Annotated in this window: 42 protein-coding genes and 5 pseudogenes; 28 read left to right on the forward strand and 19 right to left on the reverse strand. The window is 55.1% G+C overall.

Features of this window, described 5'->3' with window-relative positions; all coding sequences use genetic code 11:
* Positions 1-201: 201 nt before the first annotated feature.
* Together MCRY_RS19085 and MCRY_RS19090 are read right to left on the reverse strand one after the other, a co-directional pair.
* Complete coding sequence (locus MCRY_RS19085; RefSeq protein ID WP_085632849.1) at positions 202-1230, reverse strand: replication initiator protein A; 1029 nt, start codon at positions 1228-1230, stop codon at positions 202-204.
* A 512-nt stretch (positions 1231-1742) separates the two neighbouring features.
* Positions 1743-2909 (reverse strand): IS4 family transposase, encoded by a 1167-nt coding sequence (locus MCRY_RS19090; RefSeq protein ID WP_244897938.1) that lies wholly within the window; start codon positions 2907-2909, stop codon positions 1743-1745.
* On the opposite strand from MCRY_RS19090, the pseudogene MCRY_RS19095 reads away from it, so the two are divergent.
* From MCRY_RS19095 to kdsA, 5 genes and pseudogenes are all read left to right on the forward strand, one after another.
* A pseudogene (locus tag MCRY_RS19095) lies at positions 2908-3336 on the forward strand (transposase); the annotation flags it as partial. The gene MCRY_RS19090 and the pseudogene MCRY_RS19095 overlap by 2 nt on opposite strands.
* Positions 3330-3566, forward strand: a complete 237-nt coding sequence (locus MCRY_RS19100) for a hypothetical protein (RefSeq protein WP_085632853.1) — start codon at positions 3330-3332, stop codon at positions 3564-3566. The pseudogene MCRY_RS19095 and the gene MCRY_RS19100, both read left to right, overlap by 7 nt.
* 313 nt (positions 3567-3879) lie before the next feature.
* On the forward strand, positions 3880-4830 hold the full coding sequence (locus MCRY_RS19105) for a KpsF/GutQ family sugar-phosphate isomerase (protein ID WP_085632855.1): 951 nt from the start codon (positions 3880-3882) through the stop codon (positions 4828-4830).
* On the forward strand, positions 4827-5612 hold the full coding sequence (locus MCRY_RS19110) for a 3-deoxy-manno-octulosonate cytidylyltransferase (RefSeq protein WP_085632857.1): 786 nt from the start codon (positions 4827-4829) through the stop codon (positions 5610-5612). The genes MCRY_RS19105 and MCRY_RS19110 overlap by 4 nt, the downstream gene beginning before the upstream one ends.
* Positions 5609-6430 (forward strand): 3-deoxy-8-phosphooctulonate synthase, encoded by an 822-nt coding sequence (kdsA, locus tag MCRY_RS19115; RefSeq protein WP_085632859.1) that lies wholly within the window; start codon positions 5609-5611, stop codon positions 6428-6430. Before MCRY_RS19110 ends, kdsA begins: the two co-directional genes overlap by 4 nt.
* Before the next feature lie 86 nt (positions 6431-6516).
* Here kdsA and MCRY_RS19120 read toward each other — a convergent pair whose 3' ends face one another.
* Positions 6517-7248, reverse strand: coding sequence for a glycosyltransferase family 25 protein (locus MCRY_RS19120; RefSeq protein WP_085632860.1), 732 nt, complete (start codon positions 7246-7248; stop codon positions 6517-6519).
* Positions 7249-7541: 293 nt separating this feature from the next.
* On the opposite strand from MCRY_RS19120, the pseudogene MCRY_RS23645 reads away from it, so the two are divergent.
* Positions 7542-7727 (forward strand): annotated as a pseudogene (locus MCRY_RS23645) (transposase); the annotation flags it as partial.
* Between the two features lie 163 nt (positions 7728-7890).
* Here the strand turns inward: MCRY_RS23645 and MCRY_RS22650 are convergent.
* The 5 genes from MCRY_RS22650 to MCRY_RS23255 form a co-directional block, all read right to left on the reverse strand.
* Complete coding sequence (locus MCRY_RS22650; protein WP_139834123.1) at positions 7891-8298, reverse strand: hypothetical protein; 408 nt, start codon at positions 8296-8298, stop codon at positions 7891-7893.
* A gap of 79 nt (positions 8299-8377) precedes the next feature.
* Positions 8378-8620: a hypothetical protein gene (locus MCRY_RS19125; RefSeq protein ID WP_139834124.1), complete on the reverse strand. Its 243-nt coding sequence runs from the start codon at positions 8618-8620 to the stop codon at positions 8378-8380.
* 260 nt (positions 8621-8880) lie between these two features.
* Complete coding sequence (gene tnpC, locus MCRY_RS19130; RefSeq protein ID WP_085632864.1) at positions 8881-10533, reverse strand: IS66 family transposase; 1653 nt, start codon at positions 10531-10533, stop codon at positions 8881-8883.
* A 63-nt stretch (positions 10534-10596) separates the two neighbouring features.
* Positions 10597-10992 (reverse strand): IS66 family insertion sequence element accessory protein TnpB, encoded by a 396-nt coding sequence (gene tnpB, locus MCRY_RS19135; RefSeq protein ID WP_085632866.1) that lies wholly within the window; start codon positions 10990-10992, stop codon positions 10597-10599.
* Positions 10993-11196: 204 nt separating this feature from the next.
* Complete coding sequence (locus MCRY_RS23255; RefSeq protein ID WP_217808244.1) at positions 11197-11412, reverse strand: transposase; 216 nt, start codon at positions 11410-11412, stop codon at positions 11197-11199.
* 405 nt (positions 11413-11817) lie between these two features.
* On the opposite strand from MCRY_RS23255, the gene MCRY_RS19145 reads away from it, so the two are divergent.
* Positions 11818-12852, forward strand: a complete 1035-nt coding sequence (locus MCRY_RS19145; RefSeq protein ID WP_085632868.1) for a replication initiator protein A — start codon at positions 11818-11820, stop codon at positions 12850-12852.
* A 184-nt stretch (positions 12853-13036) separates the two neighbouring features.
* Here the strand turns inward: MCRY_RS19145 and scpB are convergent, their stop codons facing one another.
* Entirely contained in the window at positions 13037-13633 is a 597-nt protein-coding gene (scpB, locus tag MCRY_RS19150; RefSeq protein ID WP_085632870.1) for an SMC-Scp complex subunit ScpB, read from the reverse strand.
* A 2-nt stretch (positions 13634-13635) separates the two neighbouring features.
* Entirely contained in the window at positions 13636-14520 is an 885-nt protein-coding gene (locus MCRY_RS19155) for a DUF1403 family protein (RefSeq protein ID WP_085632872.1), read from the reverse strand.
* Between the two features lie 462 nt (positions 14521-14982).
* Between MCRY_RS19155 and MCRY_RS19160 the strand changes: the two genes are divergently transcribed.
* The 5 genes from MCRY_RS19160 to MCRY_RS19180 all read left to right on the forward strand — a co-directional run bounded on the left by MCRY_RS19160 (position 14983) and on the right by MCRY_RS19180 (position 19379).
* Positions 14983-16116, forward strand: coding sequence for a tyrosine-type recombinase/integrase (locus MCRY_RS19160; protein ID WP_085632874.1), 1134 nt, complete (start codon positions 14983-14985; stop codon positions 16114-16116).
* A 100-nt stretch (positions 16117-16216) separates the two neighbouring features.
* A complete protein-coding gene (locus tag MCRY_RS19165) occupies positions 16217-16444 on the forward strand; it encodes a CopG family transcriptional regulator (RefSeq protein ID WP_139834125.1) in 228 nt (75 codons plus the stop codon).
* Entirely contained in the window at positions 16441-16887 is a 447-nt protein-coding gene (locus MCRY_RS19170) for a TA system VapC family ribonuclease toxin (RefSeq protein ID WP_085632878.1), read from the forward strand. Before MCRY_RS19165 ends, MCRY_RS19170 begins: the two co-directional genes overlap by 4 nt.
* Positions 16888-17155: 268 nt before the next feature.
* The gene (locus MCRY_RS19175; RefSeq protein ID WP_238939817.1) at positions 17156-18100 is read left to right on the forward strand and encodes a recombinase family protein; all 945 of its coding nucleotides are present in this window, start codon (positions 17156-17158) and stop codon (positions 18098-18100) included.
* Positions 18101-18215: 115 nt separating this feature from the next.
* On the forward strand, positions 18216-19379 hold the full coding sequence (locus tag MCRY_RS19180) for an ATP-binding protein (protein WP_085632880.1): 1164 nt from the start codon (positions 18216-18218) through the stop codon (positions 19377-19379).
* A 330-nt stretch (positions 19380-19709) separates the two neighbouring features.
* Here the strand turns inward: MCRY_RS19180 and MCRY_RS19185 are convergent, their stop codons facing one another.
* A complete protein-coding gene (locus MCRY_RS19185; RefSeq protein WP_085632881.1) occupies positions 19710-20003 on the reverse strand; it encodes a CcdB family protein in 294 nt (97 codons plus the stop codon).
* A gap of 12 nt (positions 20004-20015) precedes the next feature.
* On the reverse strand, positions 20016-20237 hold the full coding sequence (locus MCRY_RS19190) for a type II toxin-antitoxin system CcdA family antitoxin (RefSeq protein ID WP_085632883.1): 222 nt from the start codon (positions 20235-20237) through the stop codon (positions 20016-20018).
* 22 nt (positions 20238-20259) lie between these two features.
* Between MCRY_RS19190 and MCRY_RS23000 the strand changes: the two are divergent.
* Positions 20260-20394 (forward strand): annotated as a pseudogene (locus MCRY_RS23000) (integrase); the annotation flags it as partial.
* Positions 20395-20949: 555 nt separating this feature from the next.
* On the opposite strand, the gene MCRY_RS19195 reads toward MCRY_RS23000, so the two are convergent.
* Positions 20950-22374: a glycosyltransferase family 4 protein gene (locus MCRY_RS19195; protein ID WP_138487841.1), complete on the reverse strand. Its 1425-nt coding sequence runs from the start codon at positions 22372-22374 to the stop codon at positions 20950-20952.
* Positions 22375-22492: 118 nt separating this feature from the next.
* Here MCRY_RS19195 and MCRY_RS19200 point away from each other — a divergent pair, with 118 nt between their 5' ends.
* Entirely contained in the window at positions 22493-25762 is a 3270-nt protein-coding gene (locus MCRY_RS19200) for a glycosyltransferase (RefSeq protein WP_176234529.1), read from the forward strand.
* Between the two features lie 81 nt (positions 25763-25843).
* Here the strand turns inward: MCRY_RS19200 and MCRY_RS19205 are convergent, their stop codons facing one another.
* From MCRY_RS19205 to MCRY_RS23435, 3 genes and pseudogenes are all read right to left on the reverse strand, one after another.
* A complete protein-coding gene (locus tag MCRY_RS19205; RefSeq protein WP_085632889.1) occupies positions 25844-26146 on the reverse strand; it encodes a chromosome partitioning protein ParB in 303 nt (100 codons plus the stop codon).
* A gap of 2 nt (positions 26147-26148) precedes the next feature.
* The gene (locus MCRY_RS19210) at positions 26149-26808 is read right to left on the reverse strand and encodes a ParA family protein (RefSeq protein ID WP_085632891.1); all 660 of its coding nucleotides are present in this window, start codon (positions 26806-26808) and stop codon (positions 26149-26151) included.
* A 451-nt stretch (positions 26809-27259) separates the two neighbouring features.
* A pseudogene (locus MCRY_RS23435) lies at positions 27260-27433 on the reverse strand (transposase); the annotation flags it as partial.
* Positions 27434-27608: 175 nt separating this feature from the next.
* On the opposite strand from MCRY_RS23435, the gene MCRY_RS23650 reads away from it, so the two are divergent.
* The 7 genes from MCRY_RS23650 to MCRY_RS19250 all read left to right on the forward strand — a co-directional run bounded on the left by MCRY_RS23650 (position 27609) and on the right by MCRY_RS19250 (position 39423).
* On the forward strand, positions 27609-27740 hold the full coding sequence (locus tag MCRY_RS23650) for a zinc ribbon domain-containing protein (RefSeq protein WP_425320139.1): 132 nt from the start codon (positions 27609-27611) through the stop codon (positions 27738-27740).
* Positions 27741-27762: 22 nt separating this feature from the next.
* On the forward strand, positions 27763-28674 hold the full coding sequence (locus MCRY_RS19225; RefSeq protein WP_085632896.1) for a hypothetical protein: 912 nt from the start codon (positions 27763-27765) through the stop codon (positions 28672-28674).
* Positions 28675-28697: 23 nt separating this feature from the next.
* On the forward strand, positions 28698-29441 hold the full coding sequence (locus MCRY_RS19230; RefSeq protein WP_176234530.1) for a sulfotransferase family 2 domain-containing protein: 744 nt from the start codon (positions 28698-28700) through the stop codon (positions 29439-29441).
* Positions 29442-29797: 356 nt separating this feature from the next.
* Positions 29798-35656, forward strand: coding sequence for a DUF4214 domain-containing protein (locus MCRY_RS19235; RefSeq protein WP_085632900.1), 5859 nt, complete (start codon positions 29798-29800; stop codon positions 35654-35656).
* 139 nt (positions 35657-35795) lie between these two features.
* On the forward strand, positions 35796-35996 hold the full coding sequence (locus tag MCRY_RS19240; protein ID WP_085632902.1) for a DUF6447 family protein: 201 nt from the start codon (positions 35796-35798) through the stop codon (positions 35994-35996).
* A 332-nt stretch (positions 35997-36328) separates the two neighbouring features.
* Positions 36329-38074, forward strand: a complete 1746-nt coding sequence (locus tag MCRY_RS19245; RefSeq protein ID WP_085632904.1) for a type I secretion system permease/ATPase — start codon at positions 36329-36331, stop codon at positions 38072-38074.
* Between the two features lie 56 nt (positions 38075-38130).
* The gene (locus tag MCRY_RS19250; RefSeq protein WP_085632906.1) at positions 38131-39423 is read left to right on the forward strand and encodes an HlyD family type I secretion periplasmic adaptor subunit; all 1293 of its coding nucleotides are present in this window, start codon (positions 38131-38133) and stop codon (positions 39421-39423) included.
* A 113-nt stretch (positions 39424-39536) separates the two neighbouring features.
* On the opposite strand, the gene MCRY_RS19255 is transcribed toward MCRY_RS19250, so the two are convergent.
* The 3 genes and pseudogenes from MCRY_RS19255 to MCRY_RS19265 form a co-directional block, all read right to left on the reverse strand.
* Positions 39537-41306, reverse strand: coding sequence for a hypothetical protein (locus tag MCRY_RS19255; RefSeq protein ID WP_085632908.1), 1770 nt, complete (start codon positions 41304-41306; stop codon positions 39537-39539).
* A 100-nt stretch (positions 41307-41406) separates the two neighbouring features.
* Entirely contained in the window at positions 41407-41712 is a 306-nt protein-coding gene (locus MCRY_RS19260) for a helix-turn-helix domain-containing protein (protein ID WP_085632910.1), read from the reverse strand.
* 177 nt (positions 41713-41889) lie between these two features.
* Positions 41890-42126, reverse strand: a pseudogene (locus tag MCRY_RS19265) (transposase); the annotation flags it as partial.
* Positions 42127-42301: 175 nt separating this feature from the next.
* On the opposite strand from MCRY_RS19265, the gene MCRY_RS23655 reads away from it, so the two are divergent.
* The 7 genes from MCRY_RS23655 to MCRY_RS19300 all read left to right on the forward strand — a co-directional run bounded on the left by MCRY_RS23655 (position 42302) and on the right by MCRY_RS19300 (position 53297).
* Positions 42302-42433, forward strand: coding sequence for a zinc ribbon domain-containing protein (locus tag MCRY_RS23655; protein ID WP_425320140.1), 132 nt, complete (start codon positions 42302-42304; stop codon positions 42431-42433).
* 146 nt (positions 42434-42579) lie between these two features.
* Positions 42580-44373: an ABC transporter ATP-binding protein gene (locus tag MCRY_RS19275; RefSeq protein WP_085632916.1), complete on the forward strand. Its 1794-nt coding sequence runs from the start codon at positions 42580-42582 to the stop codon at positions 44371-44373.
* 501 nt (positions 44374-44874) lie between these two features.
* A complete protein-coding gene (locus MCRY_RS19280; protein ID WP_203276078.1) occupies positions 44875-45369 on the forward strand; it encodes a hypothetical protein in 495 nt (164 codons plus the stop codon).
* Positions 45370-45403: 34 nt separating this feature from the next.
* Complete coding sequence (locus tag MCRY_RS19285; protein ID WP_176234532.1) at positions 45404-46363, forward strand: CsgG/HfaB family protein; 960 nt, start codon at positions 45404-45406, stop codon at positions 46361-46363.
* Positions 46364-46434: 71 nt separating this feature from the next.
* Positions 46435-51786 carry a beta strand repeat-containing protein gene (locus MCRY_RS19290; RefSeq protein ID WP_085632921.1) on the forward strand — a complete coding sequence of 1784 codons (5352 nt, stop codon included), beginning with the start codon at positions 46435-46437 and terminating at the stop codon, positions 51784-51786.
* Positions 51787-51878: 92 nt separating this feature from the next.
* Positions 51879-52487: a peptidoglycan-binding domain-containing protein gene (locus MCRY_RS19295; protein WP_085632923.1), complete on the forward strand. Its 609-nt coding sequence runs from the start codon at positions 51879-51881 to the stop codon at positions 52485-52487.
* Between the two features lie 117 nt (positions 52488-52604).
* Positions 52605-53297 (forward strand): SapC family protein, encoded by a 693-nt coding sequence (locus MCRY_RS19300; protein WP_085632925.1) that lies wholly within the window; start codon positions 52605-52607, stop codon positions 53295-53297.
* The last annotated feature ends 79 nt before the right edge of the window (positions 53298-53376 follow it).

Here is a 53376-nt window from a genome sequence, read left to right on the forward strand (position 1 = left end):
TCGGAAACCTTGCGTTCCTCCCTGCCTCAAGGGAGGAACGCGAGAGCGGCCCTTGGCCGCTTCACGCTGTGATCTGACATTCCGGAGACACCTGAGATGGGTATGTCGGCTTGTCGCGAAGCAGGACGGGGCCAAAGCATTCTGCGATCCAGCCACCGGGCTTAGGTTAAAACAAGAATTACACAGGTGCGAGATATCAACCTATGGTCGCCCACGCTGCTCAACCCATTTGCGGCAAAATCCGAGAAACGCCATCTCAGGATTACGCGGTGCCTGTGTCGCCCAACGCCGCCATTCCTGCTCGATCATATGTACGTCCCAACCTGGGGCTGCAGCACGTGCCATGTCATAGACTTCAGGATCAAGTGAGGGAATTTTAGCTTCTTCGGATATTTCGGCTCCAACCGTACCCCGGCTCCGCACAAGGAGATGATCACGATCATCGTCAATGCGGATACGGTAATCTGGCATGTGGCTGTATTCCTCGTCTTCCTTGGCGATCGTCATCACAAGGCGGCGAAATTCGCGCAGAGTGGAACCTGAACCACATTTCTTCTGCAGCACCTCCATGGATACGCGCCATTCTTTCTGACGACCACAATGCTTGCGGGCCAACTCATATATACGCCGCTCAAGGGGCTTGCGCAGCCTGAAATATTCCCGGCTAAGCGTGAGAACTTCTTGGGCGCGGATTGCATTGAAGACCCAGTCACTGAGCTTCACCTCAACCTCCTGCATGCGTCCATCCCGTGTTTCACGCACGATCCTCGCACGCTCAATCAAACCAAAAGTTTCAAAGATTTCTTGACCACCAGTGGTGATGTTCGTCGATATACGTGTGCCCGCAAGTCTTTCCATAGCAGCCTTGAGCAAATTGTAACCACGTCCAGTGGTCATGCGGTTGGTAGCTTTGAGGAGATCAGCGGCTTGGAACCGAATTATCTGTTGGGGCTCCTTGCCATCATTCATGCCCTTTATGAGGCTCGAAATGCAGTAGATCAGGATATCACGGTCATGGACAGTGGCAAGCCCATCTACAGAAGGCTTGATCTCAATGGTCACCCCATTGTGCTCATAGCGACGCGGCCGGATGTCAGGCTTCGTCGATAAAGAAAAGATCGGATGTTCCATGGACCCCATGTCACCCTTGGGCGCAGCATCAAGAATGTCGCAGACGAAAAAGTCGCCTTGTGGATGGCGATCGGGAAGCAAGGGGTAGTCTGTTGTCATGGGGCACCTGAAACGACACTTCACACACAGGACACATTACAACGACACTTCACACACGCAAAGCAAAAACGACACTTCACACACGGTCACTTCGACACTTCACACACATCCCACCAAAAAAAACAGCACTTACTACAAGTTACGAATCAAATTCCAAAAGGAACCGAGGAAGTTTTACGAATCACCACTTTACACACGGTGAATCACCACTTTACACACGGTGAATCACCACTTTACACACAGCAAGAGTCTGTAAACACCTGAAATATATAAAAAAATCGTCCTTTTTTCACTCCGTAACACAGATCTAACACTCATTTAACACCACAAAGCATCGAGGCATTGAGAGGTGGTCCTTGTTCTTCGTCCACGCTAGTTATCCGACGAAGTCATTCGCCAGACACAAGACCTATCCCCACATTCCCCAAGTAAGGCGCTAATTTCGCTGTCGTGACCGTGTTGTTTCCGATATAAATCATGGTGTTAGTGGCTGCGAGGGGCGCGTTTCCACACTACACGACTCTCTTCCGCTTTGAGATGGATTGCCATGGATCGAGAGCGGCGATTGGATTGCTTCGTAGGAGCCTTCGCACCTCGTCGAAACCAGTGCGGAACCAGGACTTCGCATAGTGACCGTGAGTCTTGCGTGTCAGCTTTCCCGTACCGATGAGTGCTGAGGCGGTCTTGTTGGCCCAGGCGATGGCCATGGCGACGATTGCCAGCAGCAGGCTCAGCTTTTCGGCGGTCTGCATCCGGGTGTCTTCCAGGTTCAGGCCGCGGGTCTTGGCGTCCCCGAAGAGACATTCGATCGACCATCTGCGCCGGTAGGCGTTCAGGGCGTTCTGATCCGGCACATTGCTTGCAACGATGAGCAACTCGCCACCCTTGATGCGTTTGGCGGCGAAAGTCAGTGTCAGCGCCTCCGCGTCCCCCTGGGCCGGGAATGTTGCCTGGAATTTCCGCCCGGGCCGACGTTTTGCAAGCAGTGAACGCAGTCTCAAACGCTTCCCGTCCTCAGTGATCACGATCATCCCCGCCTTTACACGGATCGCGAACGGGATGCCGCGCGCCTCGAGAAAGTTGAGCCATTCCAGACCGATGAACTCCCGATCTGCCAGAAGGAGCTTAACCGATCCGGCGCCAAACAGGGCAAGGTAACGCCGCAAAAGTGCGATGCGTTCCTCGGCATTGCTGCTCCCGGCCTTGTCCAGCACCGTCCACATCAACGGCACCCGAAACCGCTGCGTCGTGATCGCCAGCATCAGGATGTTGACGTCGCGCGCGCCGATCTTCCAGTTCGTCCGGTCGAGACATAGATGCCAGGTCCCGGACAGGCCGAGGAGACGAACCACGAGGCCTGCCGACCAGTCCTCGGGTAGACTGACGTGCTGGAAGAAGCGTTGCAGCCGCCGATAGGTCGATGCAATCAGAACCGATCCCGCGCGCTCGCAGGCAAGGTGGCTGAGGTTCACCGTGCGGGCGCTGACCATAGCCACGATCAGAAGGCTCAGCGTCTCGAGCCGAGATTTGCTCAGCCGTATATGCGGTGACAACCTCGACGAGAGGGCGGTGATAGCCTGAGGAGTCATAATGGCGTCCTTTGCCGGGAGGGAGTCCTCCAGAAAACCACCTTTCGCAGCCCTCAACCACCCAGTGTCGTGCAGTGTGGCGCGTTTCATGGATCACCCAGAGGGTGCGGGCTCGCAGCGGGCAGATCGGGTCGATTTCGACCCTCGTGTCCGGGTGGAGTTTCACGGCACGCAGCTCAGTTCCGACGGCGGCCTGCTGTTGATGCGCGAGTTGGATGATGCGCTTGGGCTGTCCGATCTGGCGGCAGCAGCACTACGCGACACCCGGCACAGCAAGAACACCGTCCATCGTCTTGACGGGCTGTTCCGGCAATCGGTGTTCGGGCGACTGGCCGGATATGAAGACGTCAACGACGCTGACCGGCTGGCCCTCGATCCAGTCATGCGTCAGGTCGTGGGCGGCCATGCCGTTGACGCGCAAGCTGCCTCGGCCTCGCAGATGGGACGGTTCGAGACCGAGACGCTAGCCCTGCCCGAGAACCGGGCGGCGCTGGCCGACCTGAACGGCCAATGGATCGCGTGACGGTGACATCGCTCACCGGGGCGGGCAACGATGCCAGTGCCGCGGTCTTCAACGGCCAGACCAATGCCGGCGCCATTACCTCGACAGTTACTGGAGCCAATGTTGGAATCTTCTCGTTCAGCGGTGAAATTCAAAGCGCGTCGGTTGGTGTATCGGGCAACAGCATCGGCGCCACCTCGGTGGGTAACTTCACAACAAGCTCGGTAATCCGCGCAAGCCGCTGAAGACCATGAAATAGGAAGACCCCCGGCGCAGGCGGGGATCTTCGGCATTTTTACCTTTGAATCAGACTATATCGTAGCTATTGCAAGATCTGGGCGTCATCGCGAGGGATGGTTCGAAAGTTGTGTGTCCCTTGCCATAGAATTTACTGCAGCCCTGGGGAGAAATGTCCCGGAAGGATCTCAACTTTAAGGTCTGAGGCAGCATAAGTTCAGTCGGTTACACACGCTTCATGGCGTTTCCCTGACATGAAGCGTACATTGGACATCGTTTGTATCGACCGCTATCAACCAAAAAATAACTGGGCAGGCAGCCATGACAGATACTCCTTCCTCGATAGCCCGCACTGTACTGACTATTGAGGCACGAGCGCTGATGCAGCTGTCTGAGGAACTTCCCCAAAATTTCGATGAGGTGGTTTCTCGTCTTCTCAGGTTACAAGGTCGGGTAATTGTCTCCGGCATGGGAAAATCTGGACACGTGGCAAATAAAATAGCTGCCACACTGGCTTCAACAGGGACTCCTGCACAAGCCATACATCCCGCAGAGGCAAGCCACGGTGATCTTGGCATGATCACAAAGTCAGATGCAGTCATTCTCATCTCGAACTCCGGTGAGACGAAAGAACTGGTTGACATAATTGCCTACTGCACCCGATTTGATATTCCACTCGTCGCGATGACCAAACGTAGCAATAGTACACTTGCACGTGCAGCAGACCACGTCCTTCAATTGCCTGATGTTCCTGAAGCCTGTGCGTTACAATTAGCGCCTACGACCTCAACCACGTTGAGCATGGCACTCGGGGACGCACTGGCGGTCGCCTTGATGCAGCATCGAGGCTTCGACCGTGAAACGTATCATTCATTCCACCCAGGAGGTACGCTTGGAGCGCAACTTTTACGCGTTTCCGCTATCATGCATCGAAATGGAGCTTTGCCAATAGTCAGCCCTGACACACCAATGGGTGAAACACTGGTGATAATGAGCACCAAGGGTTTTGGAGTAGCTGCAGTGATCGAAGCCGGCATTTTGAAAGGTATTATTACTGATGGTGACTTGCGCAGAAATCTTGATGGGCTCACGGAACGAACAGCTGGCGACGTCGCAACATATAGTCCACACAGCATTAATCCTGATGCATTATTGACAGAAGCTCTCGCCCTGATGAACGCTCATAAAATTAGTACATTAATGGTAACGGATGAGGGCTTTCTCCTTGGTCTGGTTCATATTCATGATCTCTTGCGGGCAGGTGTCGCATGAGTGTAGCCATCTTTATCCCGGCGCGTTACGCATCAACACGTTATCCAGGTAAACCACTCATCGAATTAACAGGAGCGACTGGAATCAAGAAAACTCTGATCCAGCGCACTTGGGAAGTAGCGCTGAAAGTATCTGGGGTCGATAGTATCCATGTGCTGACTGATGATGACCAAATTGCAGAAGCCACACGGGCTTTTGGTGGAAATGTCTTGATGACGTCCTCAAAGCCGTGCAACGGTTCAGAACGATGTGCCGAAGGGCTAGCACAGCTCGGGTTCAGGCCAGACATAGTAATTAATCTTCAAGGTGATGCACCATTAACACCACATTGGTTTGTTGAAGCTCTTATTGATTCAATGCAGCATGAAACTCAAGTGGTAACGCCCGTTGTCAGATGTGATGTGGACACTTTGACTAATTTTGTTGCTGACCGGAAACATGGGCGCGTCGGTGGTACAACCGCTGTCATGCGCAGTGATCACACCGCGCTTTATTTTTCAAAAGAGGTTTTACCCTATATCAATGAATTAGCAGAGCCGCCAGAGGTCTGGCATCATGTTGGTGTATACGGTTATACACCCCAAGCGCTGCAAGCATATGCATCTTGGAAAGAAGGCCGTCTTGAGCGTGCGGAAGGACTTGAGCAACTACGCTTTCTCGAAAACGATATTCCAATAAAATGTATTCCAGTTGACGCACGAGGACGGATGTTTTGGGAACTTAACAATCCAGTAGATGTAAGCCGGATTGAAATGGTTCTTCAGAAGGAAGGGATTGTATGAACATCGTAGAAATTGGGAACATGTCTGTTTGTAATACAGCTCCTTTTTCACTTATTGCTGGCCCCTGTCAGCTAGAATCTCTCGATCATGCGCGAATGCTTGCTGAAAAAATCGCAATGGCGGCTGATGCTAGTGGCACTCCTTGGATTTTTAAAGCGAGCTATGACAAGGCAAACCGCTCTTCGCTCAAAGGTGTACGGGGTCTTGGAATTGATGAAGGGCTCACAATTCTAGGCAAAATCAGAAAAGAGTTCCAAGTTCCCGTTCTGACTGACGTTCATGAAGCTGAACAGTGCGCAGTTGTAGCGCAAGCTGTGGATATTCTTCAAATCCCAGCTTTTCTCTCACGACAAACAGACTTGTTGCTAGCTGCTGGGCAAACTCAAGCTGTAATCAATGTAAAAAAAGGTCAGTTCTTAGCGCCGTGGGACATGGCGAACGTTGCCGCCAAAATCGAATCTACAGGCAACAATCGCATCATGTTATGCGAGAGAGGAGCAAGTTTTGGGTATAACATGCTAGTCTCTGACATGCGATCTCTCCCAATTATGGCTCAGACAGGATACCCAGTGGTGTTTGATGCTACACACTCGGTGCAACTCCCAGGTGGGCAAGGGGAAAGATCGGGTGGACAGAGGGAATTTGTTGCACCACTTGCACGTGCCGCTGTTGCCGTCGGGATTGCTGCTATATTTATTGAAACGCACGAAGCACCAGAAAATGCACCCTCCGATGGACCAAACATGATTCCAATTGACCAACTTACTGAATTGTTATTGATCTTGAATCAAATAGATCGCATTGCAAAACTTGCTTGAAATATAGTGGTTTTGGATCAGAGCCATTATCTTTTCTCCTGCGGAATGGAAATCCTTGTCCGAAATTAAAGGTGTGTATTTAAAATCTACGCTAGTTTTTTGGATAATCTTTTTATAAGCCACCTTCGCCAGTAAGATCTGAATAGTAGTCTTCGGTAACTTTTACGTTTTTTGTATTTTTGCTTGCGGCGGCCCTTCTCCAGAGTTGATGTGCCTTCTGTCCTATTTTTTTGAATAACTATTCGAGGATTGCAAGCATAACTTTCAAATTTTAAGATTGCATCTGGCCAATCTGATGGCTGCACGACTGGCCCATTATAAAAAGCCAAGTAAGTGGCGACTTCTTTAGAAATCATGTACCCTGTTGCCAAAAAAGGTGGAAGCATTATACGATATGCACATAAGCTTCGCTTGAAAAGCAAACGATCGCGTGTCTTTACATAAGTGTTTTTGTGATCGAACAGCAGCAGGCCACACGGGGGCTCAATCAAGTTTGGACCAATCTCGAAGAAAGGATGCATAGGAGCTGCGTCATCCTCCAACACGATTGCCGAAGGGGCTTCGCTAGAGGCAATGCGTTCATAAATAAGTCTATGCGACAGTGCACACGCAAACTCCCCATCAGACATTGGCCGCCCCATGCGCAATTCCGCACCGTCTCTGTCGATGAGTTCTTCATACATTTTGGGCAATCCATGCCGGCCATCCACACCCCAGATTATTTCAAAGGGCAAACCATGTGCAGTGAGCAGTTCTACCAATGGGCCAGAACGCTGCGCATCTTTGAGACTTAGAATGTATATTGGAGGAAATGTCATGCAGCTCAAGTATTTGCGCTTTTTATGTTTTTTTGAGGGTATTCTTAGCTGTAGAAACCTGCGGTGCTTGATGCTCTAGGCCGTCGCGCTGACGCTCGATTTAGTGCCAATGAACGAGGACCACCGCTGTACTGGGGCATGCTTTTGAGACGGCGTGCTGCTCTGATCATGCTACCATCTTAACCCCCTTAGTGGCTCCAGATTCAAGAGCCTTTCGGTTGGCATCTTTGTAAGCTTCGCTTGAACCCTGATCCACCTTAACTTGGCTGTCCAAAGAGGCTGAAAGGATCGTTCTGGTGCAGGACAATCTCAACACCCACTGGCCAGCCTCGCTCTACGAGGCGTTCGACCCGGCCGAGGCCGCCGGATCGCAGAACGGTTCGAGTGGCACTACACACCGAAACATGGCTCCTGGTTCAACATCGCTGAATGCGAACCGAGCATCCTCGCACGCCAGTGCCTCGACCGCCGCATCCCCGATCGCGGGAAACTCGAAGAGCAGACTAGGGCATGGGTAATACCTCGCAAACAGGGCGGCACAGCCGTCAAATGGTGCTTCTCAACCGAGGACGCGCGCATGAAACTCGCCCACCTCTATCCGCAGATAAGCTGAATCGCAGGACTAGATGCGGAACTTTTAAATTATTCATTTCTTGGTGGGACCGGATCATTGATTTTGCTGCGGGTGAATATGGCAGGCGTTGATTTTGGTTGGGCAATATCAGCAGGGTTGCCCCACACAGAAACGAATATGGCAGCGCGACCAGATCGACTTAAATGGGCAGGTTCCACCTCGATAATGCGCACACGTAGGTCCGCTTTGCGTTCAAGGGCAGGTCGTACGATATCAGTGGCTCGTGCACCCAACTTTCCAGCCAAAACAAGTCTTGATTTGCCGAACCCAAATGGCAAACGAGAAGGTCGCTCAACAAAGACCGAAACTGACATGTCAAGGTTGAGTACCAGAAACGTAGGGTCACCTGGAGAAATACCTGCAGACACAGGATTAAGATTCAAAGCGATCGCCGCTTTGTGAATGATAGGTTGCATGCTGCCTCACAGTCCTCAGTTTCTCTGAGGTTGGAATCAGTATACCTGAGTGCAGCTGCTCAGTGGACCCTTGATTTGTTCAAGACGCAAAATCTACATCGATATTTCGGGCTTTGAGCGCCGCTAAAACACCACCCAAAACATTGCGGGCGTTGATCCCCTCTTGCAACGCGGAGTTTATGTCCTCATCTGTTGCCGTTGCATCACGAATATCCAACACGACGCGCTTGCCGGTCCGGACGTCATAGACCACTTGCCGACGCCCACTCACGCTTGACCTTAAGCCGACGAATTCAGAGCCATTCTGTGCATGATAAAACATGAAGACACCTTCAAACTTCTTGTGGATAAAATAGTTAAAATTGTCCAAAAGTCATGTACTTGCCAGACACTCTTCATTTCGATTGTGTTCAAACAGACACATCTCTCTAACCAGATGTATAACCATATACCAGATTTTGAGGTATGCGCCGTCCCCGCCCCATTGGGATTTCGCTTGCGAGCTGGTTCTCGGTGCGCGCGGCTGGCGTTTTTGCCTTCGTGAGCGCTCAGAATGAGCTCACTGGGGACTCCCGGATGAGTTCATTGTGAGGGGATGGGGACCGCAGCGTAGGCCCATGGCATCAACGTATCGATGTCCTTGTCGAGATGACCATTGGCGAGCCTGGTGAAGAGATCTCGCAGGTAGGCATAGGGTTCGACGCCGTTCATCTTGCAGGATCCGATCAGGCTGGCGAAGCGCGCCCAGGAACGGCCGCCCTCGTCGTGGCCGGCAAAAAGCGCGTTGCGGCGGTTCATGGCCGGGCTGCGGATGGCGTTCTCGACCAGATTTGAGTCCATGTCGACATGGTCATCCTCGAGGAAGAGCCGGAAGCCGTCCTGGCGCCGCAGCATGTAGGCGAGCGCCGCGCCGAGGTCTGATTTCCGCGAGACGCGTGCGGCCTGGGCGGGCAGCCAGGCGAAGAACTGATCTACCAACGGCCGGGACAGGTCCTGACGGACGGCACAGCGATGATCGGGGGCTGACCCGCGGATCGCGTCTTCGATCTTGTAGAGCGCAGCGATGCGCACCAGCGCCTCGTCGACGATGGGCGAACCCTTCTTTGGTTTGGCCTTGATCAACTTTCGGCGACCGTGAGCCCAGCAGAGTGCAAGCTTCAACGGCTCACCACCCTTGCGATCGGTCTTGGCCAGATGCGTATAACCCCCGTAAGCATCGACCTGGATCGTGCCGTTGAAGCCAGTCAGGATTTCATCGGCATATTCGCCCTTTCGGCCGGGCCGATAGTGGAACACCACCCCGGGAGGTGCGGGGCCGTTCCAGCCCCGGTCATCGCGCAGCACCGCCCAAAGGTAGCCGGTCTTCGTCTTGCCACGCCCCGGGTCCAGAACAGGAGCGGTGGTTTCGTCGACATAGAGCCGGGTGCTGCCCTGTTTCAGCAACACCGCCATTCGGTCCACCACCGGCGCGATCAGCGCACCGGTCCGACCCATCCAATCGGCGAGGACCGATCGGTCGATCGGCACACCGTGCCGCGCCATGACCACAGCCTGACGGTTCAGGGGCATGTGCTCGGAATACTTGGACACGGCGATCTGGGCCAACAGCGCCTCGGTGGGCCAGCTGCCCTCCAGAAGATGCGCCGGGGCTTTCGCCTGAACCACACCCGCGCGCCCTTTGGGGCAGGCGTATTTCGGGTGGATCGTGACGATCACCTGATAGCGCGCCGGGATGTAATCCAGCCGGTCGACCCGATCCTCACCGATCTTGACCATGTCGCCACAGCCGCATGGGCAGACGATGCTGTCAGGCTCGATGACACGCTCGACGCGCGGCAGGTGTTCCGGCAAGGCGCGCGCCTTGCGCTTCTTGCGCGGCGCCTTCTTCTCGGGATCGGTCTCGCTGGCTGCGATCTTCGCCTCGACCGCGGCAATCTGTTCCTGGGTCTCGGCGATCGCCGCTTCCAGATCCTCGAGAGCCAGCTCGAGCTGCGCGGGGTCCAGCTTTTCCGATTTTGGCCCGAACTTCGCATGCCGGTATTGTCCGACCTGACCTTCCAGCTTCTCGATCAGGGCCTTCAACTCGGTGATGAAGGCGTCCTTCTCAGCCCCAACCGCCTGTTCATGCTGGCGGGCAGCACGCTCGACCGACAACTCGAACTGTGCTGCTTCGAACGCCTTCACAACCTCGGGCGGAAGGTCCGGAAACTGGCTGAGATCGAAGGGCTGAGACATGCGGATTCATAGCCGATCCGGACAGGAAAGGCCAATAAAACAACGTCGAAACAGCTTGGTAAATCATCCCGCCGCAATGGGTGGAGCGACCCGCTGCGCAACGATCCGGCGCCAGTCCAAACCTTCGAACAGAGCTTCGTGCTGGGCCCGCGACAGCCGCATTGTCCCGTCCTGAACCTTCGGCCAGGCAAAGCTGCCTTGTTCCAGGACTTTGTAGATCATCACGAGACCATTCGTCGGGAAAACAGTCCCCGGGACTGTTTCCTGATCCGCCTCATCTTCCCAGACCAAGATTTTCAGTCTGTCGCCGCGTTTCGAACGGAATATGATCGTCACCCCGGAATGCGGATCGAGCTTCAGCTCGGTCTGCACGATCAGCGCCAGCGCCCGATGCCCGCAGCGGAAGTCCACCGGACGCGTCGCAATCAGGATCGGCTGGCGCTGTCCCGCGACGATCATGCCGGTCCTCGCAACGCACGCGCCACAGCTGCTGCCCGCCCTACCGGAACATCGCCCGGCACCCGAAGCACGAGGTCGTTCCCGATCTCGATCGTGATGACGCTGCCGGTCCGGCCGGCAACCATTGACGGACACACGTCCTCGGGCTCCAACGAAACCGGCACAAAGGCCGGCAAAGCGTCAGACGCCACACCGGCCATGGCGTCAGCGGGCAGGACGACCCTCGCGCGCCTGACGCCGCCAATCCGAGAGCTGATGCGCTGCCAGATCATGCCTACATGCCACATCCGCCACCCGCGCGCCCGGCTGAAAGCTCTCTGCCACAATCCGGGCTTTCACATCATCCGGCCAGCGCCGATATCCACGCGTCCGCTGCACAACCTCGATGCAACCGTCAAACCCGTCCCCGCCATCCGCCATCATCATCTCCTTCTGAATGCTCAGAACGAGACTCGCCGCTCGGTCAGCGTCGGGAAACCGCAGAAATCAATGGGGCGGGAACGGCGCATACATTTTGAGCCATGTTCATGGCCCTGATCTTTTTGGTCATGGTCAAATTCCTGTTCCATCATCGCCGGGTTGTAGGCACGTCGATCTGACCCATGCGATCCCGCACGCAGGCCCCGCCGTTCAGGGCGGGGTCAACCTTCATTGTCTTCCATTCCCAGACCGCCTTGGGTCTTGTGTTGTGCGCTCCCAGAAGACTTATCTACAGGTTGCTTGTGTTAGTATGTGTTAGATTCTGTGTTAAGGACCTGGAAAGTGCTAATTTTGATTGACTAATCAGTTTGTTATCCGATGGATGGGTAACTGAAAACACGAATCTTGGTAACCGAAAACACGAATCTACGACCTCTTCTGCCCGATTGTCACCCTCAACACGATCTGTTCATCTGCGATGTTGCGGATGCGGTGCTCAAGGACGTGATGCAGCAGATGGAACATCCATTTTACTCGCTTTCGAAGAAGCCTGAAACCAGCGTAAAGCGTTATAAAAATGGTAAAAATTGGCTTGAGATAACGCCAAGCATTAAAGGGTTGGCGACGATCTATGACAAGGATATTTTGATCTACTGCATCAGCCAGATCATGGCTAAATTGAAAAAAGGAGAGCAGGTCTCTCCCCGTGTTCGGATCAATTCACGCGAGCTGCTGATTTTCACGAACCGAGGTACTAGCGGGCGAGAGTACCTGTCGCTCATTGATGCGCTGGATCGGCTGGAAGGTACCAGGATCAGGACAAACATTGTCAGTGGCGATGAAGAACAGATCGATGGGTTTGGCTTGATTGACGCATCATCGATCCGACGCAAGCATGGAATGGACGGTCGACTTCTCTGGTGTGAAATCAAGCTGTCGGACTGGGTCTTCAATGCAATCCGGAACGAGGAGGTTCTAACTCTTCATCGCGACTACTTTCGCCTTCGTAAGCCAATTGAGCGTCGCGTATACGAAATAGCCCGGAAGCATTGTGGTCAGCAGAAAGCTTGGAGAATAACGCTAGCCAAGCTGCTCCTGAAGACCGGCTCACAAAGCCCTGAAAAGCGTTTTCGGCAGATGATCCGTCAGTTGGTCGAACACGATCACTTACCAGATTATCATGTCAGCTTTGACGATGATGATGACATGGTGGTCTTCACCAACCGAGGGACCATGGCCCCTGCCCCACTGCCAGATAATCGTGTTCCTTCATTGAGATCTGAAACCTATGAGCTTGCCCGTGAGGCTGCGCCAGGATGGGATGTCCGTCATTTGGAGATGGAGTGGCGGGATTGGATCGTTGAGGCCCCTCGTGACGCAGATGCGGCCTTCGTAGGATTTTGTCGGAAGTGGTTTGGCAGACGAGGTCGGCCGAGTTGACGGGAGCCATTCAAGCAAGACAGATGCATATCCGGTAATCAATTTAATCCGGTAATGGATTAAATTGAGGTAATATAAATACGTGCTGATGAAGCGTTGGGCGCTGTATCGACCCAAGGGCTGTGAATCGGTCGAGGCGGGACTATTTCGGCGGCCTGTTAGGGCCGACAGGATGTCAAAGGTTTCAAGGGCGCGCGGCCAGCCCGGCGTCACCCAGCTGCTCGCGATCAGGCAGATCGCGCAGGCTCTCCATCCCGAAGGCCGCAAGAAACGCGTCTGTGGTCACAAAGGTATAGGGCGCCCCTCGACGCGGCGCGCGCGGTCCGGTTGCAATCAGGCCGTGTGCATGCAGCCGCCCGATCAGGTCACGGCTGATCTCCTTTCCGAAGATGTCCTTCAGCCCATCGCGGGTGATCGGCTGGTGATAGGCGATGGCGGCCAGCACCGCGACGTCGAACTCGTTCAGGTCCAACAGCTGGTCGCCGACATCTGCCGCGATGCGGATCGCAGGCGCGTAAGCGGTCCGCGTCCGGAACATCCACCCCCCGGCGACTTGGGCAATCTCGAACGCTCGGCCTTGCAGATCGGCGGCCAGATCCTCGACCAGCAGATCAACCGAGGCCGCCTGCCCCACCACGCGCGCCAGGTCCTCGCGCGGTACAGGCGAGGCGGAGGCAAACAGCACTGCCTCGACCCGACGCATCCATTCCCGCCAGCGCAACTCCGGCGGCAGGTCCGCCAGTTCGCGGTCAAGCTCGGGCTCTGGGCGATCCTTGGCCACGCTCACACCCCGTAAAGGCGAAAACTATCGCGACCTGTCAGTTCGCGCACCGCGCCGAGATCAACCAACCGGTCACAGAGCCGCCGCGCGGCGCGGTCCGGCAAGGGCAAGGCACCGGGTGCCACCGCGTCCTGTGTCAGGAATATCTCGACCGCCTCCCCGGCCCCCTTGGCCCGAAGCTTCGGCGTGACGGCTTTCAGAAGCGCAGCCCGGCGCGCGAGGTCGACAGCGAGACGCACGGCGTCGACCGCGGATGCGGTCACAGCGCGATGACAGGCCAGGCGAAGGTCATCGCCTCGCTTGCGCAGGTCGGCGCGTTTCACTCCCGCCGCCAGCAGAGGCACGAGATGATCCCAACCGAGGGCTTGCGCGAGCGCGGCGTCCGCGAGGATCAGCGCCGGGACTTCGGCACGGGGTGCCTCCGTCAGGACAGCCTCCAGCACCACTGCGGCACGGGTCACCGGCGCCCCTCTCCCCGCATCGAGCCACGTGCCGATCTGACTTGGCTTCAGGGTCGGCAAGGCTCGACCCAGCGCCTTGACCGACACCGGCCGGTCAGTGGCGCGACGCCACGCCAGATATTCCTCCCCAGCCGGGCCGGGCAGGTCGCCGGGCCGCAACAGGTGTACCGCGTCGCGCAACTCCCCTGCCCGCTCCGGACGACCCGAAAACGCGACACAGGCCTCGGCCGCGCGCAACGCAAGCCGATTCCGCAACAAGGCTTGGGGTACCGCATGATGTCCCAGCACAACATGCAGGTGACTCAGCGCAGCGCCCGACAAAAACGCCACATCTTCAAGGGTTTCACCTCGCGCAGAGGTGATCCAAGAGGGTTTCTTGGCTATCCTGTCGAGGGTGTCGATGGGATCATGCCGGTCAAATGCCATGGTTGAAGCCTATCCCTGCGCGGCGCTTTTTGCCAGAGAATTGCACACAAACCGCCCTTTCTTTTGGTTCTCTAGTATGTCCAATAAGTTTGCATTATCGGACGTAATGAGATAGACTCCCCGACATCTCAGTGTCGTTTTAGTTTCATGGGTGGATTCGGTCGAAATCGCCTCTCTCGCCCTCGAAATTTCCATTTAACCGGTGGACTGGGCTTTTGCTCAATCTCTGGACTGCGAAGGGAGGACGCGAAATGGACAATAAAAGCAACATCTTCGGGATGCCGGGGGCCAAGCAGATGCTCGGAGCCCGAATCTACTCCACCACGCCCCCAAGCGCATAATCCAATAACGAAACTATAATCCGGAAATGAAACAAGAACGTGAATGTCATGATATCAACACGTTAGAGTCCACCAATGGAACAAGAACGACATTTAGTTTCATCACTGGATTTACTGGAAAATGGCCTCAGAGGACGAGAAATCGACATCATCAAACTCTGGTGCGGCGAGGATCGCTCAGGACGACGAGAGAGATCAAGAAAAAAGCGGCGACATCTCCCTACCCGCCCACGTCGCGGGCTCGGGCACGCTTGACCGCCTGGTCGATGCCGCCCGTGACTATGCCCGCGCCGCGACCTCTGACAACACGCTTAAGGCCTATTCCAAGGACTGGGCCAATTTCTCGCGCTGGTGTAGGATGAAGGGCGCTGAACCGCTGCCCCCCTCGCCGGAGATAATCGGACTCTATTTGGCTGATCTGGCTACCGGGTCGGGCCCCTCCCCTTCGCAGTCCGCGCCCGGACCGCAATCGGCGTCCCGACCCCTTTCGGTCAGTACGATTGAGCGTCGCCTGTCCGGCCTTGCTTGGAACTATGCGCAACGCGGCTTCAGCCTCGATCGAAAAAACCGGCACATCGCCACCATCCTCGCCGGGATCAAGCGCAGGCACGCACGCCCCCCAGTGCAAAAAGCGGCAATCCTGGCCGAAGACATCCTGGCGATGGTGGCCACCCTTCCGTTCGACCTGCGCGGCCTGCGGGATCGGGCGATCCTGTTGATCGGCTATGCGGGTGGCCTGCGCCGCTCTGAAATCGTCAGCCTGGACGTCCACAAGGACGACACGCCAGACTCGGGCGGCTGGATCGAGATCATGGAAAAAGGCGCCCTGCTCACGCTCAATGCCAAGACCGGTTGGCGCGAAGTGGAGATTGGCCGAGGCTCCAGGGATCAGACCTGCCCCGTGCATGCGCTCACGCAATGGCTGCACTTTGGACGCATCGACTTCGGCCCGGTCTTCGTTGGGATCTCGCGGGATGGCAAACGCGCATCCGAGACCCGTTTGAACGACAAACACGTCGCGCGCCTGATCAAGCGCACGGTCATCGATGCGGGCATCCGATCCGAGCTGCCTGAGAAAGACCGCTTGGCGCTGTTCTCCGGCCACAGCTTGCGCGCGGGTCTGGCCAGTGCCGCCGAAGTCGACGAACGCTACGTCCAGAAGCAGCTCGGACACGCCTCAGCGGAGATGACCCGCCGCTATCAGCGCCGCCGGGACCGGTTCCGGGTAAACCTGACCAAGGCGGCGGGGTTGTAAACCAACACATCTAGTGAATATCGGACTCGTCACTTGATCGATACCTTGGGAATCCAATATAATGCGTGATGACTGATGATTGATGCACGACAGGAAACCCATGCGAACCACTCTCTCTCTAGATGACGATGTCCTGCTCGCGGCGAAGGCCATTGCGGGGCAGCAGGGCCGGACCCTCGGCGAGGTCGTCTCAGAGCTTGCGCGGCGATCTTTGCAACGATCCGTCTCCCACACCGAGCGCAACGGCATTCCACTCCTGGCGGTGCGCCCAGACGCGGCCCCCGTCACGCTGGACATGGTAAACGCGCTTCGTGATGAAGCGCCGTGACCTATCTTCTCGATGTCAATGTCCTGATCGCCCTGATCGATCCTGCGCACGTCGCACATGACGATGCGCATACCTGGTTTGCCAGCACTGGCCAGCATGCCTGGGCTACCTGTCCCATCACGGAAAATGGCGTCCTTCGCATTGTCGGAAATCCCAAATATCCGAACTCGCCAGGCTCGCCCGCTGTCGTCTCGGAGATTGTCCAGAAGCTACGCAGTCTTCCCGGCCATGCTTTCTGGGCCGAAGAACTCAGCCTGGTCGCATCCGACATCGTAGACCCTGCACGTGTCCTGACCGCGGCGCAGGTCACGGACACCTATCTGTTGGCCCTTGCTAGCCACCGCAGCGGCCTGCTTGCAACCTTCGATCGTCGGCTCTCTGTGGAAGCCGTCACGAAGGGCAAGGCTGCGCTTCACCTCATCCCCAGCGGAAAGCGGGCGTGACCTAATGACCGTCACAGAAAGCGCGGCGTGTGCTTGGCGTGCGTCCATGCAAGCGACGTCAAAACCCAGATCGGTCAGGCCATGGAACAACCATGAACTCCAGCTGCCGGTCTCAAGACCAACTTTCTCAAGTTGTTTGGCGTAGGGGTGCAGCACTGTGGCAATGTCTCTCGGATTGGTCGGCACTTTTCCGCGCCAGACGCACTTTCCAGACACATCAGCGATATGAACCTGCGTCTCTTTCTTGGACACATCAAGGGCGGCAAACATGGGCATAGGGGTATCTCCTTCAAAGCTTCTATCCCTGCAGCTTGCACCATCCCTCCGATCAGCGCCGCCGCGATTACCTCATGTCTCAACCGAGGATCAGACCCCCCTGCCCCAGTCGCAGGCCCTGAAATCCGCAGGCTGCGCCGAGATCCATGAAGAACAGGCCTCGGGCGGCAATCGTGCGCGGCCGGTGCTTGCGCGGGTGTTGGAGCGCATCGGCAAGGGCGACACGCTGGTCGTCGTGCGAATCGACCGCCTCGCGCGATCCCTCTCGCATCTGCTGGAGGTGATCGAGCGGCTGGAGGCGAAGGGAGCCTTCTTCCGCTCGCTGACCGATCCGATCGATACGTCCTCTCCGCAGGGCAAGTTTACCCTGCAGGTCCTGGGCGCTGCGGCCGAGTTCGAGCGCGCCCTGATCCGGGAACGCACCAAGGCCGGCCTCGCCAGCGCGCGCACAAAGGGCCGCGTGGGCGGGAACCCTGGGCTGCGTGCCAAGGACCCTGCTGCTCTTCGCAAAGTGCGGCTGGCGCGACAGGACGGCTATATGGAGCGTCTGAACGAGACTGCACAAGATTGGGTGCCCCATGTGCGCCGGTTGCGCCCCGACTTGGCCTGGGAAGACGTGGTGCGCATCATCAACGGCCCCTTGCCCGAGGCGCGTCGCTGGACCCAAAGCCGTCTCTTGCGCGCTGTGAAGGCCTATGTCCGCAACGGCTTCCTGCCTGCCGAGGTGCTGGCCCGCGCCGGGCGCCACGAAACGGACGACCGCCTGCCCGCCATCGTCGCCGCCATCAAGGGCGCGGATCCGGGCATTACGCTCCAGGCGATCTGTGAACGGCTGGAATCTATGCGCGAACGCACACCACGTGGACGCATGAGCTGGCAGCCGTCGTCCGTGAGGATGCTGCTGGAACGGGCGGAGCGAATTGGGTTGTTGGAGTGAGTTTTGGCGGAAAGCCTGTTCATCACTTCAGGCTAATTCACAAATCAGGCTGGAACGTTAGCGGCACAGTGATTTAACCTTGCAAATCTTCCACGTGATGGAGTAATTGCAAGGTATGTATATGCGCCAAACTCATCAACTTGTGCAATCCGCGCTTGCGAACCAAGCCGCTATTGTGCTCCTCGGTCCCCGGCAGGTTGGGAAGACCACGCTTGCTCTCGACATCGCTTCGGAGCAACCATCGGTATACCTTGATCTTGAACGTGACGCGGACCGGCAGATCCTGACCGAACCAGATCTCTATCTGGATGAACAAACGGGAAAACTCGTCATTCTCGACGAAGTGCAGCAGATGCCCGGCCTCTTCAAGAGCCTGCGTGGTCAGATCGACCAGCGCAGGCGGGCCGGGTTTCGTACGGGGCAGTTTCTGCTTTTAGGGTCAGCCTCCAATGTTCTCCTGCAACAATCGGCAGAGTCCCTCGCTGGAAGGGTCCGGTATATCGAAATGCCCCCTCTGCAACTTACCGAGGTTGGGGCTGATCAGTTGAATGCGCTCTGGTTACGTGGTGGCTTTCCTGAGAGTTTCTTGGCTGCCAGCGATCAGGCCAGCATGGACTGGCGTCTAGATTTCCTGCGCACCTATCTGGAGCGTGACATCCCTGCCCTCGGGCCGCGTATTCCAGCCGCAACCTTGCGGCGCTTCTGGACCATGTTGGCGCATGTGCAAGGCGGCCTGCTGAATGCTGCTGCCCTCGCAGAGGGGCTCGGTGTGTCGGGCCAAACCATCGGTCGTTATCTCGATCTGCTCGTCGATCTCATGCTGGTGCGGCGGCTGCAGCCCTGGCATGAGAATGTCGGCAAACGCCTGGTGAAATCGCCAAAAATCTATGTGCGGGACAGCGGGATCGTTCATGCGCTGTTGAGTATTGGTACAACCGAGGGCTTGCTCGGGCATCCTGTCGTCGGCGGCAGTTGGGAGGGGTTCTGCATCGAGACCCTTCTTGCCGCGGCGCCCGCCGGCACCGAACCCTTCTTCTATCGCACCTCTGCCGGAGCCGAACTTGATCTGGTTTTGCGTTTGCCGGGTGGCGACATCTGGGCCGTCGAGATCAAGCGCACGACAGCGCCGAAGGTTTCTCGTGGTTTCCACACCGGCGCAGAAGACGTCAAAGCCAACCGGAAGCTGCTGATCTACGCCGGAGAGCGTGATGTCCCCGTGGCAGAAGATATCCGGGCAATACCTCTCGAACAGGGAATTGGGCTGTTGAGAGCGCTTTAGCGCAGCGCTGGCTTTTCTCGCTGCGCGCCTGCGCGAGTTCAAAGGTATTTTCTTGTTTGGGTCAGTTTCAACAGAGTTTCCAATTTTCCTTGGTATCTTTCTCGACCGCCGGACGTCTCCCGGTGCGGCCCTGTTGCATGGAATGCACATGGCAGGTGTCAAGCGACACTTACTTTTACGACCTAAGGCGACACCCAGTTTTACGAGGTGTCGCGCAACGAAGCGGCCTCGGGAGCGTGCGCTGCCGTCAACTCGCAGAGCGAGACTGATCAAGCGTGCATCCGGGTCCGGAGGTCTTCTTCGTTTAGGGTGCACCGACGGTGCCGCGGGTCACACCCCATCGATCAGGATGTCCAACGCGCGCTTCAACGCGTCGCGCTGGTCCGCCAGAGACCCAACCCGGTCTAGCAATTCTGCCCTCGGAACTGCGGCGAGCTCCTGAACGCGGACAATCCACGCAATCCCGTCATGGTCGACAGCAGGCGTAAGGCCTGGGAAGGCAGCATAACGTCCTGCCTCGCGCAAGGGCGCAACGATTCTGGTTGCATCGATTCCAATCAGGTCGGTTTGCAGATCCACAACCAGCTGCCCTCCAGTGAGGCGGAAAAGATCGAATTGTGCCATCCTGTCCTCGTCTCAGAAGCTGCGGAAGCCAGCTAGGGGCAAGCCTTCTTTGGCAATCTCCTCGGCATAGGCATTTATCGCGGATTGGTTCGCCTCACGCCAAAGACGATTGCGTTCGACCTTTGCGGCCTCGATGATCGCCGCTTCGGCGAGGCGCGACATGTTGAGACCGAGCGATCGAGCTGTTTCCGCGACCTCGGCATCCAGCGTCAGATTGACTTTCACACGACCCATATCGATCTCCTGGAAAATACGTATGAAAAAAGAGCATAAATCAGGCGCCCTACTGGAGCAAGACCAGAGCGACGCAATCGCCCTGCCCACCCATGTCGCTTGCTCCGGCACGCTTGACCGGCTGGTTGACACCGCCCGCGATTACGCGCGCGTTTCTCGCGACCACCTCTGATAACAGCAATGTCGCGCAAGAAGACGACACCGACAAAAAGGAGGCCACGACACCGCGCAACGACATCGATACTTGATCACGCCGCCACAAAACGGCATCTTCTAAACATGTCATCGCCAACCACGAGCAATGTAGCGCAATCCCATCAGCAATGTCGCGCTACACGCTCTAACTCCGCCCTGAATGGCGGGGCCTGCGAGCGGGATCGCAAGGGTCACAAAAAAACCACGCCGGGATCGGCGTGGTTTAGTTTTACAGCGGTTTGATATCCAAGGAACTAGATATCATCTGAGTTTAGAGCAACGAGCACGCTGTAGGATCTACATCAAGAGTTGAGCGTGAAGATGTGTCAAGAGCATGCCAGAGAAAAACGCGAAGGTGTAATCACACTCGGTCATGCTGTTCCAATAGTACAACAACATATTCGTATTAACTCCCTACGGGTGTTAACCACGGAGAGAGCCGGGAGTGTCCGGCGCGTAGAGCGTGCCGCTCACATCAATGCAAAATCATCGCAACAGTAGCTGGGGTGTGGACAGACTAACGAAGTGCTTCAAGCATGTCTGCTGCGACATCTTCCCAGCTCCGCAGTTTTGCAGCCATAATTTTTTCCTCCAAGTTCTTGCGCAGACCATCCTCGGCAAGCAGCCTGTAGACTGTTGCCGTCATTGCGCTGATCGAATGAGGGTCGAAGTACAGCACCATGTCTCCGCCAACTTCAGGTAGTGAACTGGTCTCAGACACCACGGCTGTTTTGCCGTAACTCAGGCTCTCACCGACTGGCAGTCCCCATCCTTCAAGAAAACTTGGCATCGCCGTAAACAGGCAATTTTGATATAAAAATTCCAGTTCTTGATCTGATGGACTGTAGACTCTCTCCACCCATCCATGCAGGTTACCTGTCTGAGCCATCATGTTGTCAAAATCGTCATTGAGCCAGCCTCGATTTCCGGCAAAGACAAGCTTGGGCAGTTCGATATCATCTCGATGACGTAGGCGATCCCAAACCTGCGCGAGACCCCACATGTTTTTACGTGCCTCCATCGTTCCGACGCATAGGACATAAGGTCGTTTCAGCAGGCCGCGAATTTTATCGTCAATATGGGTTGCTTGGGCCAGTCGTGAATGCATGTCTTCATTTCCCGGTGTAGTGGGATCTCGTTCCTGTGCTGGCAGCGTGGTAATCTTGGCTGTGGCGAGGGGCACCACATCAATCCTTTGGTCTGTTCCGGAAGAGTTTAGGAATTCTCTAAGGTCCTGTGCTGTGGCCTTGGAATTGGCGAGGTAGCTGTCAACGAAACCTGTCGTTTCAAATAGCCAGTCATAAAAAATCAATGACTGCTTGTTGCCCGAAATCAGTTCAGGCGCTTTGATCTGAATAAGATCGTGGATCAAGAAATTGCATGTAATGCCCTGAGATTGTGCTTTTTTCATCGGCTTGAGCGGGGTTGACCAAGACGCATCTGCAAGAATGAGATGATCCCCTGGCTTTGCTACTGCAAAAAAATCCTGAAAGGGCTTCTGAGGATGAGAAGGTGCCTTGGTGGCTTTGGACGTTCTGGCTGATGCCTGCCATTCTTCCAGAGTCGAGTTGCGTTTCTCAAAATGCCTGTGGTTCCCTAATGCAGCGTTAAGATTGCGAATGGCTGCGTGCAGGGTTCGCTTGATTGGTTTGTGTCCATAGCGCTCCAAGGTTGGGCGTACATAAGTCGGTTTCTTGAGATGAAGCCCGGCACTTAACGCTTCTGTTGACAGCACACCGCCTATCGTGTCGATGGCTTGATAGGATACCACGTTGTAGGCATCGGTTGTTGCATCGTGGAACGACAAGAATACTTTCTCGCCACCAATCTGGCGCGCCGTGTACTCAATCAACATTACAGTGACCCGTTGAATTCCGGAAAGGCGGCGGCGTTGCTCTATGTAGGCCCGCAAATTTGTTACATCGAAGAACACGTGTCGCACGTCGGACCTCCCAAATCACACGGAGGGTCTAATGCCCCCCTGCCCTTGCTTTGGCAAGCTGGTGGGCTGCAAGCTCCGATCCATTGTGGAACCCCACGCAATCAACTACAGGGGCAGTATGACAGAAACCACGTTCTACCATGCTTTTGAAGCGGCCTTTCGAGGGAGCCGATCCGAGATTCTTGGTCGTTTGCAGGGGTATGGTCCCTTTGTCTCGCCGCTGTCACAAAGTGGGATATCAAGGTCAGCGTTGGATTTGGGGTGTGGACGTGGAGAGTGGCTGGAGACCCTCAAAGGTTTCGGCTTTGACCCCTATGGCGTGGATCTCGATGAAGGCATGTTGGCAGATTGCGTTGCTGCAGATCTTCCGGCAGAGCGACGGGATGCTCTTGAAGCGCTTGCCTCGACCGAGGATGAGAACCTCGGCATCTTGTCGGCCTTTCACCTGATTGAGCATTTGCCCTTTGATGCGGTGCGTACCATCGTCAACGATGGGCTCCGTGCATTGGCACCGGGTGGCCTTCTCATTTTGGAAACGCCAAACCCTGAGAATATCGAGGTCGGTACTGTTACCTTTCACAATGACAGTACGCATGTTGCGCCTATCCCCCCCAACGTCTTGAAATTTCTGGCCGAGCACGCAGGCTACGCAAAGATCAAGTTGCTACGTCTGAATGCAAGTCAGCTGCAGGATCCGAACGCCGTAGGATTGAGTGATGTCCTGTTCAAGGCCAGTCCTGATTACGCATTGGTGGCCCAGAAAGCGGGTCCTGATAACGTGATGGCGGCGATTGAGGCAGCATTTGCCACAGCAACGGGCCCATCTGCCCGGGACCTGGCTGAGGTCTATGACAAGGCGCTCAGTGAGTTGCGTCGTGAAAACGAGGGCCTTCGGAGCCGCCTCGAGATGCATGACATCCAGATCGCCCAGCTCAAAAAAACCAAGAAGACCCGGTTTTATTATCGCTCCAAGAAAATTCAGAAGCTCGACAAGCAGATCAAACACTGGCTGGATATGCGACGGGAGCGCCGCCGTCTGAAGATGGCTGACGCGCGACGGTCTGCATCGCGTCTCGTGGCTGAGATCGATCGGACACAGCCATGGGCCCCCGTCTCCCTGCGAGATGCGCTGTGTTGGCGGATAGAGGGGCCGATCGACAGCAGCTACAGTTTGGCGCTCGTCAACCGCGAGTTCGCGCGTGCGCTTGAGCGTCAGGGCGTACAGGTGCAGCTCAAATCCACAGAGGGACGGGGCGAATTCGATCCGGATCCTGAGTTCCTTGCCGCCAATCCGGACATTGGTGCCATGCTGGCGGCCAATTTTGATCCAGTCGATACGGTCAGCAGAAACATGTATCCGCCACGGGTCAGTGATATGCTAGACCCTCTGCCGGGCCTGCACTGTTACGCGTGGGAAGAAACAGGGTTTCCCCCAGACTATATTACATCTTTCAATGATACGCTGCGGTATCTGACGGTAACGTCAGACCATGTTCGCAAGATCATGATCGATAATGGAGTTTTTGTTCCGGCTTACACCGTGGGCAACGGTGTGGATCATTTTGAGACAATAGCGCCGGAGCCGGTTGATGATATACCTCAGGCGGGTCGGCTTTTCTTGCACGTCTCTTCCTGTTTTCCCCGCAAAGGAGCCGATGCGCTTTTGGCAGCTTGGGCGCTGGCGTTCACAAACCGGGATGACGTGGCGCTGTTGATCAAGAGTTTCCCGAACCCTCACAACGACATTGCCGATCAGATCGCAGCGCTGCGTTTGACTCATCCCGATCTGGCTCCGATCGATCTGATCGACGGGGATCTCAGCGACGGGCAGATGCGCACGCTTTACGGGGCCTGTGATGTCGCGGTTTTCCCGTCGCGCGCGGAAGGATTTGGGCTGCCTGTGGCGGAAGCACTCTTGATGGGCAAGCCGGTGCTCACCACGGGCTGGAGTGGCCAGATGGATTTTGCCGACCTGCCACTTGTTCAGAAAATCGACTATCGCTTTGAGCAGACCCGGAGCCATCTGGAAACAGGTCTCAGTATGTGGGCGGAGCCGGATCGCAACCATATGGCTGAACTGATGCGGCAAGCGGCCAAGGCCCCTGCCCCGACAGACACAGAGCGCGCACAGACGCGGGAAGCTCTTTTCGAGAGGTTTGGCTGGGACAGGGTAGCTGAACGCAGTGTCGCGGCTCTGCGTCACGCTGCAGCGCGTCCCCAACCAGTGCCACCGCGGGTCGGATGGGTGACAAGCTACAATGCGCGCTGTGGGATCGCGACCTATTCCGAGCATCTGATCCGCTATCTGGGTCTGCCAGTGCATGTCTTGGCGGCCTATGCCAAAGACCCGGTCATGTCAGACGCGTCTCTGGATGAACCCATCACACGGTGCTGGAAGCAGGGTCGTGATGACGAATTATCAGACCTCTTATCGGCAATCCGGGTGGAAGACCTGCAGACGATCTTGATCCAATTCAACTACGGGTTCTTCAACTTCACCCATCTCGCGACGCTGATCGAGGCGTTGAAAGAGGACGGTCGGCAAGTGGTCATGACCTTGCATGCTACGGATGACAGCCCACATCCGCCCGAGACCCAGCTTGCCTCGATCCGAGAGGCACTGGCGCGATGCGACCGAATTCTGGTGCACAAGGTGAGCGACGCGAACCGGATGAAGGATCTTGGTCTTGTCGAGAATGTCACGCTCTTCCCGCATGGCGTGTTGCCGGTGATCAGCCCCCCTGCCCTACGCAAGCAGCCTGAGACAGCGCCCTTTACGATCGGAAGTTATGGTTTCTTTCTTCCCAATAAAGGGCTGCCTGAATTGGTGGAGGCCGTGTCGATCTTGCAGGCCGGAGGCCGCAATGTGCGGCTGCGCATGATCAATGCGGAATACCCTGTCGGGGACTCGCGAGACTTGATCGGAAAGGTCAAAAGCCAGATCAAGCATGCGGGACTGGGTGATGTGGTTGAGGTGGAGACACGGTTCCTGCCCGATGAAACCGCGCTTGAAAAGCTTGCCGAGTGTGATCTGATCGTCTTCGGGTACCAGCATAGCGTGGAGTCGGCCAGTGGCGCGGTGCGCTACGGCTTGATCTCAGGCCGTCCGGTGGCTGTAACCCCGTTGGACATATTCTCGGACGTGTCGCCATATTGCATAGCGCTGCCCGGGATCGCTCCGACGGACATGGCACGGGGGATCGCCACCATTATTGACCGAATGCGGGGAGAAGGCGCGGATCTGGACCCTGAATTGCAGGATATGCTGGACAGGTCCCGGACGCATTTCTCTGAGCGCTCCTATGCAGTGCTCGGCCCTCGCCTCAAGGGCATGATGACGGCGCTTTGGGATGATCAGCAAAACGGCCTGCGCCACTCGCTCAGATGAACGGTACGATCTGACCCATGCGATCCTGCTCACAGGCCCCGCCGTTCAGGGCGGGGTCAAATTTCTGCCCGCAGCTGCTGCTCAAAGACCTTTTTCTGCCTTGTAGAGCGCCCAGGCTTCTTCAATCACAACGCCTTGCTGCACCCCCCGATATTTGGCTTCGGCGGCGATGTCTTGCGCAACATCGGGCATCACCTTGGCATGTACTTGTCCTGTGCGTGGGCTGGGTTTGCGACCACGCCGCTTCTTGGCGTCACGATCTACAAACCCATGTTTCTCTGCAGCTTCGTCCGAGCGAGCGACAGTTTGTGGGCTGCTGTCCTTGGCTTTGCTGCGCAGCTTGGCTGGTGAGATCGATATTCCGAACGGGTTCTTTTCAGACATCTTCAGTCCTCTCCCGCAAGACGTTTGTAGACCTGCATCGCAAAGGCGTGCGCATTGTCGCGTGCGCCATCCATGTTTCCCTGTGCCGGCATGGTATGTAGGTCCCCACCGAACGCAAAAAGTCCGGAAAATGCCGCGCGCTCCATCAATGGAGGATCAATCATGTCCACGCCCTGTTCCCGCAGGGATGCCTCGATCCCCTTGTGCTGTTTGGATTGGATCGCCTTGGTCATGGTGAAAATGACAGCATGTGGAATTTTGCGGTCGAGGGCTTCTTCTTCTTCTGCAATGAGTTGGAGCGCACGGGCCCCAATGGTCGCATCAAGTGTTGTGGCCCGCATCGGGGTCAGGACCAGATCAGCTTGACTGATCGCGCGGGATACCAGTCGTGAGGCAACCCCTTCGAGATCAACGATCACAACCTGACCATCGCTGTCATGTGCCTTGATGGTGCGCACAATATCGGCTTCGGAGATATCTGACAGCACTTTGATTCTGGGGGGGAGGTCCGATTGAGTGGCCCACAGCGTGAGTGACTTGTTTGGGTCGCAATCCAGCATTGTTACGGGTACGCCCTCGTGCGCCAATTCTGTGCCAAGAAGCACGGCAGCCGTGGATTTTCCCGCCCCTCCTTTGGGTGACGCGATGACGATGGCCGGCATGAATCCTCCTGATATTTTCTTGTTGCCACAATAACCAGGTAAGCAAGAATATCCAATTTTTATTTTTATCCAGTAAAAAATTTTACCGGATAAAATATGTTACCGGATATATAAGAAAACCGGGTATTTATTAATATCGGGTATTTAAAAATACTGGATAATCGTAAATATCCGGTTATTTTAATTATCCGATTTCAGCAAATACCTGGTAGTTATGAATATCTGGTGAAAAATAGAGGGGCGCCCCAACAGCGACAATCGGACTGCTCACCATTGTCATTTGGAGCGTTCGTTCATGACCGAGAGAAGTCCGATCCCGCGGCCAGTTGCCAGGAAGGGCGCCGGACATGGCGTAATTTTACCAGGCTGCCGCGCTAGCCAGGTCGTTCAGGGTGGGGTTAGAGCGGACGTTCTTGCTGCTCTGTACACTGGCGAAGAATACTGGCGTCGAATACTGGCGAAGCACGGCGATCGGCGGGCCGCCAACCGACCCTGCGCAATATGACGGCGACCAAAGAACGCCCTTCCAGAAACAGCGGTGCGGCCCACCATACTTTTGCGCCAGCCGCCTGCTGGACACGCCTTTCAGCCTGTTCACCAGTTTCGAGCCAGCCACCTTCGGAGGGCAGTTGTTCCATCCCGGATGATCAGATAGCCCCTCGTCGGTCAGCACTTTTCATGGCACGCTGGGTTCTGACCGAGGCGCGGGACGGGAGAGCGATATGCTGATCAAGCTTCACAGCCAGGCAACGACAACGCCGAAGGTCAGGGCGGCGATACAGGCCAGCAGTCCGAAAGGTATGGGCGCGCTTGGAACAAGAAAATGGGCATGCGATCAGTGCGGCTTCGTCCACCACAGGGACGTGAATGCTGCCCGCAACATTCTCGCGCTCGGGCATGAGCGTCTCGCAGGAGGAATGCCCGACCTTTAGGGCGGGCAGGATGTCAAGAAATATGCGCAGCTTTCTGGTCTCCACATTCAAGCGGTTGTTGAAGGTCACTCTTTCATCGGATGGAGACATCCTGGAAAGACGTGTTCTGCGAGAGGGGCAGGGCGTTTATTTTGGGCTCGCCCAGGCAGGGCGCCGTGTCTTTGTGGTGGAGAGAAACCTTGATATCAACAAGCGCCCCATGACCTTGGGCGCTCCGAAAAACGTTATTCGAGCATATGTCAAATCTCCCAGGGGTGGCATGATACGCACCCCTGTCTGCTATGGCTCCAGCGCCTTCGATGATCTGCACCAGATTACATACGACCAGCAAAATCTGTTTGTCACATCGGCACGACATCCCTTCCTTCTGAGACGGTCGATTTGGGGCAAGAGCATTCAGGGACTCGACCTTGAGGCGGTGGTCCCTGCCCATCTGCAAAGACCGGATGCCAAGCGAAAGGATACATACCATTTCAACTCGGTCAGCGTTGACAAAGAGAGCCTGCTGGTCTTGTCCCACAACTGGGACCGGCCCAGCTTCGCGCTGCGCCTCTCTTTGCCGGCTGCAAGGCGTGGAAAAGCTGTTCGGACAGCATGGTACGAGGGGATCGGGACGTGTTGTCACGATATCCTGGCTGCAGGTGGGGCGATCTGGAGTCTGGATAGCGGCGGCTCCGCACTTGTCAGGATAGATCCCGCAAACGGTGCCTTGAAGCGCTTTGTCTTAAAGAGCCAGGCCGGTGATCCGTTCCCACGTGGACTGGGGCGTTGGGACAACATGTTACTTGTCAGTTATGGCTTTAACAGTGATGATCGTGCGGCACGAATGGAGAGTGGGTCCATGCTGGCGCTGTTCGATCTGACCCAGCAGCGCTTTACAAAACATCTCGATCTGGGAGCCCATGGAAATACCTGCGCAATTCTAGCGCTTTAGACATGCTGCCATTGCGCCCGAAAATGAATTGGCCTCCCGCTCATCCCATGCTTTACGTGTCTGTTCATATACCAAAGACGGCAGGCACCAGCTTTGCCAAGGCCTTGGGGCAGGCCTTTTCCGCAGATGAGCTCTTTCTGGACTACCGGCACGCTCGGGACCACGCCGGGATTGCCGCGCAAGGTATCAGCGCGGTCGAGACACACCGCGCCTGGCTGTCGCCAAGCTGGCTGGATCTCGTGCGGCGTTACCGTCAGGATCTGAACGCCATGCCGAACACGTGCCGGCTGGTGCATGGACATTTCCCGGCGCGCAAATATCATCGGTTCATGACGTGGCGTGTACCGTCTTACATCACTTGGGTCCGGGACCCCTTTGCCCGCGCGATATCCAATTATTTCTACTGGCAGACGTTTGATCCTCATACAGTGCCGGACCCGCTGGTCCGGACGGTCCTGTCGGAGGGTTGGAGCCTTGAGGACTTCCTCTTTCATCCAGCCTTGCGGGATTATCAATCACAGTTCCTGCGCGGCCTGCCATGGCACAAGATCGATTTCATCGGTGTTGTGGAACGGTTTCCGCAGGATCTGGAGAGGCTGTCGAAGATGATCGGACGCCCGCTGGATGTGTTTATGGAAAACACCGGGCCTGTTTCGGGGGCGGGCGAAACCCATGGGGGGTTGCGCACCCGGTTCATGGAGTTTCACCAGGTTGATGCCGCACTCTACCGTTTCGCTGTCGAACGCTCCTGCCGGGAGGGAATCTGACGATAGGGTTCGGCTTTCACACAGGTCGCCAATGCGACGTGCCGACAACAAAAATGTGTTTGGCCAAGTGCGTAACGTGGTTCTTCTCACGGTATGAGTGGTGTGCCAGCAAGATGCTCGCTCCAGCAGTCGAGGTTGGGGTGTGGCTTATGCGACACATGGTTTTTCAAAGAATTCAACAGTTAAAGAAGGTCATCTGTGGGTATGGAATTCGCGCTACAAATGCTCTTGTCCGGTTGTATGAAACCGTATATCACCATTACCAAGTCGAGCCCAAAATCTGTCCAGCGAGATGGCTTTTGAGTAACTGCTTGTTGAACTGGGCTTTCGGGTCCTAAACACTGAAGGAAAAATTCATGGCGTTAGATCTGTCCACACTGACCCCGCAAGAGCAAGTCGCATCCCTGTTCGTTGGGTATTTTGACCGTGCACCTGCGCCGTCAGGTTTGAACTACTGGGTCGGCGAGCTCACCAGCGGCAACATGACGATCACCGAGATTGCCGCCTCGTTCGGAAATCAGCCTGAGACAACCGGTTTGTACCCCCTGCTCGGCGCTCCTAACCTGGCCACTCAGCAAGGTTACCTCGATCTTGTGACGGACATTTTCAACAATCTGCTTGGCCGGGATCCGGCGAACGGCCTCGACAACTACTACGTTCAGCAGTTGATCGGTGGTGCCGACATTGGCCAGGTGATCGTAGACATCATCAGCGGCGCTCAAGGTGCGGACAAGGCGCTTCTGGAGAACAAAATTGAGGTGGGTCTCGACTGGGCTGCTGAAGCCCTCGATAACAACATCGCGACATCAACCAATCCGTTGTCAGAAGTCGTTAATGGGCAGCTGATCATTCTTGATGAGGCGGCTTATAACAGTGCGCGCAGTGTTCTTGACAATGTGACCGATGATCCAGCGACCGTTGCTGCTGCAAAAGCTGAAACAGCAGCATTTATGGCTGCCAGCACATATATCCTGACCAACGATGTGGATGTTGCGAGCGCAAATGTATTCAATGCGCAGCCCGCATACACGCCGGGTGGAACTGATTTCATCAATACGCTGCAAGATGAAGACGTTCTGACAGGTACAGGTGACAACCCGACTTTGAATGCCATCATCGGCACAATTTCTGAGGAAGGCACTGAATCCGAAATCGCGCCGACGCTCAATGGGATTGAGACAGTCAATCTGAGGGTGACAGATAACGACGTTCAAAGGCTTGATTTTCAGGATGCGACAGGTTTGAAGAACCTGAACGTCAACCGTATTACAGACACCGGTACGACCCTTACACTGGATAATTTGGCGGCGTCCACAACTAGTGTCAGTGTGTCCAACGCGACAACAGATGGAGAGGTGCATTTCCTGTGGCGTGAAGATGAGCTGACCGCTACAGACAATGAACTGGATCTAACCCTCGATCAGGCGCGTCTCGGTGGAAATCATTCGACTTTTGGCCTGACAATTGGTGAAACAGGCGATTCAGCGGAAGATCAGGGTTATGGTTTTGAGACTGTAAATATTCAGATCGATGGATCTTCCAATATCGACCGTATGCTCGTGGGTGCGAACTCCGAAGAAGATACGGAAACAGACACGGATCAGACAATCAATGTGTTTGCTGACGCTGCTCTTGAGGTCAATGATCTTGTTGCGGATGGGGCTGAGTTCATCAACCTGACGGCGAATGCTGACGTTCAGATCATGGCAGATGAAGACAATCTTCTGGATGCCAACAACGATGGTATTCAAACAGCTGACTTGCAAGAGTTGACCATTATTGGTGCTGCAGATGTGTCAATCGATGGCCTTGACGGCGATACAAGCTGGAATGGCACGCTGGGCGATACGAACAATGGTGATGGTGTCACTGTAGATGCTTCCACTATGACTGGTGATCTCCAGTTGGGCGCAGACATGTTGGGTGATGATGAATCTTCGGTCACCTCTGGCTTCGGAGATGATGAAATCATTGCTTATGATGGTCTTGCCGGTGATGTTGCGACAAATGCTGGCGAAGATTATGTCGGGGTTGATCTGTACATGTATGGCACCGCCAGCATCGCGACTGGGGATGATGACGACGAGGTCGACGCTGCGGGTGTTGACATGCAGGCTTTGGCAGATGTTGAAGCCAACGCAAATTCTTCGTTTGGAGAGGCGCTGGCCGCATCGATCGACACGGGTGCTGGTGACGATGTGGTAACCGCTGCCAATCTGCAAGGTGCAAGTGATTGGAATAACGGTGATTTGCTGGACAGCAATGTGGACGATACTTTCTTCATTGTCGGCGCGAGCATTGTGACTGGCGACGGCAATGATGACGTCATGTTTGATACCGCTTCTGAAGGTGCTGTGATTAACACCGGGTCTGACAATGATCTCGTTTCGGTTTTGTTTGACGGATCAACCACTGTTCTGGCCGAAGACACTCTTGATACTCGCGAAGTCGATCTTGGTGGTGCCCAAGATTTTGCAGGCGCACATCTGATGCTTGGTGCGGGTGATGACATTGCTGGGTTCGAGGAAGAAGACTCCACTTCTGGGGATGCAGCATCAACAATCGTTGATACCGATGCGCATCTTGATGGTGGCGCGGGCGCAGACATGATGAATGTAGTTGCCCTTGATGTGGTGAACGTCACGGCGATTAACTTGGGGCTTCTCGGAGATGAAAATGGTGAAGCTTTCAACACCTATGTGGATGGTGTCGAGACTCTCAACCTGACCGTTGCAAACCAAATCATTGATGACGCCAACCTTGATGTCAGTGAAAATGACGACAAAGACACAGACGGTCAGATCAATGTTGACGTGCTGCGGTTCGATGGTGATCTCGCAACCCTCAATCTTGTCTCCGAAGAGCAGGCGCTGGAAGAATTTGTTCTGAACTCTCAGGAGCAGTACCAGGCAGGTACGGCCACGAAGTTTGTGGTCAATAACCTGCGGGAAGATGTTGCTGTTAGCTTGTCCGCAAATGAAGCGACAGGTGTGAATAGTGGTTTGCTGGAAGATGACAGCGTCACAGATGTTACATTGCTCGTTGACTTGGCAGACGCGTCTGGGAATGATGACACATTCACTTTGGATGTGGGTGCGCCGAACGCAACCTATGCAGGCGCGGACAACGTCGATCTAAACCTCGAAATGGGAGAGACTTCTTCGTTCCCAGCTGGCAAGGTTGCGGACACCGACTACATGGCCGAAAATGTCGTTTTGAATTTTGCTTCAGGCTCGCATGCTGTGGATCTGAATGGCTTCGGCGACGATGACTTTGCCAATAGCGATGAAAATGTCCTCACATTCCTGCAGTGGCGCAATATCGATCCAATCAACAATCAGCTGGAATCTGCCTACAATGCAGCGCTTGCAGCAGATTTGGCTGATGGCACCAATGATGGTTTCGTGGGTCAGGGTGTTCAGATCGAAACCTCTCTGACTATTGCAAATACAGAAGCTGGTGAAGCATACACTGTTGTCAATGTGAATGCAGATGCGATTCAAATCACTGGTGGTGCAGCGGTTGATCTGACTGTTGATGCTACCAATGATTACGACGTCATGACGGGCACCGCTGATGACCTTGTCAACATGACCGCCGATGTCGTTGATGATGAGGACATGATCGACTTGGGTGCTGGTCGCGACACTCTTGTTATCGCTGGCAACAATAGTATGGGTTTCGACGACACCGTTCAAACTGAAAACGATGAAGTCTGGATCAATAAATTCGGGATCGAGATCCTCGAAGTTGATACTGATGTGACAAACCCTGCAGCAAATAACAAAATTGCTGGTTCTTACTATATCGTACTTGATGAAGAAGCGTTCGATACTGGTATCGACACGGTTAACTTTACTGGGATGGGCGATGTCGATCATACAGTGGTTATTGGTGAAGATTTTGATGCTTCGTCTGTGACACTGGATGTGGCCGAAGATACAGGCAATGTTGCCCTGATCCTCCGCAATCTGCAGGACACCCAGGTCACGCTGGTGGATGGCCTTGATATGTTCGCAGATGGTGGCGCAGCATTCTTGCTTGATGACGAATTTGATCTTGCTGGTGTCGATCTTGCACTAAAGGTTGCAAACGATGAAGCGCCGACAACCATCATCAATGGTGATGGCAACTTGACCGCTGCTGACGGCACTATTGAGCTTGAAGTGGAAGATGGTACATCGGGGGAGTTCGACAGCATCACACTCGTCGACAACTATGATCAAGCAGCTGGCGCAGATAATGGTGCTATCACGCTGACGACTGCTGACGACTGGACGAAAAATGACGTCATGTTTGTCATCGATGCATCTGCTATCACCAACGATGATCAGGATAATGGTGCCGGTACAGATACCCCAGACGATGGTATCATTGGCGATGACGAATACGCTGCATCTATTCTTACTGGTGGTGTAACGATTGACGCAAAGCTCGAGACTGATTCTTCGCTTCTGATCGCTGGGTCGGAAAACAACGACACCATCACCGGTGGTGAGCAGAGTGATGAGATTAGTGGTGGACTGGGCGATGATACTATTTACGGCAGTGCCACGGGGGCTGTAATCGCAGGCACTCCGATGGTGAACACCGTTACAGTTGCAGCCGACACCTATAATACAGGTGATGAAGTCACAATTACCGTAAATGGTGTGGACTTTACTTATACCGTTTCGGGTGGAGACGTTGTTGCAGATGTCACCAATGGATTGATCGCTGCGCTGAATAACGCGGATGTTGATACAGATGCCGATGCAGACATTGGGGCTTCAACTACCAATGCAGCAACAGGTGTGATCACCATTACAGGCATTGATACATCCAATGGTCTGAATCTTGGCGAAGAGTTCACTGTGTCTTCCAGTGCGACAAACTTTCCAGGTGTAAAAGAAGTCACTACAGTTGAGTTGGCAGACGAGACCTATGACGCTGGCGATTTGGTGCGTATTACCGTTGACGGCGTCGACTACGACTATGTTGTCCCCGCCGATGGCACAACGCGTGACACAATTGCAACGGCTCTGGCAATTGATATCACAACAAACTCACCAACCGCATCTGCTGTGGCTTCAAATGGTACGGTGACTGTCACTGCGGATGATGTTGGTGATCCCATGGCCGTGTCATCGAGTGTTATTGATGAAGATCCTGTTGTGCAGATCAGCGAGACGGATATCACAGGTCTGCTTCTGGGTAGTCAGCTTGATGTTACAATTAATGGTGACACGTATAGCGCGGTATTTAATGTTGACGCGACTACAACCGCTGACAATTTCGCTACCACCTATAGTGCGGCCATTTTGGCTAATCATGGTGTTACCGTTACAGATGCTGCGGGTGTTCTTACATTCACAGGTGCTGCTGATGGGACGTCATTCACTGTAAGTGCGAATGGCAGTGTCATATTGCCTGGTGATACAACCACACCAACAGTTGGTGACACGGTTACTGACAATACCGATGCCAGTGTAGGAATTGTAGCTGGTGCTGAAGCCGCCGGTGCAGACGCAAATACACCTCCAAGTGTTACAGATGATGTAGACGGTGTAGCGGCTGTCATCGCAGACGAAAGCGCTGGCGACGTTCTGAGTGGAGATGTGGGCAACGATACCATCTATGGCTATGGTGGTGATGACACCATTGACGGTGGTGATGGTGATGATAATCTCTTCGGTGGTGATGGTGATGACTTGATCGTCACGGGTACTGGAAACGACTCTGTTGATGGTGGGGAAGGTTCAGACTCCATTGATCTGAGTGGTTCGACAGGTACATATGATGCCGGCAATGGGGTATTCATTGGTCGCGACACGATTATCTACTCGACCGAGGCAGAATCTCAGACAGTTCTTGGTGGTGGTACTGGAGTGGACGCTGTCACTGGGTTCAACGTTGGTACTCTCGTGACTACAGGGACTGATGCCGATGGAGCCGGCTTTGATGACACTGATGAAGGCGACTTGATTGATTTGAGTGGTTTTGTCGGTGCCGGCTTGGCTGATGGAGACGGGGTTGCTGCCGGTAATCAGTTTAACTTCACAACAGCACTGGAAGCCGAGAATGCCTTGACTGGTATTAATAATGAGGTTGTCTTCATCTCCAGCCAGAACCTTCTGGTTGTGGATACGGATGGCAATGGTCTCATTGAAGAGTCTGACTTCCAAGTGGAACTGTCTGGTGTGACGTCTCTGTTCGAAGATAACTTCTTGCTCTAAGCGTTGCGCTACTCCTTCTAAGGGGGAGATAAAATTTAAACCCCCGGCTTTCGTCGGGGGTTTTGCTTTCCAAGCGTGCGAAGGGTGTGACCTTTGCGTTATCCTGTTACTTCTATCCTCACTTCAAAAGGTGATCATCATGACCGGCACTCCCAAAGTGACCATCGACGGTAAAGAATATGCATTGGATAGCCTCTCCTCGGCTGCCAGAACTCAAGTTAACAACCTGCGGGCTGTTGATCAGGAGATTGCGCGCCTCAAGCAGCAGCAAGCCATTGCACAAACTGCTCGGAACACATTCGCAAAAGCCTTGCAGGCTGAACTCCCGAAGAACGCGTAATTAAGCGAGTACGAATGATGCCTATCTAAGGCTTGGGATGGTCCGGTGTCGAGATGGTGTCTGGGCTCAGGTAGGTCGAACCGCCAGTCACTTTGTGATGTGCACATTCCACGCCAATCGGCGGCCCTCACAGAGGGGTATTTGTTCAGGTAAAGACGTCTGAGCATTGGTCTAAGATATGTACACGTATTTCTGGCTTGCTTGTTCGTTTGCTCGTAGAGATGATGCGAATTGCTTTAAGAGACCGATATGTGTACAAATTCACGTGGTAAAATCGGGATGGGCGAACAATTTTTTTCGTCGATCTGCGATTTGTGAAAGGGCCCAGCTCCATGGAAGCAACGTCACCCCTTGCAAAAGCGTATGGCCGGTTCAAGGCGATCATCTTTGCCACTGTCATCTTCAGTTTCTTCTCGAACCTGCTCATGTTTGTCGGGCCGCTCTACATGCTTCAGGTCTATGACCGCGTGTTGGCCAGCCGGAACGAGAATACGCTTCTGATGATCACCGGCATCGCGGTGTTGTTGCTGATCACCTACGGGTTCCTGGAATTCATACGATCCAAGATGCTTGTGCGGGCAGGATTGCAGTTCGACGACATGCTGGCGAACCCGGCCTTCAATCGTGTTGTGCGCAAGCAGCTTGCGGCGCCGAACTCGGGTGCGCATGCAACGCTGCAGGATGTGGATCGGGTTCGGGAATTCTTGACGGGGCAGGGGATCCTCGCGTTTTTCGACGCACCTTGGGTGCCTTTGTTCCTGGCACTTTGTTTCGCGTTCCATCCTTGGCTGGGTTTCGTGGCGACCGGTGGTGCGCTGATCATCTTCGTTCTGGCGCTGACCAATGAATTTGCGACGCGCGGTCTTTTGCAGGATGCGGGTAACGCCAATATCGGTGCTGCGCATTTCGTCAACACGACGGTTCAGAACGCAGAAGTGATCCGTGCGCTTGGGATGGAAAAACCGCTGACCAATCGGTGGCTCAAACAACATGACGATGTGCTGGCTGCTCAGGCAAAGGCGAGCGGGCGGGCCGGGGCGATCATGGCGTCCACCAAGTTCGTACGCATGTCCTTGCAGATTGCCATTCTGGGCACTGGCGCCTACCTGGCGATCCATCAACAAATCTCACCCGGCATCATGATCGCCGCCTCGATCGTTATGGGCCGTGCCCTTGCGCCAGTGGAGCAGGCTGTTGGACAGTGGAAGCAGTTTGTTGCAGCCCGCCAAGCGCACAAGAGGCTGACGGATATCTTCGCCGCGCTTGATGACGAAGAAGATCGCATGCAGCTGCCGGCTCCCAAGGGTAACCTCGCGGTGCAAAATCTTTTTGCCACAGCTCCCGGGACAAAAACCGCTCTTCTGAAGGGCGTTTCCTTCAGCGTGACACAAGGAGAGATATTGGCGATCATTGGCCCGAGTGGATCGGGCAAGTCAACCCTGGTGCGGCACATTGTTGGTGCCATGCAACCCGCATCCGGAGCAGTCCGCCTGGAGGGAACCGAACTGCACCACTGGGACCCGGACCAGCTGGGTCGATACATGGGATATATGCCGCAGGACGTGAAGCTGTTTCGTGGCTCTGTCGCAGAGAACATCTCGCGTTTTCTGAATGATGTTCAGGACAGTGAAATTGTCGCTGCCTCGACGCTATCGGGGGCGCATGACATGATCCAGACGCTGAGTGATGGCTACGATACCGATGTAGGGGATGGTGGGAACGCATTGTCTGGAGGGCAGCGCCAACGTGTCGGACTTGCGCGGGCAATTTTCCGCGAACCCAGCCTGATCGTATTGGATGAGCCAAATTCAAATCTCGACTCGATGGGAGAACAGGCGCTCATCGCATGTATCCAGGAGTTGAAGAAGCGTGGCAAAACCGTGGTTCTTGTCACACACAAGACCAACTTACTGGCCTTGTCTGATAAAGCTTTGATGTTGGTGAACGGAGCGGTCGAGAAGTTTGGGCCAACACGTGAGATTTTTGGTCAGGCGCAGCAAGGCCAGCCCAATAATGACGGGCCCGCCGCCAAACCGACACCGGCCATTGTCAACATGACAGACACGTCCCGCGGATGACACATACGTCCCTGGATCAGACCAACACGTACCGCTCTTGAGGAGCTTGATGCCAAATGGTGAAGAAACCTAGCCCGAAACCCGTTGCTCTTGCGGGCTACGTCCTTATCTTTCTGACTTTCGGGGTCTTGGGAAGCTGGGCAGCCGTTGCCAAACTGGACAGCGCCGTTGTGGCGCCTGCCATCATCTCTCTGGAAGGCAATCGGCGTGTGGTTCAGCATTTCGAAGGCGGGATTGTCGAAGACATTCTCGTCGCCGAGGCGGATACAGTCGAGCAGGGGGATATCCTGTTGCGCCTGAGCGCCGTCGAAGCGCAGTCCAATCTCGAGGTTCTGTCCACCCGTCTGGATGTGTCGCGCATGATTGAGGCGCGGCTTTTGGCGGAGCGGAAGCTGGCGCCTGACGTCGTGTTCCCAGCTGACCTTGTGTCCGGAGACAATCAAGTGGTGGTGGCTGTCAGGGACGACCAGACCGATCTCTTCCGGGAAGGCAGGTCGATCCTTAAATCACAGGAAGATATCCTGCGGGCGCGCCGGGAACAGATCGAGGTGCAAATCGAAGGTCTGGAATTGCAGAAATCTGCCTTCCAGCGCCGCATCGACAACTATACCGAAATGCTGGATCGGATGCGCGACGGAGAAAGCCGTGGTCTCATCCAGGGCAACGTGCTCAGTCAGCGGGAAGACGAGATGATCGAGATCGAGGCCAATCTCGGGAAGGTCATCTCGGAGATCGCTCAGGCGCGCGCCAGTATCGGTGAGACTGCCCTGCAAATTCTGCAACTGAACCAGGAATACCGTCAGAAAGCCAATACCGAGCTCGAGCGGATCCGCGCCGAGATCAGCGAATTGCAGGAGCGGCGCAAGGTTGCCATCGATGTTCTGAACCGAACCGAGATCCGGGCTCCGGGGTCGGGGACCATCCAAAACCTCAAGGTGCACACGGTCGGGTCCGTGATCCGTCCCGGCGATGTGCTGATGGAGCTGGTGCCCGAGGATGAAGAGCTGATCATCAACGCCCGCGTGTCGCCGATCGACAAGGACAACGTGGCACCTGGTCTGCTTACAGAAGTGCGCTTCACTGCGTTCAAGACCAAGCTGACGCCGATCATGCTGGGCTCGGTGGAGAGCGTGTCGGGGGATGTTATCACTCCGGACAATCCCAATGATCCGCCGTACTTTCTGGCGCGTGTCGCGGTGGATGAGAATGACATCCCCGAAGAAATCCGGGATCGTATCACTGCAGGCATGCCGGTGGATGTGATCATAACAACTGGCGAGCGCACCGTGGCGAACTTCATCGTATCCCCGTTGATGGATGCCGTGCGCAAAAGTATGATCGAAGAATAACGTCTCGCTCCAGGCGCCGTCGGCGGGTTGTCCGGGGCCGAAGAGCGCGTACAGATCTCATGCCCGGCTTTCCGCGTGACGGACCAAGCCGGGCATCTCTTGTACTTGGTCTTTTACGCGGTCAGCTCGAAGCTTTCAAAATCGCTGCGCAACCCAATGGTTGTGACGACGCCGCCGTCATCAAGGCTCCAGCTCATAAGATGCAAAGGGGCGTTTGGATTGTTCACGACCGTATCAAAATCCAGGAATACGTAATCGTCGTCTGTTTGGACGACCTCAAAATTGTCCAGACGGTCGAGCATGAAATGAATAAATGCGGCAGCGTCCTTGTCAAAAGCGCGTTTATCACTTTCGGCATCTGCAAGCGACACTGCCGTGTCAATGAGTGTCTTGATGGAACGGTCTGCCGCGAGCTGTGGCAAAGGGGTCCAGGGCACGATTTCCATGTTGTTGTCGAGTGCGGTGTCTGGCGAAGAAACACCTGGCCCGATTGGCGTGGAGGTATTGTTCGTGACCTCGAGGATGTCGAAAGAGGCGAAAAATATCTCCCCTTGAACGACGAAGCTCTCAAGGGATGTCTGCCAGATTTGAAGCAGATCCTCGACCCCTTGAACAGAGATCGTCACCAGATCCTTCGTGTTCTGCTCAGTGTCACTCTTGGGAAGGACATAGGGCAGGTCTTGGGACGCAACGCTGTCCGGTGCGGACAGCGTGGAGTTTTCAGGTGACGTATCGGCGATGATCCTGGTGCCGAAGGCCCCGCTGATATCGCTGTTTTGCGGTGCCACAAGACCTGCCATCTTGACGGCCTGATCCATTGCAAGAGGGACCGATGTCGCTGCACTGACCTGGCTTGCCGTCAAGCTCTGCTCAAGGGGGGCGTCCAGTCCCCAGATCGAATTTTCGGTCTGACCCGCATCCAAAAGGCCTGAGGTGGCATCCGTTGTGACAAGGACCTGACCCAACACAGCCAGTGCATGCTCCGTCTCTTCCAGGATGTCTGCAAGCGGTTCGGTCAAGCTGCGTTCAGAGACCAGTCCAAGAGCGAAAGCGATGGAGCTCAATCCCAAACCAAACGAATTGGGCGCAATAGCCAGCCCGGAGTGGCTTACCATGTCTTTTGGGGCCATGCTGTTGGGTTGAAACGAGGATGCTGCCTTATGATCCTGCATGGGACCTGAATCGTCCTCTTTTTGAGGGACATAAACGGGACCGTGCGGTGTGTCGGGGCGTGCAGTTTCGATTGCATTCGAAAATTCAATGAGCGTGTCCGCAGAAGGTCGACCAGCGTCATCGTCGGGGCTGTTCACCGGCAGAACAAGCTCCTCGGAGGCCAGGAGCAAGCTCCAGACCAGGGCTGCGAGGATTGTCGAGGGGTGCAGGCGCAATGTGCCACTTCGATCAAAGCGGACAACTGTATGTCCCGCCATGATCGTGTCGTCCGAAGGGGTTTGGGGCAGGGCGTTGCGGGTGAAATCCGATACAAGATCGTTGAAATCATGCCCCCTCAAAGGGTGCTGAAGGTTTGGATTGTCAAGAAGATAGAGGCCATCAATCCGGCAAAAATGAATGAAGACGTCACCTGATTCGTGACAGAAGACGAACCACGGGTCGCCCTCATCACTGAGGCCGCGGTCAATCTCAATGGCAATGCCTGCGGCCTGCAAAAGCGCCTTGACGCGAAACAGGTTTGCCAGCTCCTGATTGCTCCAGTCACGCACCGACGGCACATCTGCGCGCGTGTGCCATGAGGTTTTGGGTCTGTCGAGTTCGATCGCGCCGTCGGGCGTTCTGTGGAACCGTACCGTTTCATCACGGTCTTCACAAAATCGATCGGTCGACAGGGCCGTATCCCTAGGTTTGAATGTCAGGATATCAGCCATAAAACACCAAGGTTGCGACGTGGAGGGTCAGGTGGGGTACCGCGGTCTGCGTGGAGGCTCCGAGCAGGAATAGCCTGGTATTTTTCGAGTCCCTACACCGTCATGCCGCGGTTTCGTCAAACAGAATCTTATAGGTTGTTGGTTGATAGTGGCGCAGAAGGATGCGCACGAATTCCCGCGGCTCCTGGCCCAAGGCCTGAGCCCACTCACCGTAGCGATGTTCTGGAATCTTGCCACGTCCCGTTTCAAGCTGTGAGATGAAGGTGTAGTAGTCCAAGGACAGCCGATCAGCCAGATCCCGTTGGGAAAGCCCTTGGTCTTCACGCATGGCCTTCAGCAAAATGCCCAGAGCAAGTCGTTGCTCCTTGCTTTCCTCGGGCGTTGTTTTGTGTAGCTCGGCGAGCATGAGCTTTCTCCTTGAATCACACCGGCGTGGCAGCGCCAAGTATGGAATTAGCACGTTTCATCTATACAGTATGTATAATATAGCCGGGATATTACCAATTGTAAAAGTCTTGAATTTTGCAAAGCAGGGTTTGCAGGTTCGCTTCGTTGCTCCAGGCCGCCGCGCTAGCCCCGCCGTTCAGGATGGGTTAGAGCGGAGGTTCTTGCTGCTCTGTACACTGGCGAAGAATACTGGCGTCGAATACTGGCGAAGCACGGCGATCGGCGCACCGCCAACCGACCCTGCGCAATATGACGGCGACCAAAGAACGCCCTTCCAGAAACAGCGGTGCGGCCCACCATACTTTTGCGCCAGCCGCCTGCTGGACACGCCTTTCAGGCTGTTCACCAGTTTCGAGCCAGCCACCTTCGGAGGGCAGTTGTTCCATCCCGGATGATCAGATAGCCCCTCGTCGGTCAGCGCTTTTCATGGCACGCTGGGTTCTGACCGAGGCGCGGGACGGGAGAGCGATATGCTGATCAAGCTTCACAGCCAGGCAACGACAACGCCGAAGGTCAGGGCGGCGATACAGGCCAGCAGTCCGAAAGGTATGGGGGCGCTTGGAACAAGAAAATGGGCATGCGATCAGTGCAGCTTCGTCCACCACAGGGACGTGAATACTGCCCGCAACATTCTCGCGCTCGGGCATGAGCGTCTCGCAGGAGGCATGCCCGTCCTTTAGGGCGGGCAGGATGTCAAGTCGGACAGGTTTGTGATCGGGTTGAGGGGGTGACCTCGCCGCAAGCTCAGGCTATGCGAAGAGCTGCGCTCGCACGCGGCGAGCACGCTCCCGGTTCCCACCCACTTTCCAAAAGCGTGGCTTCAAAGATGGCGATCAATACCTCCAAGCAGCATGGAGACACGGAAAACAACAAACTCTTCACGGTTCAGGACCGCGCAAATATCTTGTGGTTCTGGCATGGCTATCTGAAGAAGCGGGCTCACTGGCTCCTTGTCGTGCTTGGCATGATCATCGTTCAGGGTGTTGTGTATCAGCAGTTTCTGTCTCTGACAGAGAGCGGCCTGAGGGTGATCTTTGACAGCGGTGTCGCACGGGATCTGATCCGAATTTGCGTTTTGGTCTTTGCGCTCTTCGGGGTCCGGGCGCTTATGTCCTACCTCGTCCCCCGCCTGTCTATCTGGCTGGCATCGGGGGCTGTGCTTGAAATGCGCCAGGACCTCATCCAACATCTGATGACGCTTGATCTTGCGTATTTCGAGCGCACCCCGCCCGGGGAGATCATCATGCGCTTGGGCAATCAGGCGCAAGACCTCAGTGCGTTTGTCGGTCAGCAAACAGTCAATGCCGTGCGGGATCTGACCACTGTGGTGATCGTCTCGGGGTATCTTGTCTACAAGTCTCCCACGCTCTTTCTCACGGCGGCCGTCGTCATTCCGCTGATCGTCGTCATGCTGCAATTTGTCTCGAAGCGCATCAAGGACATCCAGGCCAAGGCCCAGAATGCCATGGGGGCCTACATGAGTGGCCTGGAGGAGATGTCGAACGGGATGCGCACCGTCAAGATTTCCGGTCAGGAGGCCAATGAACGCAAACGCCTCTATGCCGCGACAGAGGAAATGCGGGGGCTTGCGATCAAGCTTCAATCTGCGCAAGCGATCGTGATGCCGGCCATCGATTTGATGGCGGCGTTTGCCTATGTGCTTGTCATCGGGGGTGGCGGGTACATGGCCTTGTCCGGAGATTATGGCCTGGACGGGGCAGGGATCATCGCATTCCTGATTGGTCTGGTCCTGGTGTTCGACCCGATGCGGATGCTGGGGCAGTTTTTTGCCCGGTTGCAGGCCAATCTGGTGATCCTTCGCAGTGTCCGAAGCCTTTTTCAAGAGACCCCGAGCATTCGGGACATGCCCGGTGCAACGGATCAATTCGACACCAGCGCGGATATCGTATGTGACGGGGTTTCTTTTCACTACAGCCCAGATGCGCCCCTTTTCGAGAACTTGACGCTCACGATTCGGGGGGGGCGGACGACGGCCATCGTCGGGGCGACAGGCTCTGGCAAGACCACGATCCTCAGTCTTCTGACCAGGTTGTACAATGTCCAGGGAGGTCAAATACGGATTGGGGATGTGCCGATCGAGACCTTGCAGATCAAGGCTTTGCGACACGCCTTTTCCGTCGTGGCGCAAGATATCGTGATCTTCAACAATACGATCTGGGAGAATATCCGCTATGTCCGGCCCGAGGCAAGCGATGCGGAAATTTGGGCGGCCGCGGAGGCCGCGGAGATTGCGGATCTCATGCGGGCGCGGCCCAAGCGCGCCGTTGGCCCAAAAGGCGGACAGCTTTCGGGCGGGCAAAAACAACGCATCGCCATCGCGCGGGCGATTTTACGCAATGCCCCTATCCTGCTGCTGGATGAGGCGACCTCTGCGCTCGATCAGACGACAGAGGATAAAGTCAAGCGTGCCTTGTTGCGCCTTGGAGCAGGGCGCACCACGATCGTGGTCGCGCACCGCCTGTCGGCGGTTACAATGGCAGACTGGATTTACGTCATGGACGCCGGGTATGTTGTTGAGCAGGGGACGCATCATGATCTCATGGCGCAGAAGGGGCTTTATGCTGGTATGTATCAGGTCCAAAAAGGCAGCTACGACTAGAAGGACCCTTGATCCTGCCGGAAGCGCGTTTGGGCAGTGTTTCGCAGTGGATCTTGCAGTCAGCACCTGTGTCACAAGATGTCGCGGGTCGGGGCTTGGTGGGCGCTTTTTGTTGTGTGCTTTCGCGCCTTGGCGTGACCTGCTCGTAAGGCGGGTGGGTTGCATAGATGCTTCACACGGAAATTTTTGATACGTTCTTCATCGATGTCGGGAAATTTTCCTGTGAATTTAGCTTGCTAGAACGTAAAGATAATTTTAGCTATACAGTAATTTGCTGCACTTCAGTGTAGACAGTGTTGTGGTGCGAGGCCTTTGGTTGTGAGGCCCGTAAGCTGGAACAGTGGAAAAGGGGTCGTAATGCGCAGGCGAAATTTAAAGTGTTTTCTGGCGGTTGCGGGGGTCGGCCTTGCGGTGATGACCAGCCCTGCGCTCGCCAATGGTCTTCTCGAAAACCGTCCATGGCAGTTCCAGACAACTGCTGACAAGGCCAACAAGTCCGTTGTGCTTGATTTGATCGAGCGGAAGCAGGGGGGCTATTACGATGGCTTCAACACTTATTACGAGACGAATATTGGCACGCAGGTGAATTGCAGCAACAACGCGTCCGCCACGGCAAACGTTGCCGATAGCAGTCAGGCGGGTCCGAATACGGAGGACGACAGCGCCCCGAACATTTCTGCAGATGGCACGGCCAACAGCGACACGACGGCCACGGATGCATTGGGCAATGCGGCCGGCGGCGGAACCGTGGGCGCTGACTCGACCAATGTGACAGGAAGTCAGTCGAATTCGGGCGCGATCAACGCGGGTGTCGATAACAGCAGCATCGACAGTGGTTTTGGGAACGTCACAAACGGCAATACGGATCAAGACTTTTTGAACAATCAGGATAATACAGGCGATCAGACCGCAGGAGTTGATACCAGCACTGCGTGTAATTTCGCGGGTACCAATGTTTCTGGCAGCGTCATCTTGCCCGGCGCGCCGTTGAACTGAGGTTGGTTTGAGAAAAATGGAAAAGAGCAGCAGGATGTCCCTTTACAAGAAGCCACTTCTCGCGCTCGCGCTGGCCGCTGCAACAGCCGGTTGCGCCGTTGTGCCAGAGGATATGCGGAGAGAGACGCTCAATGCGGGGGACGTTCCTCTTGTGTTGAGTTCCAAGCCCACTCCGAACAATACGCCCCTTACCGCGAAACTGGTTTGCTACGGCGAGCGGCTCGAGGATGCCCACAAGGGCCATATTGCCCTCGCGGTCGGCAATATCCGCGACTACACGGGCAAGCAAAACGATCTGGAGGGCTTCCTGGTGACCCAGGGCGGCGCTCTCATGGCGTATACGGCGCTCGGCCACCTGGTGCCGGGAGTTTCGCTGTACGAGCGGTTTGATACCCAGATAGCAGATGCGGAGCTTGCATATCTCAGCAATCGGCAACTGGGTGATGGCCGGCTGCACGAGACAACCGATGCGCAGACGGGTCAGCCGACCGAAGTTCCATGGAAGCCTTACTATGGCGGCAGTATCCTGCAGTCGGATTTTTACATCGTGGGCGGGATCACGGAGCTGAACTTCAACATCCAGTCGGGTGGGGGTGAGCTGAACGTCAACAATGTCGGCGGCAAAGGCCGTATTTACACAATGAATGTCGGTGTCGATCTGCGGATCGTGGGGACGCAGACACTCAAGGTGTATGATACGGTTTCGATCCAGAAGCAGATCTCCGGTTATGAGGTTGGCCTGGATATATTCCGTTTCTTTGACAATGACCTGTGGGATGTCAATGCGGGGGCCAAGAACCAGGAGCCGCTTCAGCTGGCCGTGCGCATGGCGATTGAAAGCGCCATTCTGGATCTCGTGCCGAGCGTGACAGGGGTGACACCGCAGGATTGCAAGCCGGCGGTGCCGCTTGTCGATGATGACGCTTATGAGGCCATCGGTGGCAAGGCTGTGACGACAAGGGCGAGTGTGGCTCTTGAGAGCGATCCCGCATAACACAAGATGCTTGATTTTAGTCATAAATTGGCGTCTTAATCCGTTCAACCGCTTAACTCAAAGGTAACGATATGAAATTTACACCAAACTTACGCAACAGCACTGCCACGGCGGCTCTGCTGATTACATTTGGGGCCTCTGGCGCACTGGCGCAGGCGACCGCAGACACCAACATGGGTGCGAGCGAAACCATTGTAACATCAGCGACCTTTACAGCTGGAAACGTACAAGAGTTGACCGCAACGCCCTCTGCGACAACAGCAAACAACAATGTGAATATCAGCCTCACTGTTAGTGACGGCATTGATGATGTCGTTACAGTAGCGACACCGGCGACGAACAACCTGACCACTGCGTCCGCCACAGGGAACTCCTCGACAGCTGCTGCAGAATTGTTGTTCTCGCCAAGCACTGCAGGAGACACAGCGGCTGTTGGAACGCTTCAGTCGGTTGAAGCCGATGTTATTGCGCTCTCGTCGTCTGATACGCACTCCATCGTGATTGAAAATGATGGTGCCGGAATACGCACTCTGACGGGGACAAGCCTGTCCGATAATAATGACATTACAGCTGCGGCAACCGGCAACAGCGCGAAATCCACCATCACAGCGGCAAGTGGCCTTGATCTTGTGCAAGCAACAGCTGGACAAGCCAGTCTGGATATTGATTCCTCGTTGGCGGCAGCAGCCGATAATGATGTTGCTGGTGATCTGATCGTCAGCTCTTCGCAAGAAATTGATGGTAACCGGGCGTTGGGCGCTACTGTAAGTGGGGCTGTAACGAGAACTCGTGTTGAAGGCCTTGATACAGCGACAGTTACTGTATCCAACAGTGATCAAGCATCAACCTCAATTGGCAATTCGGCCACAAGCAGCATTTCTTCCCTGGATACAACTGCAAGCATAACGGCTTCAACAGCTGTAAGCAATTTGCAGACAATTGTACCGTCTACAGTGTCGCCCGTTACAACGATTTCTGCGGCGACAACAGGCTCGACCATTGAAATCCAGAGCGGTGTTGACTCAAACGGGAATGCAACTGGAGACGTCACCAACACTACGATCTCGGTTGCAGGCAATGATCAGACTGCAGGTGCTACAGGCAGTGTAAGCACGCAATCGATCACATTGGACGCAAGCAGCATCACGGGTGAAGGTGCTGCTGCTGTCATTAGTGACGCAGATACCGCCGCAGATGGTAAGACACAGTTGTCAGCAGCTGGCGACTCCATCATCGGGAACGTACAGACAATTGATTCGGGTGTAACTGTTTCCGGTACAGTCTCGGGAAACAACATCAGTTCTGTCGTTGCGGATCTTGATGATAATACCGTTACAACCTCGACACTCGAAGTAACAGGCAACCGTCAGGCGGCAAGTGCCACGGGTGTTTCCACCAGCAACGCGCTGTCGCTTACCTCCGGCGCGACGATGAGTGCAGCAGGCGCCGTGGGCTCCGTGCAGGAAGTTGATGGGTCCGTCACTGCCGCAACAACTTCAAATAGCATCACCAATGCTATTAACACCGATGACGATCTTGATGATAGCAGCATGCGTACAACCGCAAATGCGGTCACGTCAGCTGCAACGGGTGCAACTGCAACCAATTCACTTTCAACCACAAGTGCAACCAACAATCTAAGCGTCGCATTGAATGCTGGGACTGTACAAAACAGTGTTGCTGCGGGTTCGGCCGACCAATACTCGGTGACTGCAGGTCAGGCACTGACCAATGACCAGTCGATGGCATCTACGGCTGTTGTGTCTGCAGAAACGACAGCAAATCAGATACTGACCCAAGCAGGGACAGATGTGACAGATTCCACTGTTGCAACGGACGACAACAGGATGTCGGCGTCTGCAACGGCCAACTCAGCTGACAACGGCATCTTGCTTTCGTTCAACAATCTGGTTGGAACAGCTTCTGGTGCAGGCACTGGTGTTATTGCTGCCACCGCGAACGAACAAACGCTTGCGGACAGTGCAACCGTGACAGCACGTGTTGTTGGTACGGGCGGTGTTCCAATTCTCACCACGGTAGATAGTGATGTACAGCGCTCAAGTGTTTCCACATCCGGAAACACCGTGTCTGCATCCGCCAGTGGCAACGTGACCAGCGGCAATAATGTTGTTGTGGATGCAACAAATATCACATCGGGCAGTGAGGCGGCGCCAAGTATTGTCGCAGCCACTGGCGCTCAAACGACAACAGGCTCTTTTGTTGCGGCCTCCACACAGCTTTCCGGCGCTGATATTTTGGCGAGCCAGAGAGACTCTGCGGCGACACCGACAACATCAAACACCATCAGAACCAATGTTGATAATGATATTCAACTGAGCTCCACAGTTGTATCTGATGACAACGTGTTGAGTGCAGTTGCAACAGCGAACAGCGCCAATAACGCAGTTCAGTTGGGTGATGCGAATACTGCAACCGTTGCAGCTTCCGGTACGGTTGCAAACTATCAGGCCACTGCTGCTGCAGGATCTGTAACTGCAGAGATCGGCATCACAGGGTCCGATCCGATTTCAGCGTTTAGTTCGTTAAATTCAGCGCCCGCAGTAAGTGGCACAATCGGAAACGACGGTACCTTAGCCTCAGGCGGAGCTGGCTATACAAACAATGGTGCTACTCCGATTGTATTTACCTTCGCTACTCCATTGACATCGGAAGAACAGGCCGCACTTTTAATGGCGGGGTTCTCTAATATTTCTGGCAATAACGCGGAAATTGCGCCTGGTGCCCAAATTGACACATTTGGAGGCACTGCTGCACAAATTATCAGTGTTACTTATAGCACTGCTTCCGGTACTACGCTTGCGTTCGCGAACTTTGCAGGTACAGCGTCGCCTGGTGTCGTCAACGGCGCTGGTGTGATTGTCAGTGTCGACGCTGATGCTGGTTCAGCCGGTGAAATTTCAGCTTCGACCGTTTCTGTGTCTGGCAACACGGCAGTGGGCGAAGTGACGGGTAACGTTGCGACCAACGCAACCTCTGCAACAGCCACAACTGTGACCGGCTTGTCGGGAACGGCAACCAGCATCAATGCTGCGGATTTTGATGTTGCCCCCGCTACTGCCGATTTGGCGACAGCAAGCTTGCAGGATAGTGCCTCGGCCCTTTCATCTGATGTTGCTGCAACATTTGCGATCCTAGACGGCCAAGGTGAAATCGATGCCGTTACAGACTCAACGCAAATTGTGTCTGATAACCTTCAGCAATCCTATGCGACGGCAAACCGGGCGACAAACAGTGTCGATCTGACGGCAACCAATACGGACGCCGACACCGCACTTGAGAACGCTCAGCGGTCAACGGCAACAGTATCAACAACATCCGATCTGGATGTTGTTGCAAATGCCGGCGGCACAACTTCCTCACTCGCGATGGAAGGCAACGTAAACCAGTCGGTTGCGAACGGAAACGTGGCGACGAATACCACAACAGTGGACGTAACCAACGCGACGGCAACCGGAACGGTGGATGCATCGATCGCACTTGGAACTCTCACGGCTGACGCGAACAACGCATTGGCCTCTGTGCAGTCGGTTTCCGCAAACGTCACGGCCTCGGCTACGACGGATGTCTACAACCAAGACGTCACACGCACTGGTGGAAACGAGATTATCAGTAGCGACGTCTCCCTCAGCAGCAACTCCACGATTGCACAGGCAACTGGTAACAATGGTACGCAAACACTGACCTTGGGTGATGCCGGAACGGCCAACATGGACCGCACTGGTGTCTTGGTGAACAACCAGGATGTCACGAGTGCAGCGACAGTGTCGTCGACAGTTAATCAAGATGTCGAAGTCACGCTCAGCAACACAGGCACCATCCCGATCCAATCCAGCAGTGTGGCTCTCGATGGTAATCAGACCACAGCTCTGGCTCGGAGCAACGTGGCGAGCAATACGCTGACCGTTGATGGGAACAGCATTGATGCGGGTGTCGGCACGGATGCATCTTTCACTGCAGGTGGCACGACAAATGCAGCCTATGTACTTGGATCAGACCAGGACAACGATGCTGTGGTCACAGCCATGACATCACAGTCCAGAGTTGAGGTTGATGTATCTGATACTGGTGCAGGTCCGACCGTAGGTGGCGGTGTGTTGAACTCGACAGTGTCCCTGGCTGGCAATGTCTCTTCTACAACGGCGCTCGCCAACTCTGTTGTGAACTCCGTGTCTGTTGGGGCGAATGCATCAAACGTGGATGCAGCGGCAGAGCTGGCTAGTATTCAGGGCAACAGCGGTGCTGTCACGTCCACAGGTGGATCCGCAGTGGTCGTGGATGTCGATGTGACCGGTGGTACTGCGCCAATTGGGATCAATGGCAGCAGCGTTATGCTGTCCGAAAACGTCAGTGCGTCCAGCGCTACAGGTAACCAAGCGGAAAATTCTCTGACAACGGCTGGTGCTAACATCGTATCAGGAGCCTCTGGTACAAATGCCACGGCTGACTCCTCGGGCACGCTTACCGCAAGCGGCGGTAATCTGGTTGCTAACAACCAGAACAACACTGGCGCCATCAACTCGACCAATACCGCCAACACCGTAACCATCTCTAGCGATACCGTGGATGGAACGACACCGGGTAACGGCGCGGCAGCATCAGGCAGCACGCTTGGTGTAACTGGCAATGTGACCGAAGCCCGTGCCTCGGCCAACCTGGCGACCAACTCCAGCATCACCATCGGTGGGGCGGGAACTGCATCGCTAGACTCAACTGCTCTGGTCATGAATTCTCAGACCAACACTTCTACAGGCACAGTTGACGCTTCAGCATCGACGAACACGACAGTGAGCCTGTCTGGTACAACCGACGCGACAGCTTTGGACACTGGCACTGCAATGGTAGAGGGCAACAGCACTCTGGCACTTGCGCGTGGTAACGTGGCGGGGAACACCGTTGTTGCAAATGGTGCAAATGCCACTGGTGGGGGGAGCCCAGCAGGCGTGAACTCAACCGCTGGCGTACTTGGTGGCGTGCTTAATGCTTCATTCGGTGTCTTCAATGAACAGTCTCAGGCGGCTGCAATCAGCGCGACATCGACTGGTGCAAGCTACCGGGTCAATGCCACCTCTGGGACACGTACAGCTGGCAACTTGGGTCTTGCTCTCAATGCATCATCTGCCTCTGTCTCTGGAAACGCGATCAATGCGTCGGCTCTTGGAAACGTTGCAACCAACAGCGTTACCCTCGCGTCTTTGTCGACAACGGCAAACGATGCAAGCGCTGCTGCCTTTAATACACAATCCAACAGTGGGGACATTACGTCGCAGGCAACAGGTGCTACAATTGGCACCTTCTCCATTGGAGGTATCGTCAGCGCATCGGTTGGTGTGTCCAACAACAGCATCTCTGCGAGCTCGATTGGTAACTTTGCTACCAGCACAGTCACACGCACGGATCGCTAAGAGCGATTGGAAATCAAAGGCCCCCGTTTGTCGGGGGCCTTTTTCTGTTCTACAGGTCAAATTCTAACACGACTTAGGAGGTCCCGAGGACCATGCGAAACATCTGCGTAACCCTTGCAACAGCCCTCACCTTCAGCACTGTGACGCCTTCTTTAGCTGCCACATCGGATGGTGATTTCGCCGTCTATGGATGGGGCGCCCGAGATTGCAACACGATCATTGCCGTACTGAACGGGGACCAAGCGGCCCAAGCCCAGGCTCAATTGGCAGAATGGATATCTGGTTTCATTTCTGCCCAGAATAGAATGGGAGAAGGCCTTTATGATATCACTCCGATCAAATCCCATGTTCCAATGGTGAGCCTTGCCCGGAATATTTGTGCCAATAATCCTGACCAGCTTTTTGAAAACGTGGTATTTGCAATACTTGAGAATTTTTCGGCGCTGAAGTTGGTTGAGAACAGCCCACTTGTCCAAGTTTCCCATAACGGACAAGCCGTTTCAGTGAATGAAGAAACCATTCGTCGAGTTCAGGAAGTTTTGATCGCAGATGGGAAGTTGTCCGAAGGAGCGGCTGACGGTCAGTTTGGACCACAGACAGCTCAAGGCATCGAGGCTTGGCAGCAAGAGGCCGGTGTAACACAAAACGGGTTGCCCGACATGGTGACCCTGTTTCTGATGGGCCAGCAAATCGAACGCTGATCATTCCTGCAGACGGGAGAAGGACTGACCTTTTCAAGGCACTCGCATTTTCCCGCCGGCGCCCATAAAGATGGCCCCAAGCTGGCTTGGGGCAAAACGGCTGAACAGGAGGGTGCATTGTTCAAAAATGCCATCGCGCTTGATAGCAAAGTGCATGCCAAGTGCAAAATGGTCCTGTCGAATGACATGACCTTTGCCCGTAACACCTTGAGCGCGCCGCTTTCTGCGACCGAAGTGGTCAAGGCAAGCCGCGAGTTTCCGATCTTCTTTCCGACAAAAGGTCATTTCCTGCCTGTGGCCCAGATGGGATACAGGAAAAACGGAAACCTCTACGTGGACGAACAGGGTGCATGGACGGCGCGCTACAAGCCTGCACATCTCAGGCGGTTTCCTTTCGTGCTTGGGGCCCGCGGAGAGGCAGGACAGTATGTTCTCATGGTGGAGCGAAGCCTGATTTCCGAGGATGGCGATGGTGAGCCACTCTTCGAGAATGGCGGTGTTCCTGAAGGCGGTATCGTCGAACGGGCGCAGACTTTCCTCACCGACTTCCAGAAGGAACTGACCCGGACGGAAGCTCTGCTGAAACCGTTGCGTGACGCCGATATTCTGGTGCCCCGGACCTACAATATCACCCAGGGTGAAGAGACCCTGGGCGCTGTGCGTGATCTGCAGGTGGTCGACGCTGAAAAACTGGCGGCGCTTGATGATGCGACACTTGCAGCCTGGGTGCGCAGCGGCCTGATGGCAATCGTGATGGCTCATCTGCACAGTTTGGACAACTGGAACAGCCAGAAGAATCTGGGCAATTAGGTGAGCTGAAGACCTGGGTCTCAAATTGCTTGTGGCGTGGCATAGGGCGCAAGAGAGTTTCGGGAGTTTCTGCTGTAGC

The organism is Marivita cryptomonadis (genome assembly GCF_002115725.1).
In the GTDB taxonomy this organism is placed as follows: Bacteria; Pseudomonadota; Alphaproteobacteria; order Rhodobacterales; family Rhodobacteraceae; genus Marivita; species Marivita cryptomonadis.

Bases quoted from the DNA above. Each gene is read 5' to 3' on its own strand.
- MCRY_RS19085 (WP_085632849.1), bottom strand. From the start codon at position 1,230: ATGACAACAGACTACCCCTTGCTTCCCGATCGCCATCCACAAGGCGAC.
- MCRY_RS19090 (WP_244897938.1), bottom strand. From the start codon at position 2,909: ATGAAACGCGCCACACTGCACGACACTGGGTGGTTGAGGGCTGCGAAA.
- MCRY_RS19100 (WP_085632853.1), top strand. From the start codon at position 3,330: ATGGATCGCGTGACGGTGACATCGCTCACCGGGGCGGGCAACGATGCC.
- MCRY_RS19105 (WP_085632855.1), top strand. From the start codon at position 3,880: ATGACAGATACTCCTTCCTCGATAGCCCGCACTGTACTGACTATTGAG.
- MCRY_RS19110 (WP_085632857.1), top strand. From the start codon at position 4,827: ATGAGTGTAGCCATCTTTATCCCGGCGCGTTACGCATCAACACGTTAT.
- kdsA (WP_085632859.1), top strand. From the start codon at position 5,609: ATGAACATCGTAGAAATTGGGAACATGTCTGTTTGTAATACAGCTCCT.
- MCRY_RS19120 (WP_085632860.1), bottom strand. From the start codon at position 7,248: ATGACATTTCCTCCAATATACATTCTAAGTCTCAAAGATGCGCAGCGT.
- MCRY_RS22650 (WP_139834123.1), bottom strand. From the start codon at position 8,298: ATGCAACCTATCATTCACAAAGCGGCGATCGCTTTGAATCTTAATCCT.
- MCRY_RS19125 (WP_139834124.1), bottom strand. From the start codon at position 8,620: ATGTTTTATCATGCACAGAATGGCTCTGAATTCGTCGGCTTAAGGTCA.
- tnpC (WP_085632864.1), bottom strand. From the start codon at position 10,533: ATGTCTCAGCCCTTCGATCTCAGCCAGTTTCCGGACCTTCCGCCCGAG.
- tnpB (WP_085632866.1), bottom strand. From the start codon at position 10,992: ATGATCGTCGCGGGACAGCGCCAGCCGATCCTGATTGCGACGCGTCCG.
- MCRY_RS23255 (WP_217808244.1), bottom strand. From the start codon at position 11,412: ATGGCGGATGGCGGGGACGGGTTTGACGGTTGCATCGAGGTTGTGCAG.
- MCRY_RS19155 (WP_085632872.1), bottom strand. From the start codon at position 14,520: ATGGCATTTGACCGGCATGATCCCATCGACACCCTCGACAGGATAGCC.
- MCRY_RS19160 (WP_085632874.1), top strand. From the start codon at position 14,983: ATGGCCTCAGAGGACGAGAAATCGACATCATCAAACTCTGGTGCGGCG.
- MCRY_RS19165 (WP_139834125.1), top strand. From the start codon at position 16,217: ATGCGAACCACTCTCTCTCTAGATGACGATGTCCTGCTCGCGGCGAAG.
- MCRY_RS19175 (WP_238939817.1), top strand. From the start codon at position 17,156: ATGGGCATAGGGGTATCTCCTTCAAAGCTTCTATCCCTGCAGCTTGCA.
- MCRY_RS19180 (WP_085632880.1), top strand. From the start codon at position 18,216: ATGTATATGCGCCAAACTCATCAACTTGTGCAATCCGCGCTTGCGAAC.
- MCRY_RS19185 (WP_085632881.1), bottom strand. From the start codon at position 20,003: ATGGCACAATTCGATCTTTTCCGCCTCACTGGAGGGCAGCTGGTTGTG.
- MCRY_RS19190 (WP_085632883.1), bottom strand. From the start codon at position 20,237: ATGGGTCGTGTGAAAGTCAATCTGACGCTGGATGCCGAGGTCGCGGAA.
- MCRY_RS19200 (WP_176234529.1), top strand. From the start codon at position 22,493: ATGACAGAAACCACGTTCTACCATGCTTTTGAAGCGGCCTTTCGAGGG.
- MCRY_RS19205 (WP_085632889.1), bottom strand. From the start codon at position 26,146: ATGTCTGAAAAGAACCCGTTCGGAATATCGATCTCACCAGCCAAGCTG.
- MCRY_RS19210 (WP_085632891.1), bottom strand. From the start codon at position 26,808: ATGCCGGCCATCGTCATCGCGTCACCCAAAGGAGGGGCGGGAAAATCC.
- MCRY_RS23650 (WP_425320139.1), top strand. From the start codon at position 27,609: ATGGGCGCGCTTGGAACAAGAAAATGGGCATGCGATCAGTGCGGCTTC.
- MCRY_RS19225 (WP_085632896.1), top strand. From the start codon at position 27,763: ATGCGCAGCTTTCTGGTCTCCACATTCAAGCGGTTGTTGAAGGTCACT.
- MCRY_RS19230 (WP_176234530.1), top strand. From the start codon at position 28,698: ATGAATTGGCCTCCCGCTCATCCCATGCTTTACGTGTCTGTTCATATA.
- MCRY_RS19235 (WP_085632900.1), top strand. From the start codon at position 29,798: ATGGCGTTAGATCTGTCCACACTGACCCCGCAAGAGCAAGTCGCATCC.
- MCRY_RS19240 (WP_085632902.1), top strand. From the start codon at position 35,796: ATGACCGGCACTCCCAAAGTGACCATCGACGGTAAAGAATATGCATTG.
- MCRY_RS19245 (WP_085632904.1), top strand. From the start codon at position 36,329: ATGGAAGCAACGTCACCCCTTGCAAAAGCGTATGGCCGGTTCAAGGCG.
- MCRY_RS19250 (WP_085632906.1), top strand. From the start codon at position 38,131: ATGGTGAAGAAACCTAGCCCGAAACCCGTTGCTCTTGCGGGCTACGTC.
- MCRY_RS19255 (WP_085632908.1), bottom strand. From the start codon at position 41,306: ATGGCTGATATCCTGACATTCAAACCTAGGGATACGGCCCTGTCGACC.
- MCRY_RS19260 (WP_085632910.1), bottom strand. From the start codon at position 41,712: ATGCTCGCCGAGCTACACAAAACAACGCCCGAGGAAAGCAAGGAGCAA.
- MCRY_RS23655 (WP_425320140.1), top strand. From the start codon at position 42,302: ATGGGGGCGCTTGGAACAAGAAAATGGGCATGCGATCAGTGCAGCTTC.
- MCRY_RS19275 (WP_085632916.1), top strand. From the start codon at position 42,580: ATGGCGATCAATACCTCCAAGCAGCATGGAGACACGGAAAACAACAAA.
- MCRY_RS19285 (WP_176234532.1), top strand. From the start codon at position 45,404: ATGTCCCTTTACAAGAAGCCACTTCTCGCGCTCGCGCTGGCCGCTGCA.
- MCRY_RS19290 (WP_085632921.1), top strand. From the start codon at position 46,435: ATGAAATTTACACCAAACTTACGCAACAGCACTGCCACGGCGGCTCTG.
- MCRY_RS19295 (WP_085632923.1), top strand. From the start codon at position 51,879: ATGCGAAACATCTGCGTAACCCTTGCAACAGCCCTCACCTTCAGCACT.